The sequence below is a fragment of the Curvibacter lanceolatus ATCC 14669 genome (assembly GCF_000381265.1).
Lineage (GTDB): Bacteria > Pseudomonadota > Gammaproteobacteria > Burkholderiales > Burkholderiaceae_C > Curvibacter > Curvibacter lanceolatus.
Map to the genome: position 1 here is coordinate 1 of NZ_KB906257.1, position 55,253 is coordinate 55,253.

The 55,253-nt window shown below is 66.8% G+C and carries 51 protein-coding genes; 21 read left to right on the top strand and 30 right to left on the bottom strand.

Going from position 1 to position 55,253, the window contains the following annotated elements:
• Positions 1-138 precede the first annotated feature (138 nt).
• Together F624_RS0110515 and F624_RS0110520 are read right to left on the bottom strand one after the other, a co-directional pair.
• On the bottom strand, positions 139-1,275 hold the full coding sequence (locus tag F624_RS0110515) for a lipocalin-like domain-containing protein (protein WP_019574261.1): 1,137 nt from the start codon (positions 1,273-1,275) through the stop codon (positions 139-141).
• 21 nt (positions 1,276-1,296) lie between these two features.
• Entirely contained in the window at positions 1,297-3,882 is a 2,586-nt protein-coding gene (locus F624_RS0110520; protein ID WP_031254677.1) for an FtsX-like permease family protein, read from the bottom strand.
• A 198-nt stretch (positions 3,883-4,080) separates the two neighbouring features.
• On the opposite strand from F624_RS0110520, the gene F624_RS0110525 reads away from it, so the two are divergent.
• Positions 4,081-4,512, top strand: coding sequence for an Hsp20/alpha crystallin family protein (locus F624_RS0110525; protein WP_027477175.1), 432 nt, complete (start codon positions 4,081-4,083; stop codon positions 4,510-4,512).
• A gap of 39 nt (positions 4,513-4,551) precedes the next feature.
• Here F624_RS0110525 and F624_RS0110530 read toward each other — a convergent pair whose 3' ends face one another.
• The 3 genes from F624_RS0110530 to F624_RS0110540 are packed head-to-tail and all read right to left on the bottom strand — an operon-like array spanning position 4,552 to position 7,473.
• Entirely contained in the window at positions 4,552-5,238 is a 687-nt protein-coding gene (locus F624_RS0110530; protein WP_019574264.1) for an ABC transporter ATP-binding protein, read from the bottom strand.
• Positions 5,239-5,249: 11 nt separating this feature from the next.
• On the bottom strand, positions 5,250-6,221 hold the full coding sequence (gene miaA, locus F624_RS0110535) for a tRNA (adenosine(37)-N6)-dimethylallyltransferase MiaA (RefSeq protein ID WP_019574265.1): 972 nt from the start codon (positions 6,219-6,221) through the stop codon (positions 5,250-5,252).
• Positions 6,222-6,231: 10 nt separating this feature from the next.
• Complete coding sequence (locus tag F624_RS0110540) at positions 6,232-7,473, bottom strand: multidrug effflux MFS transporter (protein ID WP_019574266.1); 1,242 nt, start codon at positions 7,471-7,473, stop codon at positions 6,232-6,234.
• Positions 7,474-7,657: 184 nt separating this feature from the next.
• Here F624_RS0110540 and F624_RS0110545 point away from each other — a divergent pair, with 184 nt between their 5' ends.
• Both F624_RS0110545 and fdxA read left to right on the top strand, forming a co-directional pair.
• On the top strand, positions 7,658-8,974 hold the full coding sequence (locus F624_RS0110545) for a serine hydrolase domain-containing protein (protein WP_019574267.1): 1,317 nt from the start codon (positions 7,658-7,660) through the stop codon (positions 8,972-8,974).
• Between the two features lie 211 nt (positions 8,975-9,185).
• Positions 9,186-9,515, top strand: coding sequence for a ferredoxin FdxA (fdxA, locus tag F624_RS0110550; protein ID WP_019574268.1), 330 nt, complete (start codon positions 9,186-9,188; stop codon positions 9,513-9,515).
• Positions 9,516-9,533: 18 nt separating this feature from the next.
• Here the strand turns inward: fdxA and gdhA are convergent, their stop codons facing one another.
• Together gdhA and mutL are read right to left on the bottom strand one after the other, a co-directional pair.
• Positions 9,534-10,877 (bottom strand): NADP-specific glutamate dehydrogenase, encoded by a 1,344-nt coding sequence (gdhA, locus tag F624_RS0110555; RefSeq protein ID WP_019574269.1) that lies wholly within the window; start codon positions 10,875-10,877, stop codon positions 9,534-9,536.
• 130 nt (positions 10,878-11,007) lie between these two features.
• A complete protein-coding gene (mutL, locus tag F624_RS0110560) occupies positions 11,008-12,969 on the bottom strand; it encodes a DNA mismatch repair endonuclease MutL (RefSeq protein ID WP_051107370.1) in 1,962 nt (653 codons plus the stop codon).
• A 124-nt stretch (positions 12,970-13,093) separates the two neighbouring features.
• Between mutL and F624_RS0110565 the strand changes: the two genes are divergently transcribed.
• Positions 13,094-13,747 (top strand): DedA family protein, encoded by a 654-nt coding sequence (locus tag F624_RS0110565; protein WP_019574271.1) that lies wholly within the window; start codon positions 13,094-13,096, stop codon positions 13,745-13,747.
• Between the two features lie 57 nt (positions 13,748-13,804).
• Here F624_RS0110565 and F624_RS32435 read toward each other — a convergent pair whose 3' ends face one another.
• The 3 genes from F624_RS32435 to tsaE form a co-directional block, all read right to left on the bottom strand.
• Positions 13,805-14,065 (bottom strand): glycine zipper 2TM domain-containing protein, encoded by a 261-nt coding sequence (locus F624_RS32435; protein WP_019574272.1) that lies wholly within the window; start codon positions 14,063-14,065, stop codon positions 13,805-13,807.
• Between the two features lie 220 nt (positions 14,066-14,285).
• Complete coding sequence (locus tag F624_RS0110575; protein ID WP_019574273.1) at positions 14,286-15,794, bottom strand: N-acetylmuramoyl-L-alanine amidase; 1,509 nt, start codon at positions 15,792-15,794, stop codon at positions 14,286-14,288.
• Positions 15,791-16,348 (bottom strand): tRNA (adenosine(37)-N6)-threonylcarbamoyltransferase complex ATPase subunit type 1 TsaE, encoded by a 558-nt coding sequence (gene tsaE, locus F624_RS0110580; protein WP_019574274.1) that lies wholly within the window; start codon positions 16,346-16,348, stop codon positions 15,791-15,793. The genes F624_RS0110575 and tsaE overlap by 4 nt, the downstream gene beginning before the upstream one ends.
• A 60-nt stretch (positions 16,349-16,408) precedes the next feature.
• On the opposite strand from tsaE, the gene queG reads away from it, so the two are divergent.
• Positions 16,409-17,506, top strand: a complete 1,098-nt coding sequence (gene queG / locus F624_RS0110585) for a tRNA epoxyqueuosine(34) reductase QueG (RefSeq protein WP_051107378.1) — start codon at positions 16,409-16,411, stop codon at positions 17,504-17,506.
• Here queG and F624_RS0110590 read toward each other — a convergent pair.
• A complete protein-coding gene (locus tag F624_RS0110590) occupies positions 17,445-18,350 on the bottom strand; it encodes an AEC family transporter (protein WP_019574276.1) in 906 nt (301 codons plus the stop codon). The genes queG and F624_RS0110590 overlap by 62 nt on opposite strands.
• 121 nt (positions 18,351-18,471) lie before the next feature.
• Here F624_RS0110590 and F624_RS0110595 point away from each other — a divergent pair, with 121 nt between their 5' ends.
• The 3 genes from F624_RS0110595 (at position 18,472) to F624_RS0110605 (ending at position 21,485) form a co-directional block, all read left to right on the top strand.
• Complete coding sequence (locus tag F624_RS0110595; protein ID WP_019574277.1) at positions 18,472-19,437, top strand: tripartite tricarboxylate transporter substrate binding protein BugE; 966 nt, start codon at positions 18,472-18,474, stop codon at positions 19,435-19,437.
• Positions 19,438-19,552: 115 nt separating this feature from the next.
• Complete coding sequence (gene xerD / locus F624_RS0110600; protein ID WP_019574278.1) at positions 19,553-20,470, top strand: site-specific tyrosine recombinase XerD; 918 nt, start codon at positions 19,553-19,555, stop codon at positions 20,468-20,470.
• Positions 20,471-20,492: 22 nt separating this feature from the next.
• On the top strand, positions 20,493-21,485 hold the full coding sequence (locus F624_RS0110605) for a Bug family tripartite tricarboxylate transporter substrate binding protein (protein WP_019574279.1): 993 nt from the start codon (positions 20,493-20,495) through the stop codon (positions 21,483-21,485).
• Between the two features lie 42 nt (positions 21,486-21,527).
• On the opposite strand, the gene F624_RS0110610 is transcribed toward F624_RS0110605, so the two are convergent.
• The 3 genes from F624_RS0110610 to F624_RS0110620 form a co-directional block, all read right to left on the bottom strand.
• The gene (locus F624_RS0110610) at positions 21,528-22,826 is read right to left on the bottom strand and encodes an EAL and HDOD domain-containing protein (RefSeq protein WP_019574280.1); all 1,299 of its coding nucleotides are present in this window, start codon (positions 22,824-22,826) and stop codon (positions 21,528-21,530) included.
• 57 nt (positions 22,827-22,883) lie between these two features.
• Entirely contained in the window at positions 22,884-24,167 is a 1,284-nt protein-coding gene (locus tag F624_RS0110615) for an EAL and HDOD domain-containing protein (RefSeq protein ID WP_157443413.1), read from the bottom strand.
• Between the two features lie 78 nt (positions 24,168-24,245).
• A complete protein-coding gene (locus F624_RS0110620; RefSeq protein WP_031254685.1) occupies positions 24,246-25,064 on the bottom strand; it encodes a ferritin-like domain-containing protein in 819 nt (272 codons plus the stop codon).
• Positions 25,065-25,151: 87 nt separating this feature from the next.
• Between F624_RS0110620 and F624_RS0110625 the strand changes: the two genes are divergently transcribed.
• Positions 25,152-25,676, top strand: a complete 525-nt coding sequence (locus F624_RS0110625) for a gamma carbonic anhydrase family protein (RefSeq protein ID WP_019574283.1) — start codon at positions 25,152-25,154, stop codon at positions 25,674-25,676.
• A 44-nt stretch (positions 25,677-25,720) separates the two neighbouring features.
• Positions 25,721-26,713, top strand: a complete 993-nt coding sequence (gene hslO / locus F624_RS0110630) for an Hsp33 family molecular chaperone HslO (RefSeq protein WP_031254687.1) — start codon at positions 25,721-25,723, stop codon at positions 26,711-26,713.
• A gap of 63 nt (positions 26,714-26,776) precedes the next feature.
• On the opposite strand, the gene F624_RS0110635 is transcribed toward hslO, so the two are convergent.
• The 8 genes from F624_RS0110635 to F624_RS0110670 are packed head-to-tail and all read right to left on the bottom strand — an operon-like array spanning position 26,777 to position 33,652.
• Complete coding sequence (locus F624_RS0110635) at positions 26,777-27,457, bottom strand: AAA family ATPase (RefSeq protein WP_019574285.1); 681 nt, start codon at positions 27,455-27,457, stop codon at positions 26,777-26,779.
• Positions 27,450-28,118, bottom strand: a complete 669-nt coding sequence (pnuC, locus tag F624_RS0110640; RefSeq protein ID WP_019574286.1) for a nicotinamide riboside transporter PnuC — start codon at positions 28,116-28,118, stop codon at positions 27,450-27,452. The genes F624_RS0110635 and pnuC overlap by 8 nt, the downstream gene beginning before the upstream one ends.
• Positions 28,119-28,152: 34 nt before the next feature.
• Positions 28,153-28,428: a cell division protein FtsB gene (gene ftsB / locus F624_RS0110645; RefSeq protein WP_019574287.1), complete on the bottom strand. Its 276-nt coding sequence runs from the start codon at positions 28,426-28,428 to the stop codon at positions 28,153-28,155.
• A gap of 31 nt (positions 28,429-28,459) precedes the next feature.
• A complete protein-coding gene (gene eno / locus F624_RS0110650) occupies positions 28,460-29,743 on the bottom strand; it encodes a phosphopyruvate hydratase (RefSeq protein WP_027477151.1) in 1,284 nt (427 codons plus the stop codon).
• Between the two features lie 47 nt (positions 29,744-29,790).
• On the bottom strand, positions 29,791-30,078 hold the full coding sequence (locus F624_RS0110655) for a DUF1330 domain-containing protein (protein ID WP_019574289.1): 288 nt from the start codon (positions 30,076-30,078) through the stop codon (positions 29,791-29,793).
• On the bottom strand, positions 30,075-30,929 hold the full coding sequence (gene kdsA, locus F624_RS0110660; protein ID WP_019574290.1) for a 3-deoxy-8-phosphooctulonate synthase: 855 nt from the start codon (positions 30,927-30,929) through the stop codon (positions 30,075-30,077). The genes F624_RS0110655 and kdsA overlap by 4 nt, the downstream gene beginning before the upstream one ends.
• 17 nt (positions 30,930-30,946) lie before the next feature.
• On the bottom strand, positions 30,947-32,593 hold the full coding sequence (locus tag F624_RS0110665; protein WP_019574291.1) for a CTP synthase: 1,647 nt from the start codon (positions 32,591-32,593) through the stop codon (positions 30,947-30,949).
• Between the two features lie 45 nt (positions 32,594-32,638).
• Positions 32,639-33,652, bottom strand: coding sequence for a LysR family transcriptional regulator (locus tag F624_RS0110670; protein ID WP_019574292.1), 1,014 nt, complete (start codon positions 33,650-33,652; stop codon positions 32,639-32,641).
• Positions 33,653-33,764: 112 nt separating this feature from the next.
• Between F624_RS0110670 and F624_RS0110675 the strand changes: the two genes are divergently transcribed.
• From F624_RS0110675 to dut, 3 genes are all read left to right on the top strand, one after another.
• Positions 33,765-35,288: a CoA-acylating methylmalonate-semialdehyde dehydrogenase gene (locus F624_RS0110675; protein WP_019574293.1), complete on the top strand. Its 1,524-nt coding sequence runs from the start codon at positions 33,765-33,767 to the stop codon at positions 35,286-35,288.
• 141 nt (positions 35,289-35,429) lie between these two features.
• Complete coding sequence (coaBC, locus tag F624_RS0110680; protein ID WP_019574294.1) at positions 35,430-36,641, top strand: bifunctional phosphopantothenoylcysteine decarboxylase/phosphopantothenate--cysteine ligase CoaBC; 1,212 nt, start codon at positions 35,430-35,432, stop codon at positions 36,639-36,641.
• A gap of 9 nt (positions 36,642-36,650) precedes the next feature.
• Positions 36,651-37,097: a dUTP diphosphatase gene (dut, locus tag F624_RS0110685; RefSeq protein WP_019574295.1), complete on the top strand. Its 447-nt coding sequence runs from the start codon at positions 36,651-36,653 to the stop codon at positions 37,095-37,097.
• A 72-nt stretch (positions 37,098-37,169) separates the two neighbouring features.
• Here the strand turns inward: dut and F624_RS0110690 are convergent, their stop codons facing one another.
• Complete coding sequence (locus F624_RS0110690; protein ID WP_019574296.1) at positions 37,170-37,694, bottom strand: FKBP-type peptidyl-prolyl cis-trans isomerase; 525 nt, start codon at positions 37,692-37,694, stop codon at positions 37,170-37,172.
• 297 nt (positions 37,695-37,991) lie between these two features.
• Between F624_RS0110690 and F624_RS0110695 the strand changes: the two genes are divergently transcribed.
• From F624_RS0110695 to F624_RS34060, 4 genes are all read left to right on the top strand, one after another.
• Complete coding sequence (locus F624_RS0110695; RefSeq protein WP_019574297.1) at positions 37,992-39,743, top strand: diguanylate cyclase; 1,752 nt, start codon at positions 37,992-37,994, stop codon at positions 39,741-39,743.
• 108 nt (positions 39,744-39,851) lie between these two features.
• Positions 39,852-40,985, top strand: a complete 1,134-nt coding sequence (locus F624_RS0110700; protein WP_019574298.1) for a cupin domain-containing protein — start codon at positions 39,852-39,854, stop codon at positions 40,983-40,985.
• A 5-nt stretch (positions 40,986-40,990) separates the two neighbouring features.
• Entirely contained in the window at positions 40,991-41,530 is a 540-nt protein-coding gene (locus tag F624_RS0110705) for a hypothetical protein (RefSeq protein WP_019574299.1), read from the top strand.
• Between the two features lie 253 nt (positions 41,531-41,783).
• On the top strand, positions 41,784-42,041 hold the full coding sequence (locus F624_RS34060; protein WP_043425875.1) for a hypothetical protein: 258 nt from the start codon (positions 41,784-41,786) through the stop codon (positions 42,039-42,041).
• Between the two features lie 93 nt (positions 42,042-42,134).
• Here F624_RS34060 and F624_RS0110710 read toward each other — a convergent pair whose 3' ends face one another.
• From F624_RS0110710 to F624_RS0110740, 7 genes are all read right to left on the bottom strand, one after another.
• Positions 42,135-42,908 carry an MBL fold metallo-hydrolase gene (locus tag F624_RS0110710; RefSeq protein ID WP_019574300.1) on the bottom strand — a complete coding sequence of 258 codons (774 nt, stop codon included), beginning with the start codon at positions 42,906-42,908 and terminating at the stop codon, positions 42,135-42,137.
• Between the two features lie 116 nt (positions 42,909-43,024).
• A complete protein-coding gene (bamC, locus tag F624_RS0110715; RefSeq protein WP_019574301.1) occupies positions 43,025-44,143 on the bottom strand; it encodes an outer membrane protein assembly factor BamC in 1,119 nt (372 codons plus the stop codon).
• A 44-nt stretch (positions 44,144-44,187) separates the two neighbouring features.
• Positions 44,188-45,084 carry a 4-hydroxy-tetrahydrodipicolinate synthase gene (gene dapA / locus F624_RS0110720; RefSeq protein WP_031254694.1) on the bottom strand — a complete coding sequence of 299 codons (897 nt, stop codon included), beginning with the start codon at positions 45,082-45,084 and terminating at the stop codon, positions 44,188-44,190.
• A 67-nt stretch (positions 45,085-45,151) separates the two neighbouring features.
• Positions 45,152-45,730 carry a class I SAM-dependent methyltransferase gene (locus tag F624_RS0110725; RefSeq protein ID WP_019574303.1) on the bottom strand — a complete coding sequence of 193 codons (579 nt, stop codon included), beginning with the start codon at positions 45,728-45,730 and terminating at the stop codon, positions 45,152-45,154.
• A 3-nt stretch (positions 45,731-45,733) separates the two neighbouring features.
• Positions 45,734-46,549: an SDR family oxidoreductase gene (locus tag F624_RS0110730; protein WP_019574304.1), complete on the bottom strand. Its 816-nt coding sequence runs from the start codon at positions 46,547-46,549 to the stop codon at positions 45,734-45,736.
• A 64-nt stretch (positions 46,550-46,613) separates the two neighbouring features.
• Positions 46,614-46,781 (bottom strand): hypothetical protein, encoded by a 168-nt coding sequence (locus F624_RS34830; RefSeq protein WP_019574305.1) that lies wholly within the window; start codon positions 46,779-46,781, stop codon positions 46,614-46,616.
• A gap of 10 nt (positions 46,782-46,791) precedes the next feature.
• Positions 46,792-48,003, bottom strand: coding sequence for an MFS transporter (locus F624_RS0110740; protein WP_031254696.1), 1,212 nt, complete (start codon positions 48,001-48,003; stop codon positions 46,792-46,794).
• A gap of 122 nt (positions 48,004-48,125) precedes the next feature.
• Between F624_RS0110740 and F624_RS0110745 the strand changes: the two genes are divergently transcribed.
• From F624_RS0110745 to F624_RS0110760, 4 genes are all read left to right on the top strand, one after another.
• Positions 48,126-50,105, top strand: a complete 1,980-nt coding sequence (locus F624_RS0110745) for a DNA topoisomerase IV subunit B (protein ID WP_031254698.1) — start codon at positions 48,126-48,128, stop codon at positions 50,103-50,105.
• Complete coding sequence (locus F624_RS0110750; RefSeq protein ID WP_019574308.1) at positions 50,083-50,955, top strand: lytic transglycosylase domain-containing protein; 873 nt, start codon at positions 50,083-50,085, stop codon at positions 50,953-50,955. Before F624_RS0110745 ends, F624_RS0110750 begins: the two co-directional genes overlap by 23 nt.
• The gene (gene parC / locus F624_RS0110755) at positions 50,952-53,294 is read left to right on the top strand and encodes a DNA topoisomerase IV subunit A (RefSeq protein WP_019574309.1); all 2,343 of its coding nucleotides are present in this window, start codon (positions 50,952-50,954) and stop codon (positions 53,292-53,294) included. The genes F624_RS0110750 and parC overlap by 4 nt, the downstream gene beginning before the upstream one ends.
• A 155-nt stretch (positions 53,295-53,449) precedes the next feature.
• Complete coding sequence (locus F624_RS0110760; RefSeq protein ID WP_019574310.1) at positions 53,450-55,198, top strand: methyl-accepting chemotaxis protein; 1,749 nt, start codon at positions 53,450-53,452, stop codon at positions 55,196-55,198.
• Positions 55,199-55,253 lie beyond the last annotated feature (55 nt).

Genomic DNA, 55,253 nt, shown 5'->3' on the forward strand with positions numbered 1-55,253 from the left:
GGTCATCGTCAGGCTCTTACAGCCCTCAAAACCCCCTCCAGGCAACTGGCGGGGGTTTTGTCTTTGCGGGATCGAAAACTCATTGAATTCCTCAACCTCAGAATTCAATTCCTCAGCACACCTTCCCCACGCGACTCCTTATAGCCTCAGCGCCTGACCGTACCCCGTCAGCTCCACGTAGCCTCGGCCCAGCCGCCGCCCTTGCAGGTCGAACACCTCGCTCAAGCCCTCCCAGTAGATGGCCCCTGTTGAAGCGCGGCTGTCCAGTTCCTGGTCCTCAATGACGGCTTTGACGATGAACTCCCGGCCTGGCAGCACCAATGTCCATTCGATGGGGTACTCCGCCTGGGTCTTCGGGCTTCGCCAGCGTCGGCCAGGAATCAACTGCACCTGGCCTGGCGTCGTGACTGTTTGCTTGCCGTTGGCATCTCGCCAGGTGCTGGCATCCCATAGCGCCTTGCCGCCACGGTCACGCATCCGGAAGGCCATGAGGGCGGATCCATCCAGAAAATTGAGGCCCATCCAGTCCCACCCCTGGGCGTCTGGTGCCATCAGTTCATCGCTCCATTCGTGGTCCAACCAGGCGCGGTGCTCGGTGTCCGCATCCAGTACAAAGCGTTGGCCGTGAAGGCTGATCTGGCCCTGCACGCCCATCTGGGGTTCGCTGTAGTAACGACTGAATTGGCTAGCTTGGGGCCCTTTTCGGGAGTAGCCCTCCAGACCTTGCAGGAGCAGGGCCTGGCTGGGCTTGAAGTCGAGGTGCAACTCGAATGCATCGCTCTGAACCCGTGCTTCGTAGTGGCTGTCCGCTGGATTGTTGCGGGCCAATCGTCGAAACGACCAGGGGTGCAAGTACACCTCTGTGTCTTGTGTGCTGGCACCGGCCAGGCCCATGCCGGCACGGGCACTGCGTTGGTCATGCCAAAGCTGCTTGCCCTGCACATCGGTCAGTGCGGCGTGAGCAAACACCAGTTGTTCGGGCACAAAAGCGGATCGCCCCTTGGGCACGCCCCGCACACGGGACCGGAAGAAGGTGACCTGGTAGCCAAACACCCTCTGGCCCGATCGGGCGCTGCCCGTCACGTACCACCATTCGATGGCTTGCTCGGGATGACTGCCGAAGTCTTTCGGAAATTTCAGCGCTGTCCGCGCAGGCGGCGGGTCTTTCGGGTCTTTTGGGTCATTCAATTGGGCGCTGACCGGGACACTCGCCCCCATCAGGCTCCAGGCCAAGGCGTTGAATTGACGCCGCTTCAGCAGTGTCAGTGGGGGCATGGGTGACAGGGACGACATCGCTTACCAATCTTCGCGCACCGCGCTCACAGCATCTCGACTGACTGCCGCCCGCCCGGACAGCCAGGCGGTGACCGTGCCCGCCGCGACAGTGGCCAGGCACAGGGCCAGCAGTCGGGCCCAAGGGGCATGCAACTCCATGCTCCAGTGGAAACTTTGCGGATTCACCACCTTGACCAGGAGCACGGCCACCGCCAGCCCCAACAGCAGCCCGGCCATGGCCCCGATGCAGGTCCACACCAGCCCTTCACCGGCCACCACCGCCAGGATCTGCCGGCGGGTCAGCCCCAGGTGGGTCAGCAGGCCAAACTCTTTGCGACGGGCCAGCACCTGGGCGCTGAAACTGGCGGCCACGCCGAATAGACCAATCCCAATGGCCACCGCCTGCAGCCAATAGGTCACGGCAAAGCTGCGATCGAAGATCTTCAGGGAGCGCTCGCGAATCTCGGCCGACGAGGCCACCTCCAGCGCCAGTGGGGCACTGGAGCCGCCCTGGCTGGAGGGCAGCGCCCGCAATTCCGACTCCACCACCGATTCGGCCACTCCGGCCTTGGGCCAGAGGGCCAGGTCATTCACTTGCGCGTCGCCACTCAGGGCCTCGTAGTCGGCCCGGTCCATCACCACCGTGCCGCTTTGGCGCGCGTAATCCCGCCAGATGCCCTTCACGAAGAAGCGGGTGGCCGGGCCGGTGCTGTCTCCATCCCGGTGGGGGAAGGCCTTGGCCAGCAAGCCGAAGTCTTCTCCGGGGCGCGCCAGGTACAGGTCGACCATGGCTTCGCTGACGTAAAGGCCGATCGCACCCGGTGGGGTCTCCAGAACCCGCCCCTGCAGGGGCAGGCCTTTTGAGTCGTCCAGCTGGTCTTTGGCAATCAAGGTGACCTTGGGCCGGCCGGGCATCAGCTGCAGCGCGCGCACCCGCAGGCGGCTGCTGCTCTGCACCGAGGGCAGGGCGGCGGCTTTCTTCAGCCAGTCTTGCGGCAAGGTCAGCACCTCGCTGGCCTGCTGGCTGCCTTGCAGGTGCACATACAGGGGGGCCGGCAAGACCCGATCCAGCCACTCGATCACGGAGGTTCTGAAACTGCTCACCATCACCGTCAAGGCCACGGCCAGGCTGAGGCTGGCCACCACCCCGCTGATGGCCGAACTGGCCATGCCCCGCATGCGGCGGGCGCGTTCCACGGCCAGCAAAGGCAAGAGGTGCCGTTGCAGAGCATTGGCCACCGGGCCATCGATGGCCGCCATCAGGCTGGGCAAGAGCACGATGCCCCCCACCAACAGGGCGGCCACCGACACATACGCGGCCACCGGAATGCCCCACCAGGGCGGTGACAAGGCCAGCAAGCCAGCCATTGCCATCAACACCAGGCCCGCCATGCCCCCCTGGCCCGTGGAGGGTGCGTCGCCCAGGCCTTTCAGCGATGGGGCCGGTGGCAGTGCCGCGGCGGCACGGGCCGGCCACCAGCCTCCCGCCAACGCAGCGGCCACGCCCAGGCCGCCATAAAGCAGGGCTGCCGCCGGGCTCCAGCGCAGGCTGGGGGCCACGCCGGTGAAATAACCGCCGCCCAGGTCACCCCCCAGCCAGCGCAGGGCCAGGGCCGCCAGGGCCGTGCCGGCCACCAGCCCGAGCACGCTGCCCAGCCCGCCCAGCAGCAGTGACTCATACAGCACCAGGCGGGCCCGCTCCCGGGGTGGCAGCCCCAGCACGCCCAGCAGCGCGAACTGCCGTGTCCGCCGCGCCACGCTCAAGGACAGCACCGAAAACACCAGAAAAGCGCCCGTGAACAAGGCCACCAGGGCCAGCACCGTCAGGTTGACCCGGTAGGCCCGCGACAACTGGTCGATCTGCTGGCCCGCATCGGCTGGCTCATGGGCCAGCACATCGGCCGGCAGCTTCAATGCCGCCAGGTAGCTGGCGTGGTCCACGCCAGCCTGCAGTCGCACGTCGATGCGGCTCAACTGGCCCACCCGGTCAAACAGATCCTGGGCGGCGGCAATGTCCATCACGGCGGTGGCCGGGCCTGTCACGGCCAGCGTGCCGGCCACCTGCAAAGGCACCGGCCCGGCCTCGGTCTGGACCTGCACCTGCGTCGCCTCAGGCGCCAGGGCCTGCGCTGCGGCATTGAGAAACACGCGTCCCGGCCGCAACATGTCCAGGCGGTCGGCCTCGGCATGGGGCCGTGGGATCAGGTCGGGCGCCACACCCGCCAGCCGCAGCGCGTCCACGCCCAGCAGGCGCAAGGGCACCCCGGCCGGGGCCTGTGCGGTGAGCAGCAAGGTGTTGAGTTCCAGCACCGGCGAGGCCTCGGCCGTGCCGCCCTGCTGCACCACGCGCGGATACAGGGCTTCATCGAAGCCCCCCCGCACCGCGCGCAGTTCCAGGTCAGCCCGCCCGTTGACCGAACGCACCGCTTGCGAAAACTCGTCCAGCGCCGAGGCATTGATCAGGTGCACCGAAAAAGCCAGCGCCACGCCCAGCAGCACGGCCATGATGGCCGCCAAGGATCGCCAGGGATGGCGGCGCAATTCCTGCCAGGAAAAGGTGCAGAGCAGGGCCCAGACGGGTGATCGGTGGCGGGGTGGCAATCGCATGTGCCGCCATTGTGCACAGCTCTGACAAGACCCTTTGGCGGCCCCGGTCCCCAGGCTTTTTGCGACAGATCAAACAGCGGTGTCAGACCCCGGTTTCAGCCCCGCATCCCCCCTTGATGTGGCAGGCGGTCAACCCTATTTTTGATTTGGAGGCCCCACACGGGCCCGCCACAGTCATCAACCAGAAGGAGTGCCAACATGAGTTCTCTGATTCCACGGGGTGGTCTGTTGCTGGATGAGTTCTTCCGCGACACCGCGCCCGGTTTCTACATCCGCCCCCTGCATGGCGACAAGCTCCCCAGCCCGGCCCAGATCAAGGTCGATGTGACCGAGAGCGATGGCGCCTACACCGTGCATGCCGAGGTCCCGGGCGTGGCCAAGGAAGACCTGCACGTCACCCTCGAAGGCCAGGTGCTGAGCCTCAGTGCCGAGGTGCGGCAACAGGATCAGGCCACGCGCGACGGCAAGGTGTTGCGCAGCGAGCGGTACTTTGGCCAGGTGGCGCGCAGCCTCCAGTTGCCCTCTGAGGTGGACGTGAGCCAGGCCCGCGCCCGCTACGAAGATGGGGTGCTCACGCTGACTTTGCCCAAGCGCCAGGCCAGCAGCGCCCAGCGGCTCAAGATCGAGTGATGCGGCACGGGGCTGAGCCTGCCCTGGCCAGGGGCCGGGTCAGGTGGCGATGCCCTGTGCCGTCAGCCGCAGCACCCGGTCGGCCTGGGCCGCCGCGGCTTCGGAGTGCGTGACCAGCACCAGGGCCGCGCCATGCTCGCGTGTCTGCTGCAACAGCAGCGCCATCACCTGGCTGGCCGTCTGCGGGTCCAGGTTGCCCGTGGGTTCATCGGCCAGCAGCAGACCGGGCCGGTGCACCAGGGCGCGGGCAATGGCCACGCGCTGCAGCTGGCCACCGCTCAACTGCTGCGGCAGGCGCTCGCCCAGGCCAGCCAGGCCCACGGCCGCCAGCATCTCATCGACCCGGTTCTGGGCGGCGGGGCCGCTCTGGCCCAGCAGCATCAAGGGCAAGGCCACGTTCTGCCGCACATCCAGGTGGGGCAGCACATGAAAGGCCTGGAACACAAAGCCCACCTGTTGGCGCCGCCACAGCGCACGGGCGGTTTCGTCCAGGCTGGCCAGGTCGGTGCCCTGCACGTCGATGCGGCCTTCGTCCCAGTGGTCCAGCGCGGCCAGGCAGTTCAGCAAGGTCGACTTGCCCACGCCCGATTCGCCGATGATGGCCACGAACTCCCCGGGCTTGACGGTCAGGCTCACGTGCTCGAACACCGGGGCACCGGCATAGCGTTTGCCCAGGCCCTGGACCGAGATGGCGGGCGGGGTGGTGGCGGGGCGTGTGGGGCTCATGGTGCGCGTTCTCAGCCCAGTTGCCCGCTCTGGCGCAGCAGCGCTTCGGCCAGGGCCAGCACCTGGGGCAGGGCGTCCGGCGCGTCGCAGGCCACCGAGTGGCGTTGCGGCATGCTGCGCAGCCAGGTCAGCTGCCGCTTGGCAAGTTGGCGCGTGGCAAAAATGCCCCGATCGCGCAGCTCGCTCATGGGTTCGTGGCCGGACAAGGCCTCCCAGGCCTGGCGGTAGCCCACGCAGCGCATGGAGGGCAGGTCCGGGTGCAGATCGCCGCGCGCGCGCAGGCGGCACACCTCGTCGATGAAGCCTTGCTGCAGCATCGCGTCAAAGCGTTGCTCGATGCGGCGGTGCAGCCATTTGCGGTCTTGGGGTTCCAGCGCGATCAATTCGATGGGCAGACCCCGCTCCGTGTCGCCACGCTGCACGGCATGAAAGCTCGACAGCGTCTGGCCCGACACCCGGTACACCTCCAGCGCCCGCTGGATGCGTTGGGCATCGTTGGGCGCCAGCCGCTGTGCCGTGGCGGGGTCCACACGTGCCAGGTCGGCGTGCAGGGCGGGCCAGCCACGCTCAGCGGCCTCGGCCTCCAGCGCGGCACGCACCTCGGGGTTGGCGGGCGGCATGGGGTCCAGGCCGTCCATCAAGGCCTTGAAGTACAGCATGGTGCCCCCGACCAGCACCGGCAAGGCCCCGCGGGCGCGGATGGCCTGCACCAGCTCACTGGCGTCGTGGGCAAACTCGGCGGCACTGTAGGCCTGCAAAGGGTCGCGGATGTCGATCAGGTGGTGCGGCACCTGCGCCAGTTCGGCCGCGCTGGGCTTGGCTGTGCCAATGTCCATGCCGCGGTACACCAGCGCTGAATCCACGCTGATGATCTCCATGCGGCGTTGGGGGGCCAGGTGCGTGGCCAGGGCCAGGGCGGCGGCTGTCTTGCCGGAGGCGGTCGGGCCCGCCAGGGCCAGGCAGGGAAGGGTCGAAGTCGTCATGCAGGGGGTCTCAGGTGGCGGCTGGTTCGCCATATTTGGGCACCAGGGTCCAGGCGGTCAGGGCGATGCAGGCGCTCCAGAACCAGATGCCCAGGGTCAGGGGGTAGATCGTGCCGTCCATGTGCTGCCCCAGCCAGGCCCCGATGCCAAAGGCCACCAACATCATGCCAAAGCCGTTGAGCGCCGAGGCGGCCCCGGCGGCCTGGGGGAAGGGGCCCACGGCACCGCTTTGCCCGCAAGGCTGGTGCACCCCGTGGGCCAGCATGAAGATGTAGTAGGGCAGCATGATGGCCCAGCCCTGGTGCACGCCGGCCAGGGCCAGGGTGCCCATCAGCGTGCCGCCCAGCAGGGTCATGCCGCCGGCCACCGCCACGCTGCGCCGCAGACCCAGGCGAGGCAACATCCAGCGGCACATGAAGGTGCCCAGAAAATAGGCAAACGACATCGAGCACATCAGCAGGCCATAGGCCGTCTTGCTCAGCCCCAGCACCTTGATGAAGACAAAGGACGACGAGGCCAGAAAGGTGAACAGGCCGCCATACGAGGCGGCGGTCAGCACCGAGAAGGTGATGAAGGTCGGGTGGCGCAGGATCTGCCCCCAGGTGCGCAGCACCACGCCGGGCTGGGTGGCCCGCGGGTTGCGCTGGGCCAGGCTTTCGCTGAAGCGCCAGCCCAGCAGCCCCAGGGTGGCCGCGCCAAACACGGCCAGGGCCAGCATGGCGGCCCGCCAGCCCATCCAGTCCGACAGCAGGCCCCCCAGAGGGGCGCTGAGGCAGGCGATCACCCCCAGTCCCGACAGGCCCTTGGACATGACCCGCGCGCCCTCCAGCGGCTTGTACAGGTCGCGCACGATGGCCCGGGCGCACATCACGCCCGCGCCCATGGCCGCACCTTGCACCATTCGCCCCAGGATCAGCGCCTCCATCGAGGTGGCCAGGGCGCAGCCCAGGGCCGACACGGTGTAGGCCACCATGCCGATCAGCAGCACCGGGCGGCGACCGATCCGGTCCGACAGCGGGCCCCAGGCCAGTTGCGAGCAGCCAAAGGCCAGCAGCAAGGCCGACAGCGTCAGCTGGGCTTGGGTCATGGTGGCGCCAAAGCCCTCCTTCATGGCCGGCAGGGCGGGTAGGTAGAGGTCGGTGGTCACCGGTTGCAGGCCCAGCAACAGCGACAGGATCAGCACCACCAGCCCGGGGCTCATGGGGGTGGTCTGGGGGAGGGCCGACGAGGCGGCAGGACGGGTGGCAGACATCCAGTCGAGGGTATCAGAAAGCGTCCTGGGCCTTGCCTGAGCCGGGGTGCTTCGGTCAGTCGCCTGGGTGACGTGATCGGGGCGGTGTATCCCTGTCAGGACATACCCGCAACCCCGGCCTGCGGCACCGCAAGCTTTGCTAACGTCGCGGGCTGACCCTGTTCGGCACGCCTGGAGGCTACCCATGACCGCATTCCGTGTTCTTCGTTCTCTGGGCGCCTGTCGCCTGGGGCTGCTGGCGTCGCTTTGCGCCCCCCTGCTGGCCGCGGCCCAGGCCCCGCAGTTGCCACCACCCGACAGCGTGAATCTCGATCGGCTCGGCTTCATGAGCACCTTCCCGCCCGAGCCCGCCCAACGCGTCACGCTGGCCAACAGCTACCAATACCCGCAGCTGCGCTGGGTGGTGCAGCACCTGCGCGAGCTGCAGCCCACGCACAACATCCGGCGCGGTGCCGGCCCGGTTGCCAACCTGCCGGCCGACCTCAAGCCCCTGGGGCAGCTGAGCTTCGAGGATGCCAAAGGGCAGACACTCACCATCGATGAATGGGCGCGCAGCACCTACACCGATGCCCTGGTGGTGCTGCACAAGGGCCGGGTGGTGTACGAGCGCTACGACAACCAGATGACGCCGCACTCGCCGCACCTGCTGTTCTCGGTCACCAAGTCGTTCACCGGCCTGCTGGCGGCCCAGTTGGCCCAGGAGGGCAAGCTCGACCCTGCCGCTCTGGTCACCACCTATGTGCCCGAACTGGCCGGCTCGGCCTGGGGCGACATGACGGTGCGCCAGGTGATGGACATGACCGGGGCGGTGCGTTTCCGCGAGGTCTATACCGACCCCAGCACCGAAATCTTCGGCTACAGCTGGGCCAGCGGCCTGCTGCCCAGGCCAGCGGGCTACCAGGGCCCCACCACGGTGTACGACTTCCTGAAAACCCTCAAGAAAGAGGGCGAGCACGGTGAGGGCTTCGTCTACCGCACCGTGCACTCCGAGGTGCTGGGCTGGATCGTGTCGCGCGTCACGGGCCAGCACTGGGCCGAGCTCATGAGCCAGCGCATCTGGCAGAAGCTGGGCATGGAAGAAGACGCCTATGTGATGGTCGACAGCGTGGGCACCCCTTTGCAGGGGGCCGGCCTGAACGCCACCGCCCGTGACCTGGCCCGCGTGGGCGAGATGCTGCGCCTGGGCGGTACCTTCAACGGGCAGAAGATCCTCGACAAGGCCGTGATCGAGGACACGGCCCGGGGCGGCGACCGCGAGAAGTTCAAGTTCCAGGGCCTGCAGGCGGCCCGCCCGGGCTACAGCTATCGCAACCAGTGGTGGGTGCTGCACAACGCCGATGGCGCCTACGAGGCCGCTGGCGTGCATGGGCAGTTCATCCACATCAACCCCGCCGCCGAGATGGTGGTGGTCAAGCTCTCGTCCCACCCCGTGGCGGGCGCGGCCTTCACCCACCCGACCACGCTCAAGGCCTGGGCGGCGCTGGCCAAAGCCGTGCGTTGAGCCTGGGCATGGGCCGCGGTGGCACGGCACAGGCCCGCTTTCGCTGACAATCGGCGCGCTGCCGCAGGCTTTGCGGCGGCTTTTCGTGACTCGTGAAAGGCTGCGCCGTGGCGCCCCGATTTTCTGTTGGCCCTGCACCTGGGTGCGGGGCCCTTGTTTTGTCTGACGCTGATTTTTCCAGGGTGCCTGGCGCCTGTGCTGCGGAGGCGCCATGCCGTTCGTAGTCACCGAACCCTGCATCCAGTGCCGCTACACCGACTGCGTCGAGGTGTGCCCGATGGACTGCTTTGTGGCCGGTCCCAACTTTCTGGTGATCGACCCCGATGGCTGCATCGACTGCTCGGTGTGTGTGCCCCAGTGCCCGGTGCAGGCCATCGTGAACGCCGCCGAGGTCACGTCCGAGCAGGCCCCCTATGTGGCCCTCAATGCCCGCCTGGCCAAGGCCGAGGGCTGGAATCCGATCCGCCTGCGCGACACCCCGCTGCCCGAGCACGCGCACTGGGCTCAGGTGGCCGACAAGCGCCACCTGCTGCCGGCCTGATGCTGCGGTGGCCGGGGTTCAGACCACGCCCTGGGCCAGCATCGCATCGGCCACCTTCACAAAGCCCGCCACATTGGCCCCGGTCAGGTAGCTGACGCGGCCGGTGGCATCGCGCCCGTGGTCCACGCATGCGCGGTGGATGCCGCTCATGATCTGGCGCAGGCGCAGGTCCACCTCCTCGCGCGGCCAGCTCAGGCGGGCCGCGTTCTGGCTCATCTCCAGGCCCGAAGTGGCCACGCCGCCCGCGTTGCTGGCCTTGCCCGGGGCGTACAGCACGCCGGCAGCCTCGAAGGCCTTGGCCGCCTCGATGGTGCTGGGCATGTTGGCGCCTTCGGCCACGCACAGCACCCCGTTGGCGATCAGGGCCGCGGCGTCCAGGGCGTCCAGCTCGTTTTGCGTGGCGCAGGGCAGGGCCACCTCCACCGGCACCTTCCAGGGGCGGGCGTCGGGCTCAAAGCGGGCCCCGATGCGTTCGGCGTAGTCGCTCACGCGGCCGCGGTGGTGGTTCTTGATCTCCATGAGCAGGGCCAGCTTCTCGGGGGTGAAGCCCTGCTCGTCGATCACCGTGCCACCCGAGTCCGAGGCGGTCAGCACCGTGGCACCCAGCGCCATGGCTTTCTCGATCGCGTACTGCGCCACATTGCCCGAGCCCGACACGCTGACCCGCAGGCCCTCGAACGAGCGCCCCCGGGTGTTGAGCATCTCCTCGGCGAAATACACCGTGCCATAGCCGGTGGCCTCGGGGCGCATCAGCGAGCCGCCAAAGCTCAGGCCCTTGCCGGTGAACACGCAGTCGGCGCGGTTGCTCAGCTTTTTCACCATGCCGGCCATGAAGCCCACCTCGCGCCCGCCCACGCCGATGTCGCCGGCGGGCACATCGGTGTCGGCGCCGATGTGGCGGTACAGCTCGCTGACAAAGGCCTGGCAAAAGCGCATCACCTCGCCGGCGCTGCGCCCCTTGGGGTCAAAGTCGGAGCCGCCCTTGCCACCGCCCATGGGCAGGGTGGTGAGGGCGTTCTTGAAGGTCTGCTCAAAGGCCAGGAACTTCAGCACCGACAGGTTCACCGAGGGGTGAAAGCGCAGCCCGCCCTTGTAAGGCCCCAGCACCATGCTGTGCTGGATGCGGTAACCGCGGTTGACCTGCACCTGGCCCTGGTCGTCCACCCAGCAGACTCTGAACATCAGCACGCGCTCGGGCTCGACCAGGCGCTCCAGCAGGGCCTGCTCCGCATAGCGCGGGTGCTGCTGCAGAAAAGGCCAAAGGCATTCCATCACCTCGGTGACGGCCTGCAGGTACTCGGGTTGGTGGGGGTTGTGGCGGCTCAGCCGTTGCAGAAAGCTGGCGGCATCGTGGTGCTTCATTCAAGGGTCCCTTCGCCTGCCACACAAACCGGCAGGGGGGATGATCTTGCGGGCAGGTCGCCCGGCGTTCGTCACCAAATGTAGCCCGCGCCACGGCCCCATTTCTGCGGCATGGAACGGCTGGCCGGGCTCAGCGGCCGCGCAGGAACAGCGCGTCCAGCTCGCGCATGGGCAGTTGCCGCCAGGTGGGGCGCCCGTGGTTGCACTGGTCGGATCGTTCGGTCTCTTCCATCTGGCGCAACAGCCCGTTCATCTCGTCCAAGGTCAGGCGGCGGTTGGCGCGCACGGCGCCGTGGCATGCCATGGTCGCCAGCAGTTCGTTGCGGGCCCGCTGCACCACGGTGCTGGCGTCGTGCTGGCTCAGTTCGGCCAGCACGCTGCGCGCCAGCTCCACCGCATCGCCCTGGGCCAGCGTGCTGGGCACGGCTCGCACGGCCAGCGTCTTGGGCGAGAAGGGCACGATCTCCAGGCCCAGCGTGGCCAGGGTCTCGGCGCATTCCTCGGCCGTGGCCACCTCCTGCGGCGTGGCGGCAAAGGTGGCCGGGATCAGCAAGGGCTGGCTGGCCAGCGGGGCCACGTCGATCTGGGTCTTGAGGCGCTCGTACACGATGCGCTCGTGGGCCGCATGCATGTCGACAATCACCAGGCCGTGGGCGTTCTCCGCCAGGATGTACACCCCTTGCAGCTGCGCGATCGCGCGCCCCAGCGGCCAGTCGTCTGCCGTGTCGGGCAAGGCGGTGGGCACAGGCTGCGCGGCCAGGCTGGCCTGGTTGAAGGGCGAGGGGGCGCTCGGCGCCGGGGCGAAGCTGTTGCCGACACCCAGTGCCTGCGCGGGCGGCTGGCGCCCATCCGACTCCGCCCACAAGGGGGGCGTGGTGCCGTTGGTCGGGGCGGCACCGGGTTGCCACAGCGCGGCCAGGTCGGTCACGCGGTGGCCCACTGGGTCGGGCCGAAAGCCCATGCCGGCCTGGGTCCAGTGCGCATTGAAGGGCGTGCCGGCCTGGCCTGGAGCCGGATCGGCACCTGTTTGGAGGCCTGGCTGCAGGCCCGGCAACTCAGCAGGCTGGGCGGCCGCAGCGGCCGCGGCGGCCATCGCGGCGCGCGGGGCCGCCAGGGCGTTTTCAACCGCGTGGCGCACCGCCTGGTGCACCTCGCGGCTCTCACGGAAGCGCACCTCGATCTTGGTCGGGTGCACGTTCACGTCGACCCGGGTGGGGTCGATCTCCAGCGACAGCGCATACACGGGCTGGCGCTGGCCGTGCAGCACATCTTCGTAGGCACTGCGGGCCGCGTGGGTCAGAACTTTGTCGCGGACGTAACGTCCGTTCACATAGCAGAACTGGTGATCGGCGCGCGAGCGCGAGGCGTCCGGCACCCCGGCCCGGCCCGTCACCCGGATCGGGCCGACATTGAAATACACCGCCACCGATTGGGTCAGGAACTCTTCGCCCAGCACATCGGCCAGGCGCCGGTCGTGCGCCTCGGGGCCCTGGCAGGCGCGCCACTGCTCCACCAGCTTGCCTTCGTGCCAGATGGCAAAGCCCACCTCGGGGCGGGCCAGCGCGTGGCGGCGCACCGATTCCACGCAGTGGGCCAGTTCGGTGGCGTCGGTCTTCAGAAATTTGCGCCGTGCCGGGGTCGAGAAAAACAGCTCTTTCACCTCCACCGTGGTGCCGGTGGCGCGGGCCGCCGGCTTCAGCTCGCCGGTGCGGGCGTCCAGCATGAAGGCATTGGGCTGGCCTTCGGTGCGCGACAGCACGGCCATCTCGGACACCGAGGCAATGGCGGCCAGGGCCTCGCCGCGAAACCCCATGGTGCCCACTGATTCCAGGTCGTGCAGGTTGCTGATCTTGCTGGTGGCGTGGCGCTTCAGGGCCACCGGCAGCTCTTCGGGCGGGATGCCGATGCCGTTGTCTTCGACCGAAATCAGCCGCACGCCGCCGGCCAGCAGGCGCACGGTGATCTGGCTGGCGCCCGCGTCCAGCGCGTTGTCCACCAGTTCGCGCACCACCGAGGCGGGGCGTTCGACCACTTCACCCGCGGCGATCTGGCTGATCAGTTCATCGGGCAGCTCGCGGATGGGGCGGCGCAGGGAGGGGGCAGGTGCTCGGTGTTCACCCCGGGATTCTAGAGGCCCGGCGGGCTATGGGTGCTCAGCGGAGCTTGTCACGGAGTTGGCGGTTTGCGCCTTCATAATCGGGCGCCAAAGGATGCCCATGGAAATCATTGCTTCATTGATCGACTTCATTGTCCACGTCGACAAACACCTCGAATTCTTCGTGCAGAACTACGGCCTGTGGGTGTATGCGCTGCTGTTTGCCATCGTGTTTGTCGAAACCGGCCTGGTGGTCATGCCCTTTCTGCCGGGCGACTCACTGCTTTTCATCGTCGGCGCCATGGGCGGGGCGGGTTTGCTGAACCTGCCGCTGGCCGGCGCGGTGCTGGTGGTGGCCGCCATTCTGGGCGACCAGTGCAATTACCAGATCGGCCGGTATTTCGGCCCGCGGGTGTTCCAGTGGGAGAACTCGCGCTTCTTCAACCGCGAAGCCTTCAACCAAGCCCACGCCTTTTATGAGCGCTTCGGCGGCATCACGGTGATCCTGGCGCGCTTCATGCCCTTCATCCGCACCTTCGCTCCCTTTGTGGCGGGTGTGGCGGCCATGACGCGGCGTCGCTTCACGGCCTACAACGTGGCGGGCGCGGTGATCTGGGTGGTGGGGGTGTGTGCTCTGGGCTACCTGTTTGGCAACCTGCCCTGGGTGAAGCAGCATTTCGAGAAGATCATCTGGGCCATGATCCTGCTGCCGGGCCTGCTGGCCCTGTGGGGGGCCTGGAAGGGCCGCCGCTCCGGTGGGGCGGCCCAGGCCTGAGGTGTCTTCGCCGGGCGCTGCCTGGTCCCAGGCAGCGCCCGTCGGCCTGTGTCCATTTCAGCGACGGCCCTTGCTGAGCTCGTTGCCGGCCAGGGCGCCCGCTGCGGCGCCGGCCACCGTGCCCAGGGTGCTGCCGAACAGCACACTGCCGGTGGCGCCGCCCACCACGGCACCGGCCACCGTGCCCACTTGCTGGTGGGTGGGGCGGGAGGCGCAGGCGCCGAGTGACAGGCTCAGGGCCAGCACGGCGAGCAGGGTCAGTCGGGTGGGTGCGCGGAGGGCCGGCCGGGTGGCGGCCACGTGAGATTGCTGGGTCATGGGATTCCTTTGAACGGGTCGGCAGGGCGGTGGATCCGCCAAGACTCTGTTCAGGACTTTACAAACCTGGGCCTGCGCAATCTGTTTGAAATTCGGCAGGGGTGTGTGGCCCGAGTTTCAAGTACATCCAAATGTTTCAAATGCGGGGCTTTTCGGTCGCCAAGGCCGAATCAGCGGCATTCTGTTGACCGCCCGTGCCCCTTGCCTCGTTACGTGGGCCTCAAGCGCTGCGGTTGCGTGCCAGCGGCGGGTTGCGCGAGAAATAGCGCTCGATGCCACGCATCACCGCATCCGCCAGTTGATTCTGGTACTCGGGGCTGCGCAGGCGGGCTTCCTCTTCGGGGTTGCTGATGAAGGCGGTCTCGACCAGCACGCTGGGGATGTCGGGGGCCTTGAGCACGGCAAAGCCGGCCTGCTCGACCTTGGGCTTGTGCAGGCGCCCCACGGCGCTGATCTCACCGAGCAAGGCCGTGCCCAGCTTCAGGCTGTCGTTGATCTGGGCGGTGGTGCTCATGTCGAGCAGGGCGCGTTGCACGGTGGCGTCCTGCACCTTCACGTTCAGACCCCCCACCTGATCGGCCCGGTTTTCCTTGTCGGCCATCCAGCGGGCTGCCGCGCTGGAGGCGCCGCTCTGGCTCAGCGCGAACACGCTGGCGCCGCGGGCGGCCGGGGTGATGAAGGCGTCGGCATGGATGCTCACGAACAGGTCGGCCTGCACGCGCCGGGCCTTGTCCACCCGCACATGCAGGGGCACAAAGAAGTCGGCGTCGCGGGTCATGAAGGCTCGCATCGGGTTGCCCTTCACCGTGGTGGCGTTGATGCGTTCGCGCAGCAGGTGGGCAATGCTCAGCACCACGTCTTTTTCGCGGGTGCCCGAAGGGCCGGTGGCGCCCGGGTCTTCGCCGCCGTGGCCCGGGTCCAGCGCGATGATGATCAGGCGGTCGGTGGCCTGGGCCTCGGCGCTTTCGGTTGCCGCAGGTTTACTGGGGCGCACCGGGGGGGCGGGCGGGCTCACGTTGACGGGGGCCTGTGCTGTGCTGTGGGCTGTGCCCGGGCTGCTCAGGTTGGGGCTGGGTTTGAGCTCTGGGCGGCCTGGGGTGGATGCTGTGGCGGGGTTGCGCTGGGCAATCAACTCACCCAATGGGTCAGGCAGGGCCGCAGGTTTGCTGGCCATGCCGGTGCTGGCTGGAGCCGGTGGGGTCAGGGATTGCCGGCTGTCCTGCAGGCGCTCGGCGATCAGGGCCTCCAGGGGGTCGGCCGCCACGGTGGGGTACAGGTCAAAGACCAGGCGGTGCTGGTAGGCGGCCACGGGGGGCAGGGTGAAGACCTGGGGCAGGGCGGGCTGCTTGAGGTCGATCACCAGCCGCACCACCCCTGGGGCGTACTGCCCCACCCGGATGCCGCTGATGAAGGGGTCGTCGGCCTTGACCTTGGCCACCAGTTCCCGCAGGGCCGGGTTCATCTCGATGCCGTCGATGTCCACGGCCAGGCGCGGCGGGTTGGCCACAAAGGTCTGGCGCGCGGTCAGGGCCCCGTCCGATTCGATGGTCACCCGGGTGTAGTCGGGCGCGGGCCACACCCGCACGGCCACGATGCTGGCGCCCCAGGCCAGCTCGGTCAGCCCCATCAGCAGCACCACGCCACCGGCCTGCAAGGCCTGGCGCCGGCGCAGCAGGGCGGGTACCCGAGGGGGTTCGGCGGGCGCGTTCAGGTCTGGGTGCAGGCTCATGCGCGCAAGGCCTCCAGCAAGCTCTGGCCCAGCGGGGTGGCGGCCGTCAGCACCACCTGGCGGGGGGCTGCGGGGGCTTCGGCTGCGTCGTCGTTCTCGTCGTCCAGGGGGGGGGCACCCTCTGCGTCTTGGCCCTGCACCTGCAGTTGCAGCACCAGGTCGGGCGTGGGCAGCATGCCCTGGGCCTTGTCGGGCCATTCGGCCAGCTTCAGGCCCGGGCTGGCGAACAGGTCGCGAAAGCCGGCTTCCTCCCACTCGCGCGGGTCGTTGAAACGGTAGAAATCAAAGTGCCAGATGCGCAGCACCGGTTCTCCGTCCTCCTGGCGGGCCTCATGGGGCTCGACCACGGCGTAGGTGGGGCTTTTGATGCGGCCCTGCACCCCCAGTTCACGCAGCAGGTGGCGCACAAAGGTGGTCTTTCCGGCGCCCAGATCGCCTTGCAGTTCAATGAAGGCCTGGCGCACGCCAGGCAGCGCAGCCAGGCGGTGGGCAAAGGCCTGGGTATCGGCTTCGTGGCTCCAGATCAGCGTGGCAGAAGACGGTTGGGGCGACATGGGCAACGGGGTTCCTACAATTCCGGGGTGCAAATCAACGGCCATCAACTTGTTTCCCACATCCAGGGCTGGGCCCGGGAGCTGGGATTTTCTCAAATCGGCGTTGCCGGCATCGACCTCGCGAGTGCCGAGCCAGGCTTGGAGGCCTGGCTGGCCGCGGGGTTCCACGGCAGCATGAATTACATGGCTGCGCATGGGCTCAAGCGGGCTCGGCCGGCCGAACTGGTGCCGGGCACGGTCAGCGTGCTGACCGCGCGCATGGATTATCTGCCCGCCAGCACCCCGCCTGACTGGACTGAGCACGAACTGGCCCGATTGCAGCGCCCTGGCGAGGCCGTGGTGTCGCTGTACGCCCGAGGGCGCGACTACCACAAGGTGCTGCGCAGCCGCCTACAAAAGCTGGCCGAACGCCTGGCTGCCGAGATCGGGCCCCTGGGCCACCGGGTGTTCACCGATTCGGCCCCGGTGCTGGAGGCTGAGCTGGCCGCCCGCAGTGGCCAGGGCTGGCGCGGCAAGCACAGCCTGGTGCTGAACCGCGAGGGCGGCTCGATGTTCTTTCTGGGCGAGATCTACCTGGACATCCCCCTGCCGCCGACCGATCCGGTCACCGCGCACTGCGGCCAGTGCAGCGCCTGCGTGCAGGCCTGCCCCACCCAGGCCATCGTGGCGGCGCAGCGGGTGGATGCCCGACGCTGTGTCTCCTACCTCACCATCGAGCACGACGGCGCGATCGAGCCGGCCCTGCGCCCCTTGATCGGCAACCGCATCTACGGCTGTGACGACTGCCAGCTGGTGTGCCCCTGGAACAAGTTTGCCCAGCGCTCGCCGCTGGCGGATTTTGACGAGCGCGCCGGCCTGTCAGGTCAGACGCTGGCGCACTTGCTGGGCTGGTCGGAGAGCGAATTTTTGCGCCGCACCGAGGGCATCCCGATCCGGCGCATCGGCCATTGGCGCTGGGTGCGCAACCTGGCGGTCGCGGCTGGCAATGCCTTGCATGGCGGCCTGGGGGGGGCGGAGGCCACGGTGCTGCAGCAAGCCCTGGCGGCCCACCTGGAGGGGGCCGATCAGGTGCTCGCAGAGCACCTGCAATGGGCCCTCAGCGCAGCACCCCCAGGGCAAACGGCAGGCTTGCCATGCCCAGCAGGGTCGACAGGGTGACCAGACCGGCCACATACGGCCCGTTGTAGCCCATGCGGGCCGCCAGCACATAGCAGGTAGAGGCGGTGGGAAGTGCCGAAAAAGCCAGCAGCACCGTGGTCTGCACGGTGTCCAGCCCAAAGGCGCGCGCCAAGCCCCAGGCCAGCAGGGGCAGCACCAGGTGGCGGATGGACAGTACCGCCACCGCCAGGGTGCGAGCCTTGGCCAACTGTCCGATCTCCATGCCCGCGCCGGCTGCCATCAGCCCCAGCGCCAGGGAGGCCGCCCCAATGCGGCTGACGGTGGGGTCCAGCCACACCGGCATCGTGAAGCCCGCCAGGTTGGCCAGCAGTCCGCTGGCCGTGGCCAGCACCAGGGGGTTGCGCAGCACCTCGCCCAGGAAGCCGCGTTTGGCATGGCGGGCCATGGGCCAGACGGCTGCGACGTTGAAGATGGGTACGCAAACGCCGATCAGCACGGCGATCAGCAACATGCCCTGGGCGCCGGCCAGCCGGTCGGTGATGGCCAGCGCGATGAAGGAGTTGAAGCGGAATGCCACCTGCACGCTGGCCGGGTGTTCGCGCCCGCGCATGAAGCGGCCCACGAGCGGCAGATAAGGCAGCGCATACGACAGTGCAATGCCCGAGACCCCCATCAGCACCCCGGCCGTGAGCAGCGAAGACGCCTCGCCCAGGTTCAAGGGGCTTTTCACGATGGAGTGAAACAGCAGCACCGGAAAAAGAAAGAAATACACCAGGCTCTCGACCTGCTGCCACACGGTGCGGTTCAGTGCGGTGTATCGGCACAACAGAAAGCCGCAAAGAATCAACGAAAAATCGGGGAAGAGCAGTTGGGCGTAGTTCACCGGTCGAGAATACCAGTCGAGCCTGCTCTCAGGGTTTGTCACTAGCTGCTTTCCACAGAGGCAAGGGTCGTGCTAGCCGTTACGATCTCGGATTCGTTTAAGGTTGACTAGGAGAATTCAAATGCACCGCCGTACCTGGATTGCTGCACTGGCTCTGAGCACATTGACTGGTGCCGTGTGGGCGCAGTCTTACCCGACCAAGGCCATTCAGCTGGTCGTTCCCTTTGCGCCGGGGGGTACGACCGACATCATTGCCCGCACCATCGCCGACCCGCTGGGCAAGGTGCTGGGGCAGCCCGTGGTGGTGATCAACAAGGCCGGCGGCGGTGGCGTGGTGGGCGCCACCGAGACGGCGCGTGCCGTGCCCGATGGCTACAGCCTGGGCGTGGCCACGGTGTCGACCACCGCGGCCAACCCGGCCATCAACCCCAAGATCCCCTACAACCCGCTGACCGACTTCACGCCCATCGTCAACGTGGCCGCCACGCCCAATGTGATTGCGGTGCACCCGAACTTCCCGGGCAAGGACTACAAGAGCTTTCTGGCCGAGGTGAAGAAGTCGCCCGGCAAGTACTCGTACTCGTCCTCGGGCACCGGGGGCATCGGCCACCTGCAGATGGAGCTCTACAAGAACCTGGCGGGCGTGTTCGTCACCCACATTCCCTACCGCGGCGCTGGCCCGGCCCTGAACGACACGGTGGCCGGTCAGGTGCCGATGATCTTCGACAACATGCCCTCGGCCATGCCCTTTGTGCGTGAAAACCGGCTGATCCCCATCGTGGTGGCCGCCCCCACGCGCCTGGCCGCCCTGCCCAATGTGCCCACCTTCAAAGAGGTCGGGTTGGAGCCGGTGAACCGCATGGCCTACTACGGCATCTATGGCCCCAAGGGCCTGCCCAAGGAGGTGGTGGACAAGATCAACGCCGGCGTGCGCAAGGCCCTGGAAGACCCGGCCGTGCGCAAGCGCATCGAAGACACGGGCTCGATCATTGTCGGCAACACGCCTGAGCAGTTTGCCGAACAGATCAAGGCGGAGTACGAGGTCTACAAGCGCGTGGTGCAGCAGCAGAAGCTGACCCTGGATTGAAGCCTTGGCCCTTCGTGGCCTGTGAGCCTTCGCTAAAGGCCGGTCGCTCATCGCAGCGCCCGGCCTTTTTTGTGCCGATGGCGTGGCATAGTTCAGGCTCAGTCTGCCTTCATCCATGCCCACGCCGCCCCAGCCCACGCCCACGCCGCTCAGCCAGGGCTTGATCGACAGTTTCATCGATGCCCTGTGGCTGGAAGACGGCCTGTCGCAGAACACCCTGGCCGCCTACCGGCGTGATCTCACCCTGTTTGCCGGCGCTCTGGCTCAGCAGGGGCTGTCGCTCGATGGCGCAGGGGAGGAGCACATCCAGCACTACTTTGCCCAACGCCACGAGCAAAGCCGGATCACCACCTCCAACCGGCGGCTGACCGTGCTGCGCCGCTATTTCCACTGGGCCCTGCGCGAGCGTCACATCACCGCAGATCCCACCCTGCGCCTGCAGGCGGCACGCCAGCCCCTGCGCGTGCCCAAGACGCTCAGCGAAGCCCAGGTCGAGGCCTTGCTGGCCGCGCCCGACACCGGCACCCCCTTGGGCCTGCGCGACCGCGCCATGCTGGAGCTGATCTACGCCAGCGGCCTGCGGGTGTCCGAACTGGTGGGCCTGCGCCTGCATGAAGTCGGCCTGGCCGAGGGCGTGCTCAAGGCCCAGGGCAAGGGCGGCAAGGAGCGCCTGGTGCCCTTCGGCGAAGTGGCCCGCGACTGGCTGCAGACCTATCTGGCGCAGGCCCGCCCGGCCATCCTGGGCGGGCAGCTCAGTGATGACCTGTTTGTCACCCAGCGCGGGCAGGGCATGACCCGGGCCATGTTCTGGGTCATCGTGCGCAAGAATGCCGAGCGCGCGGGCATCCGATCGCCGCTGTCGCCGCACACGCTGCGCCATGCCTTTGCCACCCACCTGCTCAACCATGGGGCCGACCTGCGGGCCGTGCAGATGCTGTTGGGGCATGCCGACATCTCGACCACCACCATCTACACCCATGTGGCCCGGGAGCGCCTGCGCCAGTTGCACGCCCAACACCACCCGCGGGGCTGAGTGGCCTCGCATTGGAGTTTTCATGTCTCAGACCTCACGTCGTCAATTCCTGGCCCTGTCTGCTGCACCCGGTCTGCTGCCGGCCTTCAGCTGGGCCCAGAGCCCGGCCAGCCCCACCTGGCCCACCCGCCCGGTGCGCCTGCTGGTGGCCTACCCGCCCGGGGGTGTGAGTGATGTGGTGGCCCGCCTGCTGGCCGAGCGCCTGCAAGGGCCGCTGGGCCAGCCGGTGGTGATCGAGAACAAGGCCGGCGCGAGCGGGGCGATTGCCATGGACGCCGTGGCCAAGTCGGCCCCCGATGGTTACACCCTGGGCTTCAGCGCCATCAGCCCGCTGACCTTGAGCCCCCATCTGGGCAAGCTCCCTTATGACCCGGCCCATGACCTGGTGCCGGTGGTGAATGTGATGGCCTCGCCCGTGCTGCTGCTGGCCACGCCCGGGTCAGGTCTGGCTGATTTTGCGGGCCTGCTGGCGCAGGCGCGCAAGCTGCCGGGGCAGGTGCGCTGGGCCACGGCCGGCCAAGCCTCGCTGGGGCATATCATGCTGGAGCAGCTGCGTGCTGCGGCCCAGGTCGACATCACCCATGTGCCCTACAAGGGCGGCGGGCAGCAGATGACGGACGCCTTGAGCAGCCAGTTCGAGGTTTTGTCGACCAACGCCAGTGCCGCCGTGCTGCAGCATGTGAAGAGCGGGCGCCTGCAGCCCTTGGCGGTGGGTGCGGCCAGTCGCCTGGAGGCCTTGCCCAAGGTGCCCACGCTGGCCGAGCTGGGCTACCCCGCAGCCAACCTGGCGTCGCAGTTCGGGCTGCTGGCACCCGCCCGCACGCCGGCTGCCGTGGTGGAGCGCATCAATGCCGAGGTGAACCGGGTGCTGGCCCAGCCCGACGTGCGCAGCCGGCTGCTGGCCAGTGAGAACCTGCCCGTGGGGGGCAAGGCCAGTGATTTCGCCCGCCTGATCGCGCAGGAGTCGGAGGCCAATGCCCGCATCATCCGACAGGCCGGGATCAAGGCCGAGTAGAGCGTGGTGAGTGGGGGCCCCGCCAGGGTGGGGCTTGCTGCCTCAGTCGTTGAGCGACTCAGCCCAGTCCAGGGCCTGCAGGTGGGCCCAGTTGACCTGACGGTTGGACAGGTGCAGCTCGGTGGCCACGCGGGCAAACACCGCGTCGTCACCCGATTCGCAGGCAATGGTCAACTCCAGGAAGGGCCAGAACACGCCGGTCTTGTTCAGCAGGGCGTCGACCACGTTCTGCGGCAGCGAGACCGTGTTCAGTGCCTTGTCCAGCGAGATGCCCAGCATGGTGTCGAGCAGGGAGAACACGCCCACGATGAAGGCGTTGTCGCATTCCTCGGTCGGCAGCAGTTCGGCTGCCAGCAATTCCATCAGGCGCCCGCGCACCACGGCGGTGGTGCCCACGGCGGGGGGCGCGCCATCCTTGGAGGTGGTGAGCAGCAGGGCGGCCCAGCGGAACAGCTTCTTCATGCCCAGCATCATCACGGCATGGCGGAACGAGGTGACCTCGACCTGCAGCCCGAAGCCGGCCGAGTTGATGAAGCGCAGCAGGTTGAAAGACAGCGTCGGGTCTTTCTTGAGCAGGTCTTCGATCTCCCCCGCATCGGCCTGTTTGCGCACCAGGTTGATCAACTGGATGATGGTGGCCTGCGAGGGTCGGATGGTCTTGGCCTGCACCAGCGAGGGCTTGGCGAACCAGAAACCCTGGAACAGTTTGACGCCCAGCTTGGCCATGCGCTCGAACTGTTCGGCGGTCTCCACCTTCTCGGCAATCATCTCGGCCTTGGTGTTGGCGCGGGCGAACTTGATCAGGGGCTCGGCCAATTCGGGCTTCAGGATGTTCATCTCGATCTTGATGAACGAGGCCAGGGGCAGCCAGGAGACATAGGCCCGGCGCAGCATCATGTGCGGGAAGGCCAACCGGAAGCCGCGATCGCGCAGGTCTTTCAGAATCAAGGCCCGTTGCTCGATCAGCTCCACATCGTCGGTCGGCATGGGCGGCACTTCCAGCACCACCTTTTCGGGGCTGATCAACTCCAGGTGGCCGCCGGCCAGGCTGTCGTGGGTGCAGTTGATGAACACCGTCTTCTTGCCCACCAGGGCTTCGGTGCCGGCGTAGGACAAGGCGTTGAACAGCAGGGCCGCATCGCTGGCCGCGGTGTAGCCGGCGCCCCGGGTGGAGCGGTCGAAAAGCTCATAGCCATACACGGCACGGTGTTCGTCGACGATGGCCTGACGCGCGATCACCGAGGCGTTTTCGTCTTCGGCGGGGTTGCCTGCGCCGCTGTCGGCGATGCTGTCCAGCGGAGACAGGTTGCTGTCTCCCAGCGTGGCCTCATTGGAACTCATGGGGTGTCCTTCCTGCTTTGATCTGTGTCGAGCCCGTGTCGGTGGGGGGGTGCCCGGTCAGGCCTCATTGACCATCTGGTCGGCCCAGGCCAGGGCCTGCAAATGCGCCCAGTTGGCTTGTTGGCCGCTGAGCCTGAGGGCCTGACAGGCCTGGTTGAAGCGAACTTCGTCGCCCAGCTCGCAGGCCTCTGCCAATTCCAGCAGGGGGGCGTAGGGGCCTTCCTTGCGCAACAGCACATTCATCACGGTCTGTGGCAGGGTCAGGGTTTCCAGGGCCTGTTCCAGCGGCACGCCCAGCATCACGTCCAGCAGCGAGAAAATGCCCACCACAAAGGCGTTGTCGGCATCCTCGGGGCTCATGACCTGCTCGGCCAGCAACTCCATCAGACGCCCGCGCACCACCGCCATGTTGCCGATGGTGGCCGGCGAGCTGTCGGCACGGGTGGCCGTGAGCAGCAGGGCGGCCCAGCGGAACAGTTTCTTGAGGCCCAGCAGCATGACGGCCTGGCGGAACGAGGTGACTTCGCGCGCATAGCCGAAACCGGCCGAGTTGATCAGCCGCAGCAGGTTGAAGGCCAGACCCGCGTCTTTCTTCAGCACTTCCTCGATCTCATCGGTGCTGGCCTGGTTGCGCACCAGTTTCAGCAATTGCAGGATGTGGGCCTGCGAGGGCGACACCATGCGGGTCTTGACCAGGGTGGGGCGGGCGAACCAATAGCCCTGGAACAACTGCACACCCAGGCTGGAGACGCGGTCGTACTGCTCGGCGGTTTCCACCTTTTCGGCAATCAGGGCCGCATCGGTGCTGCGGCGGGCGGTTTTGACCACCTCTTTGAGGTCGCTGTTGGCGATCAGGGTCAGATCGAGCTTCACGAAGGTCGCCAGCGGGCGCCACAGCGCATACGCCGGCTCCAGCACATACTGACCAAAAGCCAGGCGAAAGCCGCGTTGGCGCAATTGCGCCAGGATGGGCAGCCTGTGCTCCACGTTCTGGGGGCTGGCGTCGTCCAGCGGCGGAATCTCCAGCACCAGGCGTTCGGGGTTGACCAGGTCCAGGTGGCCGCCGGCCAGGCTGTCGTGGGTGCAGTTGACGAACAGGAACAGCTTGCCGAACAGGTCTTCCTCGCCCACATGCGACAGGGCATTGAACACCAATGAGACGTCCGTGGCCGCGGTGTGGTCACCGGAGGCCTGGCTGCGGTCGAACAACTCGTAGCCCACGACCTTGTGGGAGGCGTCAACGATGGCCTGACGGGCAATCATCGGCGCCTGGGTTTGTCCGTTTGCCGCGGAGGGGGGCACGCCAGCGGGGGTGGCATTGTTCGGACGTACAGCAGTCATGTGGGGAGGCCTTTCACGGCCGCTATTTTAGGGATGAACGGAGCTTCGGACTCTCTTGGCGGCCTCCCAAGCCGGGCTTTATCCGTTTTGCAACCATTCCATCTCGATTTCCGTGAAGCCTGCCGCACGCCGGGCCTCGTCGTTGAAGGGCGGGCGCATGCGAGGGGCCTCGTGGCGGCGTGTCAGTTCGGGGTAGAGGGCGACCGGGTCCAGGCCCTGGCGCTCACACAGCCAGCGGTACCAGTGGTTGCCGATGGCCACGTGGCCGACCTCGTCGCGCAGAATGATATCCAGCACGGCCACGGCCTCCAGGGCGTCGGGGGTACCGATGCGCCGCAGCTTGGCCTGGATCAGCGGCGTGGCGTCCAGGCCACGGGCTTCCATGGTGCGGGGCACCAGGGCCATGCGGGCCACGATGTCGTCGGCAGTGCGCTCACACATGGACCACAGGCCCTGGTGGGCCGGAAAGTCGCCATAGTCCCAGGGCTGACCGGTGTGGGGCATGTGCTGCAACTGCTGGCGCAGCAAGCCGAAGTGGTAGGCCTCCTCGCGCGCCACCCGCAGCCAGTCGGTGTAGAAGGCGGGCGGCATGCCGGCAAAACGCCAGACCGCATCGAGCGCCAGGTTGATGGCATTGAATTCGATGTGCGCAATCGAGTGCAGCAGGGCGGCCCGCCCCTCCAGCGTGCTGGGTGAGCGCTTGACGACTTCGGTGTGCTTGACCAGGGGCGGGCGCTCGGGGTGGCCGGGCAGAGAGGCGCCTGCGGGCGGCTGCAGCTGGGCCTGCACGTCCAGCACCAGCGCTGGGGCCTGCTCGTGCAAGGCCACGGTGGCGGCCACTTTTTGGGCCGGATCGGTGAGGCACAAGACCTCCAATGCACTTTGACGTAGCTCCATCTCTACAATTCTAGGCTGCGCGGCTGGGCATGCCCGGCACTTGATGGCCGACAAAGCGGCCCCAAATGGACCCACTGGAGACAATGAATGGCAGTGTATGAACTCGACGGGGTGAGCCCGGAAGTGGCCGAATCGGCCTGGATCGCAGACAGCGCCCAGGTGATGGGCCGGGTCAGCCTAGGGCCGGACGCCAGCGTCTGGTTTGGCACGGTGGTGCGTGGCGACACCGAATCCATCACCATCGGCGAGGGCTCCAATATCCAGGACGCCAGCGTGCTGCATGCCGATATCGGCAAGCCCCTGGTGGTGGGGCGCCACGTGACGGTGGGCCATCAGGTCATGTTGCATGGCTGCACCATCGGCGACGAGTCGCTGATCGGCATCGGTGCGGTGGTGCTCAATGGAGCGCGCATTGGCAAGAACTGCCTGGTGGGGGCCGGCTCGCTGGTCACCGAGGGCAAGGAGTTTCCGGACGGCTCGATGATCATCGGCAGCCCGGCCAAGGCGATTCGCCAGCTCAGCCCCGAGCAGATTGAAGGGCTTCGCCAGAGTGCGAAGCATTACATCGACAACGCCCGCCGTTTCAAGGCGGGTCTGCGCCGCGTCGACTGAGCCCCCGGGCTTGTTCGAGGTGGCGATTTTCAGGATTTTTTTGCGTGTCTGAACTTCATAAATTTCTTTTTGATGGCCTGCCGGTGCGCGGCATGATCGTGCGCCTGACGGATGCCTGGACCGAGGTCCTGGCCCGGCGCGCCGCCAATTCGGCCACCGGGGCCTACCCGGTGCCGGTGCGCGAGCTGCTGGGCGAGATGGCCGCGGCCAGCGTGCTGATGCAGTCCAACATCAAGTTCAATGGTGCGCTGGTGCTGCAGGTGTTCGGCGACGGCCCCGTGCGTGTGGCTGTGGCCGAAGCCCAGCCCGACCTCAGTCTGCGCGTCACGGCCACCCTGGTCGGCGAGGTGCCCGAAGAGGCCCGCCTGAGCGAGATGGTCAATGTCCACAACAAGGGCCGTTGCGCCATCACCCTGGACCCCAAGGACAAGTTCCCCGGCCAGCAGCCTTACCAGGGCGTGGTGCCCTTGTTCGACGACCACGGCCACAAGCTCGAAAAGCTCAGCTCGGTGCTGGAGCACTACATGCTGCAAAGCGAGCAGCTCGACACCTGCCTGGTGCTGGCGGCCGACGACAAGGTGGCCGCGGGCCTGCTGATCCAGCGCCTGCCGCTGGAAGGCGAGGGCAATCTGGCGGGCAGCCTGCGCTCGGCCGCCAATGAAGACGAGATCGGTTTGAACGAGCACTACAACCGCATCGCCCTGCTGGCCGGCAGCCTCAAGCGCGAGGAGCTGCTGACGCTGGATGTGGACACCATCCTGCGCCGCCTGTTCTGGGAAGAAAAAGTGGTGCGCTTCGAGCCCTTGCAAGGTGCCACCGCACCGCGCTTTGCCTGCAGCTGCAGCCGTGAGCGCGTGGGCCAGATGATCCGTGGCCTGGGCACCGAAGAGGTTGAAAGCATCCTGGCCGAGCAGGGGCAGATCGAAGTGGGCTGTGAGTTCTGCGGCCAGCAATACCATTTCGACGCGGTGGACGCGGCCACGCTGTTCACCCGCGATGAGCATCACCTGGCGCCTGGCACCAAGACGGTGCAATAAAAGCGATGCACCCGATGGGTGCCTGTCGCGAACAAAAACGCCCCTTGATGGGGCGTTTTTGTTTCAGGACCCGCGTGGCAGCAGCCCCGAGAAGAGCTTGTGCTCGCAGGCGCCGTCACTGCAATGCTCGCAGCGCCAGGGCCGGTTCAGCACCTGTTCGTCGCGCAGGCTGGCGAGGCGTTCGAGCAGGCGCTCGCGCCCAGGCAGCCTGGGCAGTCGGGTCAGGGGCAGCAAGGCATTTTGCAGCCGGCGTTCGCCCGTGCCATACACCACCTGGTAGGGCAGTTGGTGCTCGCTCAGGGCCTGCCGCAGCCGGGCGTCCACCGGCTCACGCACCTGGGGGCCATCGCGCTGCAGGCCGTCGGCCACCCAGGGCAGGTCCAGGCCGGTCAGCAGGGTCAGGGCATAGCCTTGCTGGTGGCGTGCCGCGTCGGCGTACAGGCGGGTGTCCTTGAACAGCAGGTCGCTGTAAACCGCCGTCATCAGCGGGGTGGTGTCGGCCAGCACCAGGGCTGCGTCACGCGCGGCGGCGATCACGCGCCGGGCCTGCTCCTGGGCGATGGCCGATTGTTCCTCGGGCAGGGGGGTGCGGGCTTCGCGTTCGCACCATTCGCGCAGGTACTCGGGCACCACGGTGCAGGCGATCCCGCAGTCGTTCAAGGCCTGGCCCAGTGCCAGGCTCAGGGCCGTCTTGCCGGTGCTTTCAGCGCCCAGCAGGGCCACGCGCAGCGCGGTCTCAGCCATGGGCCTGGTCCGCTGTCTGGAGCGCTGTCTGGGCTTGGCGTTGCTGCCCTTGTTGCAGTCTCCAGGCCCGCCAGCCCACCACACTCAGGCCGCTGAACAGGGCGTACAGCACGGTGGTCAGCCACAGGCCCTTGTAGGCAAACAGACCGATGCAGACCAGGTTGACGATCAGCCACACCAGCCAGTTCTCGGTCAGCTTGCGCCCCAGCAGCACCTGGCCGACCAGGCTGGCGGCGGTCGGGAAGGCGTCCCACCAGGGCACGTCCGAGTCGGTGTAGCGCTGCAGAAACCAGCCGGTCAGCGGCCACAGGGCGGCGCAGGCCAGCACCACGCCCAGGCGCCCGCGTGCACTCAGCGAACTGATGCGCAGGGCCTGGCGGGGGGCGCCGCCGTCTGAGGTCTTGCCGCCTTGCAGCCATTGCGACCAGCCCCACAGGGCCAACACGGCAAAAAAAGCCTGCAGCAGGGCATCGCCATACAGGCGGCTGCGCCAGAACAGCAGCAGGTAGAGGGCCGAGCTCAGCATGGCGAGCGGCCAGCCCCAGTGGATTTCGCGGATATTGCAGGCCACCATGGCGAGTGCCAGGCCGAAAGCGACGACCTCAAGCCAGCTGGTGGAGGCGCCCCAAAGTTCAAACGCGGGGGTGAACAGGGCATCCATGGAGAAAAGGCGCCGCAGCCATCAGGCCGGGCGCTTATTTGGTGATCTGGACGAAGATCTCGTTGGGCTTGACCATGCCCAGCTCGATGCGGGCACGTTCTTCGACCATGGCCAGCCCCTCCTTGAGGTCGTTGACCTCGGAAGCCAGCTGGTCGTTGATGCGCTGGGCCGCCGCGTTGCGGGCCTGCTGCTCGTCGATCTTCTGTTGCAGGCTGGCAACGTTGGGAATGCTGCCGCGGCCCAGCCAGAGCTGGGCGTGCAGCAGGCCCAACATGGCCAGCAGGATCAGCGGAAGCAGGCGAAGGCCCATGGCGGTATCAGCACATCATGCGCAGTGGTGGTCAGCGCAGATTGTAGAAGGCAGCACGGCCCGGGTAGACGGCGATGTCGCCCAGGTCTTCTTCGATGCGCAGCAGTTGGTTGTACTTGGCGATGCGGTCGCTGCGGCTCATCGAACCGGTCTTGATCTGGCCGGCGTTGGTGCCCACGGCGATGTCGGCAATGGTGGAGTCTTCGGTTTCGCCCGAGCGGTGCGAGATCACGGCGGTGTAGCCGGCGACCTTGGCCATCTCGATGGCCTGGAAGGTTTCGGTCAGGGTGCCGATCTGGTTGATCTTGATCAGGATCGAGTTGGCGATGCCCTTGTCGATGCCTTCCTTCAGGATCTTGGTGTTGGTCACGAACAGGTCGTCACCCACGATCTGGACCTTCTTGCCCAGGCGTTCGGTCAGGTGCTTCCAGCCGTCCCAGTCGCCTTCGGCCATGCCGTCTTCGATGCTGATGATGGGGTACTTGTCGCACCAGGTGGCCAGGATGTTGGTCCACTCTTCAGCCGACAGCACCAGGCCTTCGCCTTCGAGGTGGTACTTGCCGTCCTTGTAGAACTCGCTGGCAGCGCAGTCCAGGCCCAGGGCGATCTGTTCGCCGGCCACGAAACCGGCCTTGTCGATGGCTTCCAGGATCAGCTGGATGGCGGCCTCATGGCTGGCCACGCTGGGGGCAAAGCCGCCTTCGTCGCCCACGGCGGTGCTCATGCCCTTGTCGTTGATGATCTTCTTGAGGGCGTGGAACACCTCGGCACCGTAGCGCACGGCTTCACGGAAGGTGGGGGCGCCCACCGGGATGATCATCAGCTCTTGCAGATCGAGGTTGTTGTTGGCGTGTGCGCCGCCGTTGATGACGTTCATCATCGGCACCGGCAGTTGCATGCCGCCCATGCCGCCGAAGTAGCGGTACAGCGGCAGGCCCGATTCCTCGGCAGCGGCGCGGGCCACGGCCATGGACACGGCCAGCATGGCGTTGGCGCCCAGGCGGCTCTTGTTGTCGGTGCCGTCCAGGTCGATCAGGGTCTTGTCCAGGAAGGCCTGCTCGGAGGCGTCCAGGCCCAGCACGGCCTCGGAGATCTCGGTGTTGATGTGCTCAACGGCCTTGAGCACGCCCTTGCCCAGGTAGCGCGACTTGTCGCCGTCGCGCAGTTCGATGGCTTCACGGCTGCCGGTGGAGGCGCCCGAGGGCACGGCGGCGCGGCCCATCACGCCCGATTCGAGCAGAACGTCGCATTCGACGGTGGGGTTGCCGCGGCTGTCCAGCACTTCACGGCCGACGATGTCTACGATTGCACTCATGTTGTCTTCTTTCAATACAAAACAAAAACGGTCTGCAGTCAGGGGGCTCAGACCCCTTCAACCACGATCATGCGCATGATGGCCGCGCCCTCGCGGGCCGCACGGGCCTTCCCATATTCGGGCGAATCATAAAAGCCCCGGGCAGCGGCCACATTGGCGAACTTCAGGATGACCAGGCGCTCGGGCGCCCAGTCACCTTCCAACACCTCGACCTGGCCACCGCGCACGCACACTTCGGCCTGGTGGGCCTGCATGGCGGCGGTGGACCATTGGCGGTACTCGTCGTACTGCGCAGGGTTGGTGACCGTGACGTTCGCAATGATGTACGCACTCATGTGAAATCGGTCTCCAGGAAGGGCGTCTTTTTGGTGACCAAATCCAACGCGAGCAAGGTCTCGAGCAAGGCCTTCATGCGCTTGAGCGGCACGGCGTTGGGGCCGTCGCTCAGGGCTTCGCTGGGGTTGGGGTGGGTTTCCATGAACAGGCCGGCCACGCCCACCGCCACGGCGGCACGGGCCAGCACCGGCACCATTTCACGTTGACCGCCCGAGCTGGTGCCCTGGCCGCCCGGCAGCTGCACGCTGTGGGTGGCGTCGAACACCACCGGGGCGCCGGTCTCACGCATGATGGCCAGGCTGCGCATGTCGCTGACGAGGTTGTTGTAGCCGAAGCTGGCGCCGCGCTCGCAGGCCATGAAGCTGTCTTCGGGCAGGCCGGCATCGCGGGCGGCGGCGCGGGCCTTGTCGATCACGTTCTTCATGTCGTGGGGCGCGAGAAACTGGCCCTTCTTGATGTTCACCGGCTTGCCCGACTGGGCCACGGCGCGGATGAAATCGGTCTGCCGGCACAGGAAGGCCGGCGTCTGCAGCACATCGACCACGGCGGCCACGGCCGGGATCTCGGCTTCGCTGTGCACATCGGTGAGGATGGGCAAGTTCAGCTCTTTCTTCACCTTGGCCAGGATTTCCAGGCCGCGCTCCATGCCCGGGCCCCGGAAACTGGTGCCCGAAGAGCGGTTGGCCTTGTCGTAGCTGCTCTTGAAGATGAAGGGGATGCCGAGCGCCGAGGTGATTTCCTTCAGCGTGCCGGCGGTGTCCATCTGCAATTGCTCGGACTCGACCACACAGGGCCCGGCGATCAGGAAGAAGCGTTGGTCAAGACCGATGTCGAAGCCGCAGAGTTTCATGGTGTTTCCCAGGCCGTTCAGGCCGCAGTCTTGTGGTCCAGTGCCGCCTTGATGAAGGCGTTGAACAGCGGGTGGCCGTCCCAGGGGGTGGATTTGAACTCAGGGTGGAACTGCACGCCCATGAACCAGGGGTGCACGCTTTGCGGCAGCTCGACGATTTCGGTCAGGTGCTCGCGCTGGGTCAGGGCCGAGATCACCAGGCCGGCATCACGCAGCTGGTCCAGGTAGTTGACGTTGGCCTCGTAGCGGTGGCGGTGGCGCTCGGTCACCACGTCGCCGTAGATCTTGTGGGCCAGGGTGCCGGGCGTCACGTCGGAGCTCTGGGCGCCCAGGCGCATGGTGCCGCCCAGGTCGGAGTTCTCGTCACGCTTCTTGATGGTGCCGTCGGCGTCCTTCCACTCGGTGATCAGGGCGATCACGGGGTGCGGCGAGTCGGGTTCGAATTCGGTGCTGTTGGCATCGGTCAGGCCGGCCACGTGGCGCGCGTATTCGATGGTGGCGACCTGCATGCCCAGGCAGATGCCAAGGTAGGGCAGCTTGTGCTCGCGGGCGTACTGGGCCGCGCAGATCTTGCCTTCGACACCGCGCTTGCCGAAGCCGCCCGGCACCAGGATGGCGTCGTACTGGCCCAGGCGCTTCACGTCCTGCGGGGTGATGGTTTCGGAGTCGACGTAGTCGATCTTCACCGCCACATGGTTCTTCATGCCCGCATGGCGCAGCGCTTCGTTGAGCGACTTGTAGCTGTCGGACAGATCGACGTACTTGCCCACCATGGCGATCTTGACTTCGCCCTTGGGGTTTTCGGTCTCGAACACGAGGTCGTCCCAGCGCTGGAGCTTGGTCGGCGGGGTGTTCAGGCGCAGCTTGTCGCAGATCAGGCCGTCCAGGCCCTGCTCGTGCAGCATGCGCGGCACCTTGTAGATGGTGTTCACATCCCACATGGAGATCACGCCCCATTCGGGCACGTTGGTGAACAGGGAGATCTTGGCGCGCTCGTCTTCCGGGATGCGGCGGTCGGCACGGCACAGCAGGGCGTCGGCCTGGATGCCGATTTCGCGCAGCTTCTGCACGGTGTGCTGGGTGGGCTTGGTCTTGAGCTCGCCGGCGGCGGCGATCCAGGGCACATAGGTCAGGTGCACGAAGGCCGCGTTGTTGGGGCCCATGCGCAGGCTCATCTGGCGTGCGGCTTCCAGGAAGGGCAGCGACTCGATGTCGCCCACGGTGCCGCCGATCTCGACGATGGCCACGTCGACTTCATCCGGGGTGCCGATGCCGGCGCCGCGCTTGACGTATTCCTGGATCTCGTTGGTGATGTGCGGGATCACCTGCACGGTCTTGCCCAGGTAGTCGCCGCGGCGTTCTTTTTCAAGCACCGACTGGTAGATCCGGCCGGTGGTGAAGTTGTTGGCCTTGTTCATGCGCGTTTCGATGAAACGCTCGTAGTGGCCCAGGTCGAGGTCGGTCTCGGCGCCGTCATCGGTCACGAACACTTCGCCGTGCTGGAACGGCGACATGGTGCCCGGATCGACGTTGATGTACGGGTCGAGCTTGATGAGAGTGACTTTGAGGCCTCGCGATTCGAGGATCGCGGCGAGGGAGGCTGAGGCGATTCCCTTGCCCAGGGAAGACACCACACCGCCGGTGACGAAGACAAATTTGGTCATGTCGGGGGGTCGGGAGCAGTTGTCCCGGGAGGTGGTAAACGGAGATTATAAAGGTGCCGCCGGTGCGACACCTTCATGCAGCAGGGGTGACTTGGCTGGGGTCTGCAGTGCAAACCCACCAGCCAGCGATTGTCGCAGGTGCTGCACCAGGGCGCTGACGGCTCTGGGCACGTGGGCCGAATAAGGGCGAATCGCGTACAGCTGCCGGGCAAACGGGCCGGCATTGGCCCAGTGGGCCAGCACCTGCACCAGTTGGCCGTCGCGCAGGCCGGCCTGGGCGCTGAAGTCGGGCAGCAGGGCGATGCCGATGCCGGCCAGGGCGGCATCGCGCAGGGCCTCGCTGTTGTTCGCCGCCAGGGGGCCGGCCACCGGCACGGTCACCCGTTCGCCAGGCATGCCCGTGCCGCCAGGCTCCTCCAGGGTGGGCGCCTCGAAGGTCCAGGTGGGTGTGTCGCCGCGGCGTGGGTAGTGCAGGCAATCGTGCTGGCGCAGGTCTTCGGGGTGGCCGGGGGTGCCGCGCCGGGCCAGGTAGGCGGGGCTGGCCACCAGCACTGAGTGGGTGGGGCACAGGTTCCAGGCCACATGGGTTTCGGGCACGTGGTCGCTGTGGCGGATGGCCAGGTCCAGCCCTTCCATGGCCAGCGAGGCCATGCGGTCCGACATGTCCAGTTCCAGCCGCACCTCGGGGTACTGCTGCAAAAAGGTGGCCAGGCGGGGCACCAGTTGCTGGCGGGCCAGGGCCACGGGCGCGGTCAGGCGCAGCAGGCCGCGCGGGGTGCCGGCCAGATCGCGCACGCTGGCAAAGCTGTGGGCGATGGCGTCAAAGGGGGCTTTGGTGTCGTCCACCAGGCGCTGGCCGGCCTCGGTCAGGCGCACGCTGCGGGTGGTGCGCTGCACCAGGGGCACCCCGGCGAGCTTTTCCAACTCCGACACGCGCTGGCTCATGGCCGCTTTGCTCACGCCCAGCCGGGCGGCGGCGGCGGTGTAGCTGCCTTGCTGGGCCAGCACGCCCAGCCAATGCAGGTGCCCCCAAAGGGTGTGGATTATTTGGTCGTCCATGGCTATATTGTTCACTAATTCGAACAATGAGTTCAGCGGCCGGTGCTAGGCAGGGCCCAGGGGGCTGCCTAGACTGCAGCTCTGAATTTCATTCCTTTTACAGCGAGGCACCATGAGCCAGACCCTTTCTTCCGCCGACGTCGGTCATTACATCGGTGGCGCCGCCACGGCAGGCGTCAGCACCCGCCGCCAGCCGGTCTACAACCCCGCCACCGGTGAAGTGGCCCGCCAGGTGCTGCTGGGCAGCACGGCCGACGTGGCCGCCGCCGTCGCCGCCGCGCAGGCGGCCTTCCCGGCCTGGTCCGACATGCCGCCGATCCGCCGCGGTCGCGTGATGTTCAAGTTCCTCGAACTGGTTAACCAGCACAAGGACACCCTGGCCCGCATGATCACGCTGGAGCATGGCAAGGTGTTCACCGACGCCCAGGGCGAAGTCAGCCGCGGCATCGACATCATCGAGTTCGCCTGCGGCATTCCCCAGCTGCTCAAGGGCGACTACACCGAGCAGGTGTCCACCGGCATCGACAACTGGACGATGCGCCAGCCCCTGGGCGTGGTCGCCGGCATCACCCCCTTCAACTTCCCGGTGATGGTGCCGATGTGGATGTTCCCGGTGGCCATCGCCGCCGGCAACACCTTCGTGCTCAAGCCCAGCCCGACCGACCCCAGCGCCAGCCTGTTCATGGCCGAGCTGCTCAAGCAGGCCGGCCTGCCGGACGGCGTGTTCAACGTGGTGCAGGGCGACAAGGAAGCCGTGGATGCGCTGCTCGAGCACCCCGATGTCAAGGCCGTGTCGTTTGTCGGCTCCACCCCGATCGCCAACTACATCTACGAAACCGGTGCCCACCATGGCAAGCGCGTGCAGGCCCTGGGCGGCGCCAAGAACCACATGGTGGTGATGCCGGATGCCGACATCGACCAGGTGGTCGACGCTCTGATCGGCGCCGGCTATGGTTCGGCAGGCGAGCGCTGCATGGCGATCTCGGTGGCCGTGCTGGTGGGCGACGTGGCCGACAAGGTCATCCCCAAGCTGCTGGAGCGCGCCAAGAGCCTGAAGGTGCTCGACGGCATGAACCTGGAGGCCGAAATGGGCCCCATCGTCACCGGCGCGGCCCATGCCCGCATCAGCGGCTACATCGATGCCGGCGTGAAGGAAGGCGCTCAGTTGCTGCTGGACGGCCGCAACTTCGACGGCAAGGTCGCCGGCCCTGGCTGCGACAAGGGCTTCTGGCTGGGCGGCACCCTGTTTGACCATGTCACGCCCGACATGAAGATCTACAAGGAAGAAATCTTCGGCCCCGTGCTGTCGTGCGTGCGCACCAAGGACTTTGCCGAAGCCGTGAAGCTGATCAACGACCACGAGTTCGGCAACGGCGTGAGCTGCTTCACCCGCGACGGCAACGTGGCCCGTGAGTTCAGCCGCCGCATCCAGGTGGGCATGGTCGGCATCAACGTGCCGATCCCGGTCCCCATGGCCTGGCACGGTTTTGGCGGCTGGAAGAAGAGCCTGTTCGGCGACATGCACGCCTATGGCGAAGAGGGCGTGCGCTTCTACACCAAGCAAAAGAGCGTGATGCAGCGCTGGCCCGAAAGCATCGGCAAGGGCGCCGAGTTCGTGATGCCGACCGCCAAGTAAGCGGCAGTCGTCCAATCCACACACAGGCCACCTTCGGGTGGCCTTTTTGATGGCCGCCCGTGTGACCCGAAGGGCGGTGCCAGTCTGCTACATTGCCGCATTCTTTGCCAACCGGGCCCGCTCCGCCGGGCCCTTGTCACCATGGACCTCCAGGGAAAACACATTGTGCTCGGCCTCACCGGCGGGGTGGCCTGCTTCAAATCGGCCGAACTCTGCCGCGAGCTGATCCGCCAGGGCGCCACGGTGCAGGTGGTGATGACCGAGGCCGCCTGCCAGTTCATCACGCCGGTCACGATGCAGGCCCTGTCGGGCCGGCCGGTGTACACCTCGCAGTGGGATGGCCGCGAGGCCAACAACATGCCCCACATCAACCTCAGCCGCGAGGCCGATGCCATCGTGCTGGCGCCTTGCAGCGCCGACTTCATCGCCCGCCTGGTGCAGGGCCGGGCCGATGAGCTGCTGAGCCTGCTGTGTCTGGCCCGCCCGATCGAACGCGTGCCCCTGCTGGTGGCCCCGGCCATGAACCGCGAGATGTGGGCCCACCCGGCCACGCAGCGCAATCTGGCCCAGTTGCAGTCCGACGGGGCTGTGCTGCTGGGCGTGGCGCGGGGAGACCAGGCCTGTGGCGAAACCGGCGACGGGCGCATGCTCGAGGCGCTGGAGATCACCGAAGAAGTGATCGCCTTCTTCCAGCCCAAGACGCTGCGCGGCCAGCGGGTGCTGGTCACGGCGGGCCCCACCTTCGAGGCCATCGACCCGGTGCGCGGCATCACCAACCATTCCTCGGGCAAGATGGGTTTTGCCATTGCCCGGGCTGCCCGCGAGGCCGGGGCCGAGGTCACGCTGATCGCCGGCCCGGTGCACCTGCCCACCCCGCGCGGGGTGCGGCGCCTCAACGTGGTGTCGGCGCGCGACATGTTGGCCGCCACGGTGCCGGCCAGCGAGCAGGCCGATGTGTTCATTGCCACGGCGGCCGTGGCCGACTGGCGTCCAGCCAGCGCCAGTGACCAGAAGATCAAGAAAGACGGCTCGGGCCAGACGCCCCAGCTGAGCTTTGTCGAGAACCCCGACATCCTGTACGCGGTGGCCCAGGGCGATCGGGCCCGCAGTGGGGGTCTGTATTGCGTCGGCTTTGCGGCCGAAAGCCACGACCTGGTGGCCCATGCCCAGGCCAAGCGCGCGCGCAAGGGGGTGCCGCTGCTGGTGGGCAACATCGGGCCCACGGCCTTCGGGCAGGACGACAATCAGCTGCTGCTGGTGGATGCGAATGGCGTCCAGGAGCTGCCCCGGGCTTCCAAGCTGGCGCTGGCGCGCCAGCTGGTGGCCGAGATTTCCCGCCGCAAGGCCTGTTGAATTAACCCAATGAACATCGACGTCAAGATCATCGATCCGCGCATGGCGGAGCAACTTCCGGCCTATGCCACCCCGGGCAGCGCCGGCCTGGACCTGCGCGCCTGCCTCACCGAGCCGCTGACCCTGGCACCCAACGCCTGGCAACTGGTGCCCACGGGCATCGCCCTCTGGCTCAAGGACCCGGGCTACGCCGCCATGATCCTGCCGCGCTCGGGCCTGGGTCACAAGCACGGCATCGTGCTGGGCAATCTGGTCGGGCTGATCGACAGCGACTACCAGGGCCAGTTGATGGTCAGCGCCTGGAACCGCAGCGATGTGGCCTTCACCATCGAGCCCATGGAGCGCATCGCCCAGTTGGTGATCGTGCCGGTGCTGCAGGCCACTTTCAATGTGGTGACCGAATTCCCGCCCACCCAGCGTGGCGAAGGTGGCTACGGTTCCACTGGCAAGGGCTGACCCGCTCTGCCGCGCAGACATGACAAAGCCCGTGGCCTTGGCAGGCGCACGGGCTTTGTCTTTTCTGCCCGGTCAGTGCAGTTGCTGGTTGCCCGGTGCCATCGGCTGCACGCGGAAGAAGCCGGTGCCGGCGGTGCCGCTGCCGATTTCCTCTTCGGTGGCCTCGCGCACCGCGTGCACCTTCAGGTGCAGGCGGATTGCGATGCCGGCCAAGGGGTGGTTGCCATCGAGCACCACGTGCTCGGGGTAGATCTCGGTCACGGTGTAGAGCGCGTCACGCGATGCGTCCGGGTTGCAGCCGGCGGGCAGGGCGGCGCCGTCGAAGGTCATGCCTTCTTCCAGCTCTTTGGGGAACAGCGAACGCGGCTCCAGGAAGATCAGGTTTTCGTTGTACTCGCCAAAACCCTCTTCGGGTTCAATTTGCAGCTTGACGCTGGCGCCGGGCTCGTGGCCTTGCAGCACTTCTTCGATTTTCTTCAGCAGATCGTCGCCGCCCACCAGAAAGTCAACCGGCTCGTCGAGCACGTCAAGTTCTTCGTTCAGGGTGTCGGTCAGGGTCCAGGTCAGTGCGACCACGCATTGTTCAGTGATTTCCATGGCGTCCGCCTTGATAGATGCGGTGAAAAGGGGGATGGGGCGGGCACGTTGCGGGCGGCCCGGGGCCGGGGGCGCTGGCTCTGCAGGTGCTGCAGGGCAGGGGGCGCGACCGGCGTCGAGGGCCCGAGTGTATGCGACGGGCCCTGCTGGCGGCGTGCAAGGCGTGACCAGCCTGGGGATTTCGCACGCCTGCCATGAGGCGGGGCTACCATGACGAGCGGCGCAGGTGGCGTGCATTCCGCGCCTTCGCCATGACCGTTCACCACAGGGCCATCCCCTCCACCAGCTGATCTGTGCATGTTCAAGGGTTTTTCTTTTCTGTCCGGGCTCGGGGGCCTGCTGGGCTGGCGTGGCCGCAGTGTGCTGGCTGTGCTGTGGCTGCTGGCCGCCCCTTGGCCGAGCCTGGCTTCGCCGCTGCTCTTGGAGAACCAGCCGCAAGGGCAATCACTGACTGGCCAGGTGCAGGTGCTGGCCGACCCGAGCGGCCAGGCCGATCTGGCGGCCGTGCAGGCTTCGCAGGGCTTCACCCAGCCTGGCCAGGTGCTGCGCACGCTGGGCGACCACCAGGTGCTCTGGCTGCGCGTGCAGGTGCAGCAGCAGGAGGCGCAGGGCGACTGGCTGCTGCTGTTCCCGAGCACGGCCATGCATGCCCTGGCCTTTCATGGCCCGTTCAATCAGGCTGGTGAAGCCCTGGCCCCTCCGGTCTACACGGGCTTGAGTCAGCCCTACGGCACCCGTCCGCTGGCCAGCGAGCGCTATGCGCAGCGCCTCAGGCTGCCTGCGCCGGGTGTCTACACCGTCTACCTGCGGGTGCAGACCAACACCGCCAAGACCCTGAACCTGCAGATCTGGGACACGGCCCGCTACCTCGCCACCCGGCCGCAGAAGCTGTTGTTCGACGGCCTGTGCTATGGCGTGCTGCTGGCCTTGGTGCTCTACAACCTGGCCCTGGTGCGGGGCTGGCGCGACCGCAGCACGGCGTATTACGTGCTGACCGGCGTGGCCGCGTTTTTGACCCTGGCCACCTACAACGGCCACACCGCCCACTACCTTTGGCCAGATTCGCCCTGGTGGATCGAGCGCAGCTATGTGCTGGCCCCGGCGCTGTGGGTGGGCTTCAGTGCTTTGTTCGGGGCTGCATTCCTGGCGGATGAGGCGCCGGCTCGCTGGCCTGCACTGGTGGCTGTCAAATCGGGTCTGGTGGCGTGTGGTGCGGCCATTCTGGTCAGCGGTGTCGCGGGATGGATGGAGACCGCACAGAACATCCTCGAGGCCTCAGCCGTGGCGGGTGTGCTTCTGCTCACCGGCCTGGCCTTCGTGCGCTGGCGCAGCGGCTTTCGGCCGGCTTTCTGGTACCTGGCGGGGCGCCTGGTGCTGTTTCTCTTTGTGCTTCTCACGGTCGCCATCAGCCGGGGCTGGCTCAATCTGCCGTTCTGGCTGGCCAATGGCATGCAGTTCGGCGTGTGCGCGGAGACGGTGGTGTTTGCCCTGGCCCTCAGCGCCCGGGTGCGCGAGCTGCAGATGCAGCGGGCCGAACTGCGCATCCATGCGGAGCAGATGGCCCTGGTGGCTGCCACCGACCCCCTGACCGGTCTGGCCAACCGCCACGGGCTGGAGCAGGCCGCCACAGGTTTGCTGGACCGTCCAGGGCAGCAGGCGGTGCTGATGATTGATCTGGACCGCTTCAAACCCATCAATGACACCTTGGGGCACGAGGTGGGGGATCAGGTGCTGGTCGAGGTGGCGGCGCGCCTGCGCGGCGCCGTGCGCGAATCGGATGTGGTGGCCCGGCTGGGTGGCGACGAGTTTGTGCTGTTGTTGGCCCAGGTGCTGGATCTGGCCCAGCTGGAGGCCCTGGCGCGGCGTCTGGTGCAGGCGGTCTCGCAGCCCATGGTCTTGGGCGAGGCCCGTGTGCAGGTGGGCGTCAGCGTGGGCGTGGCCTTGCCACCCGGTGACGGGCGGGCCCTGAAGGAGCTGATGCTGGCAGCCGACCAGGCCATGTACCAGGCCAAACGCCTCGGCAGCGGCTATGCCTTTGCCGCCCACTGAGGCGGCCATGGATGTTCCTTGCGGCGCGTCACGGAACGCCAGGCCGGTTCCGTAGGAAAATCGCGCCACTTGGAGCAACCCTCCGGCCTGACCGGAGCTTTTTTTCTCATGGACATCACCAAACCCCTCACGCTGCTCGGCGGCCTCAGCCCACAGCAATTCATGAAACGCCATTGGCAGCGCAAGCCTTTGCTGGTGCGCCAGGCCGTGCCGGGCTTCCAGCCCTTGCTGGACCGGGCCGAGCTGTTCGAACTGGCTTCGCGCGAGGATGTGGAGTCGCGCCTGGTGCGCCAGACCCACCCGGGCTGGGATGTGCGCTCCGGCCCCTTTGCCCGGCGCAGCCTGCCGGCCCTGAACCAGCCTGACTGGACTCTGCTGGTACAGGGCGTGGACCTGCACGACGAAGCCGTGCATCACCTGATGCAGGGCTTTCGCTTTGTGCCCGACGCCCGGCTGGACGACCTGATGATCAGCTACGCCAGCAACGGTGGCGGCGTGGGGCCGCATTTCGACAGCTACGACGTGTTCTTGCTCCAGGCCCATGGCAAGCGCCGCTGGCGCATCGGCCGCCAGACCGACCTGAGCCTGCGCGACGACACGCCGCTCAAGGTGCTGGCGAATTTCGAGCCCGAGGAAGAGTACGTGCTGGAGCCCGGCGACATGCTCTACCTGCCACCGCGCTACGCCCACGATGGCATCGCCGAAGGCGAGTGCATGACCTATTCGATCGGCTTTCGCTCGCCCAAGCGGGGCGAGCTGGCCCGCGAGGTCTTGCAGCGCTTGGCTGAAGATGCCGACGATCTGGCCGGCGAGAGCCTGTACCGTGACGCCAGCCAGCCCGCCGTGGCCGACCCGGCCGCCATTCCCGAAGGCCTGCATGAATTTGCCGCCGATGCCTTGCAACGCGTGCTCAACGACCCCGACGCCCTGGCCCGCGTGATCGGCGAAGCCCTCACCGACCCCAAGCCCCAGGTCTGGTTCGAGGCGGCCAGCACCGACGCCGACGTGTCGGCCGGTGTGCGGCTGGATCGCCGCACCCGCATGTTGCACGATGAGCGCCACATCTTCATCAACGGCGAAGGCTTCCGGGCCGCCGGGCGTGATGCCACGCTGATGCGCCAACTGGCGAGTCTGCGTGTGCTGGGCGCACGTGACGTGGCACGGTTGAGTCCCGGTGCCCGTGATCTGCTGACCGAGTGGTGCGAGGCCGGCTGGTTGCACCCCCTGCCCACCGGGCTTTGAGTTTCATGGCTGGCGATCAGGCTCCAGGCCAGCCGAGCGCCACCCCTGCCGGGGAGGTTTCGGTCTGGCCCTTCGAAGGCCGCTTCGAGGGGCGTGAGGCCTTTGCCGAGCGCATCCGCCAGGCCCTGGCCGCGGCAGCCCGTGAAGGCTGGCGCGAGCTGTTTCTGTGTGATGAGAACTTCGAGGACTGGCCGCTGGGCGAGCGCAGCGTGATCGAGTCGTTGTCGGCCTGGTCACGCGGCGGTCGCCGCATGCTGCTGCTGGCCGCCTCCTATGAAGAGCTCAAGCGGCGTCACCACCGCTTTGTGCACTGGCGTCAGACCTGGGATCACCTGATCGAGGCCCGGGTCTGCCGCAGCCGGTCCGTGTCCGAGTGGCCCAGCGCCCTTTGGTCGCCTGCCTGGGCCCTGCAGCGCCTGGATCTGCAGCGCAGCACCGGCATCTGCAGTCAGGTGCCTGAACGCCGGGTCGCACTGCGTGAGAGCTTGGACGAGTGTTGGCGGCACGGCTCGCCGGCTTTCCCTGCCTCCACACTGGGCTTGTGAGCGCGGCTATGATGCGGGCCGGCTGGCGCTGCCAAGCCCTGGTGTCTGCTCAGAAGTCAACCGGCAACTTTACGTGACAGATACAGAAGGCCACTGATTTCCGCTTGTCAGTATTTGTTGGGATTGACGTTTCCCTTCTATAATTTCAATTTGAGTGAAAAAGCGCGGCTAAAGCAGCGCACGCTCAGTCAGAGCCGTTCGTAGGGATGGTCTGACGCAACGGAATTCTCTCTGTCCAACAAGGAAACTTGAAATGAAGAAATCGCTCGTTTTGGCGACCCTGATCGCTGCTGCCGCCCTCGCCGCTTGTGGCAAGAAGGAAGAACCGGCTCCTGCTCCGGCACCGGCTCCTGCTGCTGCCCCCGCTCCGGCTGAGGCTCCTGCTGCTGCACCGGCCGCCCCGGCTGCTGACGCTGCCGCTCCGGCTGCTGCTGCCCCGGCTGCTCCCGCTGCCGACGCCGCTGCTGACGCTGCCAAGAAGGCCGCTGAAGACGCTGCTGCCAAGAAGTAATTTCTCATTGCTTCAAAAAAGCCACCTTCGGGTGGCTTTTTTTCGTCCATGCCTTTTTGACGGTGCCGCAATCCGGTCGTTGGCCACCACCCTTCAGAGGCTGTACCAATCCGAGCCGAGCGTCGGGCTGGCGATGCCGATGGCTTCTTCGGGCCAGTCCAGGGCCTGGGCCAGCGTCTGCCGCACCAGGCTGGCCTGGTTGTTCTGCTCGCTCAGATGGGCCGCGACCACATGGCGCAGTGCCGGGTGCTTGAGTTGAGCCAGGGCCTGGGCGCTGGCCTGGTTCTCCAGGTGGCCCCAGGGGCCGCTGATGCGCCGCTTGAGAAAGGCCGGGTAGCGCGAGCGGCTCAGCATCTCGGCGTCATGGTTGGCTTCCAGGTACAAGGCCTGGCAACCGGCCAGTTGGGCCAGCACGTGGGGGGTGATGTGGCCCAGATCGGTCAGCAGGCCCAGGCGCGACTGGCCATCTTCACAGCGCAGTTGCAGGGGTTCGCGTGCATCGTGTGGCACGGTGAAGGGGTGCAGGCTCATGCTGCCGAAATCAATCACCTGCTGATCGCGCGCCAGCCGCAGGCAGTCCCCCAGGTCGGGCTGGCCCAGGGCCAGCCAGGTGCCTTCGCTCATCCAGACCGGCACATGGTGGCGCGCCGACAGGCTGAGGGCGCAGCCGATGTGGTCTGAGTGCTCGTGGGTGATGAAGATGCCGTGCAACTCACTGACGAGCAGGCCCGCCTGGGCCAGCCGGGCTTCCAGCTGGCGTATGCCCAGCCCGCAGTCCACCAGCAGCCGGCGACAGTCGCTGCCTTGGCCCGCTTCCACCACGGTGGCATTGCCCGTGCTGCCGCTGGCCAGATTCTTGAATCGCATCGGAAAAATGAAGGTGCTGAGGCGCTTTGCCAGCCCCGTACCGGGCAGCAGACAAAAGAAAGGGCAGGTCACCCGGACCTGCCCTGCTGTCGTGCCGACCAGAGGGCCGGAGGGTCTTATTTCAGGTCGTCGACCAGCACCTTCACGATGCGCTGCGCCGTGCTGCTGGTTTCCGGTGCGCCATTGGCATCCAGCACCGAGACGGTGGTGGCATTGCCTTCGCTGCGCACGGCGATCTGGTACTTCACGGGGGCCGTGTTGGTGTCCGAGCTGCTGAACAGCTTGCCGATGAAGCTGGGCTCCTTCTTGTCGGGGTTGGGGGCGACGTAGCGCACAAAGTACAGGCCCTTGGCGCGATCGCGGTCTTCCACCGTGAAGCCGGTGCGGTCCAGGGTCAGGCCGACCCGGCGCCATGCGCGTTCGAAGCCTTCGTCCATTTGCACCACTGGCAGGTTGTTGACCTGGGCAGCACGGGCCAGCGGTGCGGGGGCTGCTGCAGCGGTCTGGGCGCGGGCCTGTTCAGCCGTACCACCACCGAGCTTGACCATCAGGCGGCGCAGGAACTCGGCTTCCAACTCAGGGTCGGCAGGGCGGGGTTGCCAGGCGGTCTGGGCCGTGTCCTTGTTGTTGGTGGTGTAGGTTTCCACCATGCCGCGGTGGCTGATGTAGATCTCGGTGCTGCCATCGGCGCTCCGCTCCAGGCGGGTGCGGAAGCGATCCCGTTCGCCGGTGTCGTACAGGGAGTCGATCACCTTGCCCAGGGTGTTGCGGATCCAGTCCTGGGGCAGCTTGGCGCGGTTTTCGGCCCAGTCGGTTTCCATGATGCCCAGGCGCGAGTCCTCGGTCACCAGGCTGAAGCCGTTTTCGACCCAGAAGTCATGCACCGGTGTCCAGAGCTGGTCGGCCGAGCGCTTCACCACCAGCCAGCGCTGGTTGCCCGAGCGCTCCACGCGCACGTCACCCAGGCTGCTTGCTGCCGTCTGGATGGCCGACACGGGTTGCTTGCCCATGGCCGCCTGGAAACCGGTGGCCGAGACGCTGCTGCCGCCGCCCAGGGCGTAGCGGGTGTCGCCGCTCAACTGCGTCAGGTCGGGTGGCACTTCCAGTGTGGGCGCCTTGGTGGCGCTTTTGTAGTTGATTTTGTCGCTCTCCAGCGACGAGCAGGCGCTGAGGGCGACAGACAGGCTGAGCAGGCTGAGCAGGCTGCAAGGGCCCAGTCGTGTGGTTGGGGTCACGGGAAGTCCTTCCAAGGCAGGAATAGGGTGTCGGTCGACGGCGGTCAGATCAGGCCGGCAGCGCGCAGAGCGGCTTCCACCACCGGCTCGTTGGCCGGTGTCAGCTCGGTCATGGGCAGGCGCATCGCGCCGCCGCACAGACCCATGCGCTTCATGGCCCACTTGACGGGGATGGGGTTGGCTTCAACGAACAGGTGCTTGTGCACCGGCATCAGCTTGAACTGGATCTCCATGGCGCGCTTCACGTCGCCGGCGATCGCAGCCACACACAGCTCGTGCATCAGGCGCGGCGCCACGTTGGCGGTCACGCTGATGTTGCCTTGGCCACCGCACAGCATCAGGGCCACGGCGGTCGGGTCATCGCCCGAGTAGACGGCAAAGCCCTTGGGCACTTCGCGGATCAGCCATTGGGCGCGTTCGATGTTGCCGGTGGCTTCCTTGATGCCGACGATGCCGGGCACCTGGGTCAGGCGCAGCACGGTGTCGTGGGCCATGTCGGCCACGCTGCGGCCGGGCACGTTGTACAGCACGGTGGGCAGGTCGCCCACGGCTTCGGCAATCGCCTTGAAGTGGCGGTACTGGCCTTCCTGGGTCGGCTTGTTGTAGTAGGGCACGACCTGCAGCTGGCAGTCGGCGCCCACGTCCTTGGCGAACTTGGCCAGCTCGATGGCTTCGGCCGTCGAGTTGGCGCCACAGCCGGCCATGATGGGCACGCGCTTGGCGGCTTGCTCCACCGACACGCGAATGATCTCGCAGTGCTCTTCGACGTTGACCGTCGGTGATTCACCCGTGGTGCCCACCACACCGATGCAATCGGTGCCTTCGGCGATGTGCCAGTCGATCAATTTGCGCAGCGTGGGGTAGTCCACGCTGCCGTCTTCGTGCATCGGAGTCACCAGGGCGACGATGCTGCCTGTAATAGGGCCGGTTGGGGAGGTCATGTCCGCAGTCTCAAACGGTAAAAGAGCATTCTAACTAGGCTGCCGGGCCTCCGGGCGTGGCCGGGGCTCAGGGCAGGGCGCTCAGCGCATAACGCGGCTGACCCGCATTGGGTTGTCCGGCCTCGCAAATCGCCACGACGCGCTGCACGAAACGGGCCGGTTGGGGCAGGAATCCGTCCTCGTAGGCCACCACCCGCAGGGGGGCGCAATGGCGCAGCAACTCGCCACTTCGCAGCAGAAAGTCGGGCCGGGAGGGTTTGCCCACGGTTTCATGGCCTTGGGCAAAGGTTTCGTAAATCAGCACCCCGCCCGGGGCCAGGCTGGCCAGCAGGGTGGGCATCAGGGGGCGCCACAGGTAGTGGGTGACCACCACGGCATCAAACACCCGACCCTCGAAGGGCCAGGGGCCGCCTTCGATGTCGGCGCACACCACCTCGCCCAGCCCGGTGAGGGCCGACAGGGCTTCGGCGTTGCGGTCGACCAGGGTGAGCGGGTGTCCGCGCGCGGCAAACCAGCGCGCATGGCGGCCTGCGCCGCAGGCCACGTCCAGCACGCGGCCACCGGGCGGCACCAGGTGGCTCCAGCGTTGCACCCACTCAGAGGCCTGGCCTGAGCCATGGACGTTGTGGAGCAGGGGAGATGCCATCGTTCAATGCCCCGGGCGCACGTCGTCGTGCAAGGCCTTGAGGGCCATCTTTTCGACCAGGCCCGGGGCCAGCAGCTTCAGCCAGCGCCCCAGCTTGCCCTGCAGGCTCATGACCACCTCGCGATCGCGCCGTGCCAGGCCGCGCAGGATCAGCTGCGCGCATTCCTCGACTGTCATGGCCTTGTCTTCCTTGAGCCCGCTGCGCCCGGCCGCCTTGCCCTGGGCGTTGTAGCCGCGGGCCCGGATGTCGGTGGCCACCACGCCGGGGTAGGCGGTGGTGACGCTGACGCCGCTGTGGCGCAGCTCGGCCCGCAGGGCCTCGAAGAAGCCGGTCATGGCGAATTTGCTGGCACTGTAGGCGGTGCGGCCCGGCACACCGACCAGGCCGGCCAGCGAGGACACGGCCACGATGCTGCCCTGGGTGGCTTTCAGATGAGGCAGGGCGGCATGCGTGCACCACACGCTGCCCCAGAGGTTGATGCGCATGAGGTCTTCATACCAATGCAGGTCGTTGTCGGCCACGTCTTCGAACAAGGCATGAGCCGACATGCCGGCGTTGTTGATCAGCACATCCAGGCGGCCGAAGCGGGCCACCGTGGCTTCGATCAGGTGCCGGCAGGCTTCTTCGTCCGACACATCGGTGCGCACCACCAGGGTGTCGCAACCATGGCTGGCGCATTGCAAGGCCACTTCGTTGAGCTTGGCGGCGCTGCGCGCGGCCAACACCAGGGCCAGGCCCCGGCCGTGCTGGCGCGCCAGCTGTCTTGCCACTTCGGCCCCGATGCCATCGGAGGCACCGGTCACAACCATGGTCTTCATCCTGTTCCCCTCTTTCCCCTCTGATTCATTGGCGTCGCCTGGGCCCGGCATCCACCGGATGCACTCAGAAACAGGACCAGAGCTGGTTGGCGAGTGTCAATAAGAAATCACCTTGCGCATAGAGGGCAAACACCGCTGCCAACAGGCCCGCCACCAGCACCCAGGCGAGGGCATGGGCGGCGCGGGAGCGCCAGGTGTGCGGCGCTGTTGCTCGGGTCGGGGTGGCTTGCATGACCCGCTGTTCAGGCCATGGCGGGCCGTTGAATGGGGGCTTCGCGCACCGGCAGGTTCACCAGGCCGGCGAAGACGCCCAGGGCAATGGCCAGGTACCAGACGATGTCGTAGCTGCCGGTGCGGTCGTACAGGTAGCCGCCCAGCCAGACCCCCATGAAGGAGCCGATCTGGTGGCTGAAGAAGACAAAGCCCCCCAGCATGGACAGGTGTTGCACACCGAAGATCTGGGCGATGGTGGCATTGGTGGGCGGCACGGTGGACAGCCACAGCGCGCCCATCACGGCCGCGAAAACATACACGCTGGCGGGCGACAGCGGCACCAGCAGAAAAATGCTGATGACCACGGCGCGCGCGAAGTAGATGAAGGCCAGGATGTTCTTCTTGGCCATGCGCTGGCCCAGGGTGCCGGCCATGTAGGTGCCGAACACATTGAACAAGCCAATCAGGGCCAGCGCGTAGCTGGCCACCTGGGGCGACAGGCCCTTGTCCTTCAGGTAGCTGGGCATGTGCACCCCGATGAACACCACCTGGAAGCCGCAGACGAAATAGCCCGCCATCAGCAATTGGAAGCTGGGGTATTTGAAGGCCTCGGTCAGGGCCTGAACCACCGTCTGCTGGCGCTTGATGGGGCTGCCGCTCTGAAATCCCGGCTCGCGCAGACCGAAGGCCAGGGGCACGATCATCAACACCATCAGGCTCAGGGCCAGCAAGGCCTCTTTCCAGCCCAACTGGGCAATCAGCTGACCTTCCACCGGCACCATCAGGAACTGCCCGAACGAGCCTGCCGCGGCGGCCACGCCCATGGCCCAGGAGCGTTTCTCGGCCGAGATCTGCCGCCCCAGCACGCCGTAGATCACGGCATAGGTGGTGCCGGCCTGGGCAGCGCCGATCAATACGCCGGTGGTCAGTGCGAAGCTCAGGGGGCTGGTCGACAGCGCCATGCCTGCCAGGCCCAGGGCATACAGCAGGGCCCCACCCAGCAAGACCTTGAAGGCGCCCAGCCGGTCGGCCACCATGCCGGCAAAGATGCCGCACAGGCCCCAGGACAGGTTCTGGATCGCGATCGCCAAGGCAAAGGTCTGGCGCGGCCAGCCCTGGTCCTGGGTGATGGGTTGCAACCACAGGCCAAAGCCATGGCGGATGCCCATCGACAGGGTGACGATGGCCGCTCCGCAGATCAGAACCTGGGCCATCGATAGATTTTTGGGTTGTGAGCTCATGCGGGAAATGTAGCCAATTCAACGTTTGCTTGCAGATCACCCCGGGGACCGTGACAAAGCTCCGGCCTCGCTCCCTGTATGCACATCCAGTTTGGTCGCCTCTGCGCACTACAATCCGCGCCATGGCAGTCAAACCTACGACCGAATATTCCGAAGGCTCGATCCGCGTCCTGAAGGGGCTTGAACCCGTCAAGCAGCGGCCGGGCATGTACACCCGCACCGACAACCCGCTGCACATCATTCAGGAAGTGCTGGACAACGCCGCCGACGAGGCCCTGGCCGGACACGGCAAGAAGATCAAGGTCACCTTGCACGCCGATGGCTCGGTCAGCGTGGAAGATGATGGCCGCGGTATCCCCTTTGGCCTTCACCCCGAGGAAAACGCCCCCGTGATCGAACTGGTCTTCACCCGCCTGCATGCGGGTGGCAAGTTCGACAAAGGCAAGGGCGGGGCCTACAGCTTCTCGGGTGGCCTGCACGGGGTGGGCGTGAGCGTCACCAACGCCCTGGCGGTGCGCCTGGAAGCCACCTCGTACCGCGAAGGCAAGGTGGCCAAGCTGGTGTTTGCGGCCGGCGACGTGATCGAACCCCTGGTCACTCGCGCGGCCGGCGGTGCGGCCGAAGGCGACCGCAAACAGGGCACCACGGTGCGGGTCTGGCCCGATGCCAAGTACTTCGAGTCGCCCAACCTGCCCATGGGCGAGCTGACCCACCTGCTGCGCAGCAAGGCGGTGCTGATGCCGGGCGTGTCGGTCACGCTGGTGAACGAAAAGACCAAGGAAAGCCAGAACTGGCTGTACAAGGGCGGCCTGCGCGACTACCTGATGCAGACGCTGAACACCGACCCGGTGATCCCCTTGTTTGAAGGCGAGGGCTTTGCTGACGGCAGCAACGACAGCTTTGCCGACGGCGAGGGCGCAGCCTGGGCCGTGGCCTTCACTGAAGAAGGCCAGCCGGTGCGCGAGAGCTACGTCAACCTGATCCCGACCAGCAATGGCGGCACCCACGACAGCGGCCTGCGCGATGGCCTGTTCAATGCCGTCAAGAGTTTCATTGAGCTGCATTCGCTGCTGCCCAAGGGCGTCAAGCTGCTGCCCGAAGACGTGTTTGCGCGGGCCAGCTATGTGCTCAGCGCCAAGGTGCTCGACCCTCAGTTCCAGGGCCAGATCAAGGAGCGCCTGAACTCACGCGATGCGGTGCGCCTGGTGTCGAGCTTTGTGCGGCCGGCGCTCGAGCTGTGGCTCAACCAGCACGTCGAATACGGCAAGAAGCTGGCCGAGCTCGCCATCAAGGCCGCCCAGACCCGCCAGCGTGCAGGCCAGAAGGTGGAGAAGCGCAAGGGCTCAGGCGTGGCCGTGCTGCCCGGCAAGCTGACCGATTGCGAAAGCCGCGACATCGGCCACAACGAGGTGTTCCTGGTCGAAGGCGACTCGGCCGGCGGCAGCGCCAAGATGGGCCGCGACAAGGAGAGTCAGGCCATCCTGCCCCTGCGCGGCAAGGTGCTCAACACCTGGGAGGTCGAGCGCGACCGCCTGTTTGCCAACACCGAAATCCACGACATCTCGGTGGCCATCGGGGTCGATCCGCATGGCCCCAACGACAGCCCCGATCTGTCGGGCCTGCGCTACGGCAAGGTGTGCATCCTGTCGGACGCCGACGTCGACGGCTCGCACATCCAGGTGCTGCTGTTGACGCTGTTCTTCCGCCATTTCCCCAAGCTCATTGAAACCGGCCACGTGTTCGTGGCGCGCCCGCCGCTGTTCCGCGTCGATGCCCCGGCGCGCGGCAAAAAGCCGGCCTCCAAGGTGTATGCCCTGGACGAGGGCGAGCTGGCCTCCATCCTCGACAAGCTGCGCAAGGAAGGCGTGCGCGAAGGCAGCTGGACCATCAGCCGCTTCAAGGGCTTGGGCGAGATGAACGCCGAGCAGCTGTGGGACACCACGCTCAACCCCGACACGCGCCGGCTGCTGCCCGTCCAATTGGGCGATCAGAGCTTTGCCGACACCGAGGGCCTGATCACCAAGCTCATGGGCAAGGGCGAGGCCGCGGCGCGTCGTGAGCTCATGGAACTGCATGGCGATGCGGTCGAGATCGACATCTGAGCCGCGCCGTCTGGCCCGGCTGCTGCTGATCGCCCTGGGGCTGGCCGCCGGCGGGCTGGCGCCGGCCCGCGCCGAGGTGTGGGGCTATGTGGACGCCCGTGGCACCCCGCATTTCGCCGCCGAGCGTCTGGACGATCGCTACGAGCTTTTCTACCGGGGCAATGCCGCGCAAGAGGGGGAGCCAGCCCGGGCCGATACGCCGCGAGCGGTGGCCGTGCCCACGCTGCAGCCCCGGCTGCTGGCCTTTTTCGAGGTGTCGCCGGGCTACAAGCGCGTCAAGCTGCAGATGCGCGAGGCGGCCCAGTTGCACCGCGTCGATTTCGAGCTGCTGCAGGCCCTGATCGCCACCGAGTCGGGCTTTGATGCCAATGCGGTGTCGCCACGCGGCGCCGTCGGCCTGATGCAGGTGATGCCGCCCACTGCCGAGCAGTACGGCGTGCTCGGCGACGCCCGCCAACCGATCGAAAAGCGGCTGACCGACCCACGCGTCAACCTGCAGGCCGGTACGCGTTACCTGCGCCATCTGCTCGACCTGTTCGACAACCGCCTTGAGCTGGCCCTGGCCGCCTACAACGCGGGCGTCAGTGCGGTGCAACGCGCCGGGCAGCAGGTGCCCAACATCCGTGAAACCCAGAACTATGTGCGCACCGTGACCCAGCTGTATGCGCTGCTCAAGCCGCCGCCGCAGGTGCTGGAGCAGCGTCGCAGCCAGGCCCGGCCCCGCCTGGAGTGGCTGCCGGTGCCCGGCGGCGCCATCGGCCGCGCCAACATGATTGAACCCCGTCTTTCCCCGGGCCTGAACGAGTTGTCGTTCGCGCCCCCGCAACCGTCTGCCATCGAGACCCCATGAGTGACCAACCGACCCTAGATTTAGCCTCCGGCGAGAGTGATGACGGCCTGAGCCTGGCCAACTACGCCCAGCGCGCCTACCTGGAATACGCCCTCAGCGTGGTCAAAGGCCGCGCCTTGCCCGATGTGTGCGATGGGCAAAAGCCTGTGCAGCGCCGCATCCTGTATTCGATGGACCGCATGGGCCTGGGCTTCAGCGGCAACACGGCGGCCAAGCCCGTCAAGTGCGCGCGCGTGGTGGGCGATGTGCTGGGCCGCTTCCACCCCCACGGCGACCAGGCAGCCTACGACGCCTTGGTGCGCATGGCGCAGGATTTCAACCAGCGCTACCCGCTGATCGACGGCCAGGGCAACTTCGGCAGCCGCGACGGCGATGGTGCCGCTGCCATGCGTTACACCGAGGCGCGCCTGTCCAAGATCACCAGCCTGCTGCTCGATGAAATCGACGAAGGCACGGTGGATTTCATCCCCAACTACGACGGCTCGACCCAGGAGCCCACGCACCTGCCGGCGCGCCTGCCCTTTGCCCTGCTCAACGGCGCCAGTGGCATTGCCGTGGGCCTGGCCACCGAGATCCCCAGCCACAACCTGCGCGAGGTGGCCGACGCCTGCGTGGCCCTGATCCGCAACCCGCTACTGACCGAAGCCGAGCTGTTCACCCTGGTGCCCGGCCCTGATTACCCGGGCGGCGGCCAGATCATCAGCAGCAGCGCCGACATCGCCGACGCCTACCGCGGCGGTCGCGGCTCGCTCAAGGTGCGGGCACGCTGGAAGATCGAAGACCTGGCGCGCGGCCAGTGGCAACTGGTGGTGACCGAGCTGCCGCCCGGCGTCAGCAGCCAGCGCGTGCTGGAAGAGATCGAAGAGCTGACCAACCCCAAGGTCAAGGCCGGCAAGAAGGCCCTCACACAGGAGCAGACCCAGCTCAAGGCCACGGTGCTGGCCGTGCTGGACGCGGTGCGCGACGAATCCAGCAAGGACGCCCCGGTGCGCCTGGTGTTCGAGCCCAAGACCAGCAAGATCAGCCAGCCCGAGCTGATCACCAGCCTGCTGGCCCACACCAGCCTGGAGACCACCGCCCCGATCAACCTGACCATGATCGGCCTGGACGGCCGCCCGGTGCAGAAGTCGCTGCGCCAGATGTTCGAAGAGTGGATCGAGTTTCGCCAGGGCACCATCAAGCGCCGTTCGCAGTACCGCCTGGACAAGGTGCTGGACCGCATCCACATCCTGGAGGGGCGGCAGTTGGTGCTGCTCAACATCGATGAGGTGATCGCCATCATCCGCCACAGCGACGAGCCCAAGGCCGCGCTGATCGCCCGCTTCAAGCTGTCAGACCGGCAGGCCGAAGACATTCTTGAAATCCGCCTGCGCCAGTTGGCGCGGCTGGAAGCCATCAAGATCGAGCAGGAGTTGTCAGAGCTGCGTGGCGAGCAGCAAAAGCTCGAAGACATCCTGGCCAACCCGGGCTCGCTCAAGCGCCTGATGATCAAGGAGATCGAAGCCGACGCCAAACAGTTTGCCGACCCGCGCCGCACCCTGATCCAGGCCGAGAAGCGTGCGGTGGCCGAAGTCAAGGTGATTGACGAGCCGGTCACCGTGGTGGTGTCCGAAAAGGGCTGGGTGCGGGCCCGCAACGGCCACGGCCATGAGCCCGGCAGCTTTGCCTTCAAGGCCGGTGACGGCCTGTATGGCACCTTTGAGTGCCGCACGGTCGACCTGCTGGTGGTCCTGGGCAGCAACGGGCGCGTGTACTCGGTGCCGGTGTCCACCCTGCCGGGCGCGCGGGGCGACGGCCAGCCCGTCACCACCCTGATCGAGCTCGAAGCCGGCACCCAGCCGGCCCACTACCTTGCCGGGCCGGCCCAGGCCACGGTGCTGCTCAGCAGTTCAGGCGGCTATGGTTTCCTGGCCACGCTGGAGAACCTGGTGTCGCGCAACAAGAGCGGCAAGGCCTTTGTCACGCTGGGTGAAGGCGAGACCGTGTGCAAACCCTCGCACGTGGCCCACAGCAGTGGCGGCCAACCCTTGCTGCCGGCCACCCATGTGGTGTGTGCATCCACCGGTGGCCGCATCCTGACCTTTGAGATCGCCGAGCTCAAGAACATGGAAAAGGGCGGCCGCGGCTTGATGCTGATCGACCTTGAGCCCAAGGACACCTTGGCCGGCGCTGCGGCCTACACCCGCAGCATCCGCATCGCCGGCACCGGCCGCGGTGGCAAGGCCCGGGACGAGACCTTGGAGATCCGTTCGCTCAACAACGCACGTGCTCTGCGCGGGCGCAAAGGCAAGGCAGCCGATCTGGGATTCAAACCGGAAGTGATCACAAGAATTGAGTAAAATTGGCATTTATCAATAAATTTCGATAAATATGATTAAAATCGCTACTGTTAACAAGGTGTAAACCCCGATCTTCACCTTGGCATGGCCATCTGTCTGAATCTTGGGTCTATGCTCACCGGAAGGTCGGCTCACCGGACTCTGAGGAGCGGAACATGAAGATTGCCAATTTGAAGATGGCCACCAAGTTGTGGCTGGCGGTGGCCTTGATCATCGGGGCCCTGTTGGGCGTGATCGGTTTCTCGGCCTACCGCTCTGCGGCGGTCCAGGCCGAGAGCGACCGCCAGACGGCGGCCTATGCGGCGCGCATCGACAAGGCCACGCGTTGGGCGGGCCTGACCCAGGCCAATTCGGCGCGCACCTACTCCATTTTGCTCAGCGCCGATCCTGCACTGGCCGTGGCCTTGAAGGAGGCGATCGCCAACACCACGGCGCAGATTGGCGAATTGCAGAAGGCCATCGAGGCCGTGGCCGATGAGCCCTCAGACAAGGCCCAACTGGCCAAGATCGCGGCCAGCCGCAAGGTGATGCTGGATTTGCGCGAGCAGGGGCGCCAACTGCGGGCCGCAGGGCAGGCCGACGAGGTGGTCCAACTGGCCAATGGCCCCTTCAAAACAGCGTTGGCCACCTACCTGGGCGATCTCAACGACTTTGTCACGCTGCAGCACCAGCATGCCCAGGCAAGCCAGCAGCGCATTGGCGAGTCTCGCCTGTTCACGGTGAAGGTGGCCGCGGTGTGCATCGCCCTCATCGTGATCGCCATCCTGTGGGGCGCCTACGGCCTGATCCGCAGCATCGTGAAGCCGCTGAGCCAGGCCAACCGCCTGGCGGCCCGCATCGCCGAAGGCGATCTGAGCAGCACGCTGGAGACGGATCGGCAGGACGAATTCGGCGAGTTGCTGCGTTCGCTGGTGGCCATGAGTCAATCGCTGGCCCAGACCGTGTCGCGGGTTCGCCAGAGCACCGACAGCATCGCCCTGGCCAGCAGCGAGATCGCCGCCGGCAACAACGACCTGTCGATGCGCACCGAGCAGACCTCGAGCAATCTGCAGCAGAGCGCCTCGGCACTCGACAACCTGACCAACACCGTGCAGCACAGCGCGCAGTCGGCCCAGCAAGCCAGCAGCCTGGCCGCCAGTGCCTCGCTGGTGGCCGAAAAAGGCGGTGCCGTGGTGCAGCAGGTGGTGTCCACCATGGACGAGATCCAGACCAGCAGCAAGCGCATCGCCGACATCATCGGCGTGATCGACGGGATTGCCTTCCAGACCAACATCCTGGCCCTGAACGCCGCGGTCGAAGCCGCCCGTGCCGGCGAGCAGGGTCGGGGCTTTGCCGTGGTGGCCGGTGAGGTGCGCAGCCTGGCCCAGCGCAGCGCCGAAGCTGCTCGTGAGATCAAGACCCTGATCAGCGCCTCGGTCGAGCGGGTCGAAAACGGCACCCGCCTGGTCACCGACGCGGGGCAGACCATGGGCGACATCGTGAGTTCGGTGCGCCGCGTGACCGACATGATTGGCGAGATCACGGCCGCTGCCAACGAGCAAAGCGGTGGCATCGCCAACGTGAACCAGGCCGTGGCCAGCCTGGACCAGATGACCCAGCAGAACGCCGCGCTGGTTGAACAGAGCGCCGCTGCCGCACAAAGCCTGCGTGAACAGGCCGAGCAACTGGCCCAGGTGGTGGGCACCTTCAAGGTGGCCGGGCAGGCCGCCAGCCTGGCCCCGCTGCGAAGCGCGCCGGTCAGGGCGCCCAACATTCAGGTTCCCCAGCCCGCCAAGCCACTGGCCCGTTCGGCCCCTGCGCCGGCCTTGTCGGCGGCCAAGACCGCGAAGGCCCCGGCACCCGCTGCGCCCCGCATTGCGTCGGCTCCGGCTGGCGGGGCTCAGGATGATTGGGAAAGCTTTTGAGTCGATCAGGGCTGGGGAAGGTACAAAAAAGGCGGCTGAAGCCGCCTGTTGGATG

Bases quoted from the DNA above. Each gene is read 5' to 3' on its own strand.
- F624_RS0110545 (WP_019574267.1), top strand. From the start codon at position 7,658: ATGACCGCATTCCGTGTTCTTCGTTCTCTGGGCGCCTGTCGCCTGGGG.
- F624_RS0110670 (WP_019574292.1), bottom strand. From the start codon at position 33,652: ATGGACGACCAAATAATCCACACCCTTTGGGGGCACCTGCATTGGCTG.
- F624_RS0110575 (WP_019574273.1), bottom strand. From the start codon at position 15,794: ATGAGCCTGCACCCAGACCTGAACGCGCCCGCCGAACCCCCTCGGGTA.
- F624_RS0110745 (WP_031254698.1), top strand. From the start codon at position 48,126: ATGGCAGTCAAACCTACGACCGAATATTCCGAAGGCTCGATCCGCGTC.
- F624_RS0110635 (WP_019574285.1), bottom strand. From the start codon at position 27,457: ATGGCTGAGACCGCGCTGCGCGTGGCCCTGCTGGGCGCTGAAAGCACC.
- F624_RS0110525 (WP_027477175.1), top strand. From the start codon at position 4,081: ATGAGTTCTCTGATTCCACGGGGTGGTCTGTTGCTGGATGAGTTCTTC.
- F624_RS0110700 (WP_019574298.1), top strand. From the start codon at position 39,852: ATGGACATCACCAAACCCCTCACGCTGCTCGGCGGCCTCAGCCCACAG.
- F624_RS0110730 (WP_019574304.1), bottom strand. From the start codon at position 46,549: ATGAAGACCATGGTTGTGACCGGTGCCTCCGATGGCATCGGGGCCGAA.
- F624_RS34060 (WP_043425875.1), top strand. From the start codon at position 41,784: ATGAAGAAATCGCTCGTTTTGGCGACCCTGATCGCTGCTGCCGCCCTC.
- F624_RS0110710 (WP_019574300.1), bottom strand. From the start codon at position 42,908: ATGCGATTCAAGAATCTGGCCAGCGGCAGCACGGGCAATGCCACCGTG.
- F624_RS0110725 (WP_019574303.1), bottom strand. From the start codon at position 45,730: ATGGCATCTCCCCTGCTCCACAACGTCCATGGCTCAGGCCAGGCCTCT.
- F624_RS0110615 (WP_157443413.1), bottom strand. From the start codon at position 24,167: ATGACTGCTGTACGTCCGAACAATGCCACCCCCGCTGGCGTGCCCCCC.
- F624_RS0110565 (WP_019574271.1), top strand. From the start codon at position 13,094: ATGGAAATCATTGCTTCATTGATCGACTTCATTGTCCACGTCGACAAA.
- ftsB (WP_019574287.1), bottom strand. From the start codon at position 28,428: ATGGGCCTTCGCCTGCTTCCGCTGATCCTGCTGGCCATGTTGGGCCTG.
- F624_RS0110605 (WP_019574279.1), top strand. From the start codon at position 20,493: ATGTCTCAGACCTCACGTCGTCAATTCCTGGCCCTGTCTGCTGCACCC.
- F624_RS0110595 (WP_019574277.1), top strand. From the start codon at position 18,472: ATGCACCGCCGTACCTGGATTGCTGCACTGGCTCTGAGCACATTGACT.
- F624_RS0110520 (WP_031254677.1), bottom strand. From the start codon at position 3,882: ATGCGATTGCCACCCCGCCACCGATCACCCGTCTGGGCCCTGCTCTGC.
- F624_RS0110610 (WP_019574280.1), bottom strand. From the start codon at position 22,826: ATGAGTTCCAATGAGGCCACGCTGGGAGACAGCAACCTGTCTCCGCTG.
- F624_RS32435 (WP_019574272.1), bottom strand. From the start codon at position 14,065: ATGACCCAGCAATCTCACGTGGCCGCCACCCGGCCGGCCCTCCGCGCA.
- gdhA (WP_019574269.1), bottom strand. From the start codon at position 10,877: ATGAAGCACCACGATGCCGCCAGCTTTCTGCAACGGCTGAGCCGCCAC.
- miaA (WP_019574265.1), bottom strand. From the start codon at position 6,221: ATGACGACTTCGACCCTTCCCTGCCTGGCCCTGGCGGGCCCGACCGCC.
- F624_RS0110760 (WP_019574310.1), top strand. From the start codon at position 53,450: ATGAAGATTGCCAATTTGAAGATGGCCACCAAGTTGTGGCTGGCGGTG.
- eno (WP_027477151.1), bottom strand. From the start codon at position 29,743: ATGAGTGCAATCGTAGACATCGTCGGCCGTGAAGTGCTGGACAGCCGC.
- dapA (WP_031254694.1), bottom strand. From the start codon at position 45,084: ATGACCTCCCCAACCGGCCCTATTACAGGCAGCATCGTCGCCCTGGTG.
- xerD (WP_019574278.1), top strand. From the start codon at position 19,553: ATGCCCACGCCGCCCCAGCCCACGCCCACGCCGCTCAGCCAGGGCTTG.
- tsaE (WP_019574274.1), bottom strand. From the start codon at position 16,348: ATGTCGCCCCAACCGTCTTCTGCCACGCTGATCTGGAGCCACGAAGCC.
- F624_RS0110665 (WP_019574291.1), bottom strand. From the start codon at position 32,593: ATGACCAAATTTGTCTTCGTCACCGGCGGTGTGGTGTCTTCCCTGGGC.
- F624_RS0110690 (WP_019574296.1), bottom strand. From the start codon at position 37,694: ATGGAAATCACTGAACAATGCGTGGTCGCACTGACCTGGACCCTGACC.
- F624_RS34830 (WP_019574305.1), bottom strand. From the start codon at position 46,781: ATGCAAGCCACCCCGACCCGAGCAACAGCGCCGCACACCTGGCGCTCC.
- F624_RS0110515 (WP_019574261.1), bottom strand. From the start codon at position 1,275: ATGCCCCCACTGACACTGCTGAAGCGGCGTCAATTCAACGCCTTGGCC.
- F624_RS0110655 (WP_019574289.1), bottom strand. From the start codon at position 30,078: ATGAGTGCGTACATCATTGCGAACGTCACGGTCACCAACCCTGCGCAG.
- F624_RS0110695 (WP_019574297.1), top strand. From the start codon at position 37,992: ATGTTCAAGGGTTTTTCTTTTCTGTCCGGGCTCGGGGGCCTGCTGGGC.
- F624_RS0110740 (WP_031254696.1), bottom strand. From the start codon at position 48,003: ATGAGCTCACAACCCAAAAATCTATCGATGGCCCAGGTTCTGATCTGC.
- parC (WP_019574309.1), top strand. From the start codon at position 50,952: ATGAGTGACCAACCGACCCTAGATTTAGCCTCCGGCGAGAGTGATGAC.
- F624_RS0110620 (WP_031254685.1), bottom strand. From the start codon at position 25,064: ATGGAGCTACGTCAAAGTGCATTGGAGGTCTTGTGCCTCACCGATCCG.
- pnuC (WP_019574286.1), bottom strand. From the start codon at position 28,118: ATGGATGCCCTGTTCACCCCCGCGTTTGAACTTTGGGGCGCCTCCACC.
- F624_RS0110530 (WP_019574264.1), bottom strand. From the start codon at position 5,238: ATGAGCCCCACACGCCCCGCCACCACCCCGCCCGCCATCTCGGTCCAG.
- kdsA (WP_019574290.1), bottom strand. From the start codon at position 30,929: ATGAAACTCTGCGGCTTCGACATCGGTCTTGACCAACGCTTCTTCCTG.
- dut (WP_019574295.1), top strand. From the start codon at position 36,651: ATGAACATCGACGTCAAGATCATCGATCCGCGCATGGCGGAGCAACTT.
- F624_RS0110705 (WP_019574299.1), top strand. From the start codon at position 40,991: ATGGCTGGCGATCAGGCTCCAGGCCAGCCGAGCGCCACCCCTGCCGGG.
- F624_RS0110625 (WP_019574283.1), top strand. From the start codon at position 25,152: ATGGCAGTGTATGAACTCGACGGGGTGAGCCCGGAAGTGGCCGAATCG.
- fdxA (WP_019574268.1), top strand. From the start codon at position 9,186: ATGCCGTTCGTAGTCACCGAACCCTGCATCCAGTGCCGCTACACCGAC.
- F624_RS0110675 (WP_019574293.1), top strand. From the start codon at position 33,765: ATGAGCCAGACCCTTTCTTCCGCCGACGTCGGTCATTACATCGGTGGC.
- F624_RS0110540 (WP_019574266.1), bottom strand. From the start codon at position 7,473: ATGTCTGCCACCCGTCCTGCCGCCTCGTCGGCCCTCCCCCAGACCACC.
- coaBC (WP_019574294.1), top strand. From the start codon at position 35,430: ATGGACCTCCAGGGAAAACACATTGTGCTCGGCCTCACCGGCGGGGTG.
- F624_RS0110750 (WP_019574308.1), top strand. From the start codon at position 50,083: ATGCGGTCGAGATCGACATCTGAGCCGCGCCGTCTGGCCCGGCTGCTG.